This window comes from Clostridium sardiniense (assembly GCF_016907995.1).
Taxonomy (GTDB): Bacteria; Bacillota; Clostridia; order Clostridiales; family Clostridiaceae; genus Clostridium; species Clostridium sardiniense.
The window spans coordinates 1-57,671 of sequence record NZ_JAFBDA010000018.1 but is presented as its reverse complement, the minus strand read 5'-3'; the positions used below and the strand labels follow the sequence as shown (position 1 = coordinate 57,671).

General features: G+C 27.5%; 55 protein-coding genes (1 of these 55 running past the window's edge). 54 read left to right on the top strand and 1 reads right to left on the bottom strand.

The window, feature by feature from the left end; translation table 11 throughout:
* The 26 genes from JOC62_RS13760 to JOC62_RS13635 all read left to right on the top strand — a co-directional run.
* A protein-coding gene (locus JOC62_RS13760; RefSeq protein ID WP_204595856.1) for a hypothetical protein crosses the window boundary here: on the top strand, nucleotides 1-97 show its 3' portion. It extends 62 nt beyond the left edge of the window; the window shows 97 of its 159 coding nt (coding positions 63-159); its start codon lies beyond the left edge, outside the window; its stop codon occupies nucleotides 95-97.
* A 38-nt stretch (nucleotides 98-135) separates the two neighbouring features.
* Nucleotides 136-1,539 carry a hypothetical protein gene (locus JOC62_RS13755; protein WP_204595855.1) on the top strand — a complete coding sequence of 468 codons (1,404 nt, stop codon included), beginning with the start codon at nucleotides 136-138 and terminating at the stop codon, nucleotides 1,537-1,539.
* Between the two features lie 40 nt (nucleotides 1,540-1,579).
* Complete coding sequence (locus JOC62_RS13750) at nucleotides 1,580-3,139, top strand: hypothetical protein (protein WP_204595854.1); 1,560 nt, start codon at nucleotides 1,580-1,582, stop codon at nucleotides 3,137-3,139.
* A 12-nt stretch (nucleotides 3,140-3,151) separates the two neighbouring features.
* Nucleotides 3,152-3,478: a hypothetical protein gene (locus JOC62_RS13745; RefSeq protein ID WP_204595853.1), complete on the top strand. Its 327-nt coding sequence runs from the start codon at nucleotides 3,152-3,154 to the stop codon at nucleotides 3,476-3,478.
* A gap of 234 nt (nucleotides 3,479-3,712) precedes the next feature.
* Nucleotides 3,713-4,555 carry an antA/AntB antirepressor family protein gene (locus tag JOC62_RS13740; RefSeq protein WP_204595852.1) on the top strand — a complete coding sequence of 281 codons (843 nt, stop codon included), beginning with the start codon at nucleotides 3,713-3,715 and terminating at the stop codon, nucleotides 4,553-4,555.
* 74 nt (nucleotides 4,556-4,629) lie between these two features.
* Nucleotides 4,630-5,538 carry a hypothetical protein gene (locus tag JOC62_RS13735; protein ID WP_204595851.1) on the top strand — a complete coding sequence of 303 codons (909 nt, stop codon included), beginning with the start codon at nucleotides 4,630-4,632 and terminating at the stop codon, nucleotides 5,536-5,538.
* On the top strand, nucleotides 5,538-7,331 hold the full coding sequence (locus tag JOC62_RS13730) for a terminase large subunit domain-containing protein (protein ID WP_204595850.1): 1,794 nt from the start codon (nucleotides 5,538-5,540) through the stop codon (nucleotides 7,329-7,331). The genes JOC62_RS13735 and JOC62_RS13730 overlap by 1 nt, the downstream gene beginning before the upstream one ends.
* A 15-nt stretch (nucleotides 7,332-7,346) precedes the next feature.
* On the top strand, nucleotides 7,347-8,864 hold the full coding sequence (locus JOC62_RS13725; RefSeq protein ID WP_204595849.1) for a hypothetical protein: 1,518 nt from the start codon (nucleotides 7,347-7,349) through the stop codon (nucleotides 8,862-8,864).
* Between the two features lie 46 nt (nucleotides 8,865-8,910).
* Nucleotides 8,911-10,116 (top strand): head maturation protease, ClpP-related, encoded by a 1,206-nt coding sequence (locus JOC62_RS13720; protein ID WP_243425080.1) that lies wholly within the window; start codon nucleotides 8,911-8,913, stop codon nucleotides 10,114-10,116.
* A 28-nt stretch (nucleotides 10,117-10,144) separates the two neighbouring features.
* Entirely contained in the window at nucleotides 10,145-10,672 is a 528-nt protein-coding gene (locus JOC62_RS13715; RefSeq protein WP_204595848.1) for a hypothetical protein, read from the top strand.
* A gap of 29 nt (nucleotides 10,673-10,701) precedes the next feature.
* Nucleotides 10,702-11,751: a hypothetical protein gene (locus JOC62_RS13710; RefSeq protein WP_204595847.1), complete on the top strand. Its 1,050-nt coding sequence runs from the start codon at nucleotides 10,702-10,704 to the stop codon at nucleotides 11,749-11,751.
* 75 nt (nucleotides 11,752-11,826) lie between these two features.
* A complete protein-coding gene (locus JOC62_RS13705; protein WP_204595846.1) occupies nucleotides 11,827-12,294 on the top strand; it encodes a hypothetical protein in 468 nt (155 codons plus the stop codon).
* A 21-nt stretch (nucleotides 12,295-12,315) separates the two neighbouring features.
* Nucleotides 12,316-12,735 (top strand): hypothetical protein, encoded by a 420-nt coding sequence (locus tag JOC62_RS13700; protein WP_204595845.1) that lies wholly within the window; start codon nucleotides 12,316-12,318, stop codon nucleotides 12,733-12,735.
* A 10-nt stretch (nucleotides 12,736-12,745) separates the two neighbouring features.
* The gene (locus tag JOC62_RS13695) at nucleotides 12,746-13,663 is read left to right on the top strand and encodes a hypothetical protein (RefSeq protein ID WP_204595844.1); all 918 of its coding nucleotides are present in this window, start codon (nucleotides 12,746-12,748) and stop codon (nucleotides 13,661-13,663) included.
* A gap of 19 nt (nucleotides 13,664-13,682) precedes the next feature.
* A complete protein-coding gene (locus JOC62_RS13690; protein WP_204595843.1) occupies nucleotides 13,683-14,321 on the top strand; it encodes a hypothetical protein in 639 nt (212 codons plus the stop codon).
* A complete protein-coding gene (locus tag JOC62_RS13685; protein WP_204595842.1) occupies nucleotides 14,314-15,150 on the top strand; it encodes a hypothetical protein in 837 nt (278 codons plus the stop codon). The genes JOC62_RS13690 and JOC62_RS13685 overlap by 8 nt, the downstream gene beginning before the upstream one ends.
* Before the next feature lie 62 nt (nucleotides 15,151-15,212).
* Nucleotides 15,213-16,064 (top strand): hypothetical protein, encoded by an 852-nt coding sequence (locus JOC62_RS13680; RefSeq protein WP_204595841.1) that lies wholly within the window; start codon nucleotides 15,213-15,215, stop codon nucleotides 16,062-16,064.
* A 230-nt stretch (nucleotides 16,065-16,294) separates the two neighbouring features.
* Nucleotides 16,295-16,834, top strand: a complete 540-nt coding sequence (locus JOC62_RS13675; RefSeq protein ID WP_204595840.1) for a hypothetical protein — start codon at nucleotides 16,295-16,297, stop codon at nucleotides 16,832-16,834.
* Between the two features lie 3 nt (nucleotides 16,835-16,837).
* On the top strand, nucleotides 16,838-19,147 hold the full coding sequence (locus JOC62_RS13670; RefSeq protein ID WP_204595839.1) for a tyrosine-protein kinase family protein: 2,310 nt from the start codon (nucleotides 16,838-16,840) through the stop codon (nucleotides 19,145-19,147).
* Nucleotides 19,148-19,578: 431 nt separating this feature from the next.
* The gene (locus JOC62_RS13665; protein ID WP_204595869.1) at nucleotides 19,579-19,779 is read left to right on the top strand and encodes a hypothetical protein; all 201 of its coding nucleotides are present in this window, start codon (nucleotides 19,579-19,581) and stop codon (nucleotides 19,777-19,779) included.
* Between the two features lie 12 nt (nucleotides 19,780-19,791).
* Nucleotides 19,792-20,388, top strand: a complete 597-nt coding sequence (locus JOC62_RS13660; protein ID WP_204595838.1) for a GNAT family N-acetyltransferase — start codon at nucleotides 19,792-19,794, stop codon at nucleotides 20,386-20,388.
* A gap of 124 nt (nucleotides 20,389-20,512) precedes the next feature.
* Complete coding sequence (locus JOC62_RS13655; RefSeq protein WP_204595837.1) at nucleotides 20,513-20,692, top strand: hypothetical protein; 180 nt, start codon at nucleotides 20,513-20,515, stop codon at nucleotides 20,690-20,692.
* A gap of 415 nt (nucleotides 20,693-21,107) precedes the next feature.
* Nucleotides 21,108-21,809, top strand: a complete 702-nt coding sequence (locus JOC62_RS13650; protein WP_204595836.1) for a DUF975 family protein — start codon at nucleotides 21,108-21,110, stop codon at nucleotides 21,807-21,809.
* Between the two features lie 183 nt (nucleotides 21,810-21,992).
* Nucleotides 21,993-22,574, top strand: coding sequence for a M10 family metallopeptidase C-terminal domain-containing protein (locus JOC62_RS13645; protein WP_204595835.1), 582 nt, complete (start codon nucleotides 21,993-21,995; stop codon nucleotides 22,572-22,574).
* Nucleotides 22,575-22,734: 160 nt separating this feature from the next.
* The gene (locus tag JOC62_RS13640; RefSeq protein ID WP_204595834.1) at nucleotides 22,735-24,669 is read left to right on the top strand and encodes a P-loop NTPase fold protein; all 1,935 of its coding nucleotides are present in this window, start codon (nucleotides 22,735-22,737) and stop codon (nucleotides 24,667-24,669) included.
* A 98-nt stretch (nucleotides 24,670-24,767) separates the two neighbouring features.
* Nucleotides 24,768-25,313 carry a hypothetical protein gene (locus tag JOC62_RS13635; RefSeq protein ID WP_204595833.1) on the top strand — a complete coding sequence of 182 codons (546 nt, stop codon included), beginning with the start codon at nucleotides 24,768-24,770 and terminating at the stop codon, nucleotides 25,311-25,313.
* Nucleotides 25,314-25,333: 20 nt separating this feature from the next.
* Here the strand turns inward: JOC62_RS13635 and JOC62_RS13630 are convergent, their stop codons facing one another.
* The gene (locus JOC62_RS13630; protein WP_204595832.1) at nucleotides 25,334-25,684 is read right to left on the bottom strand and encodes a helix-turn-helix domain-containing protein; all 351 of its coding nucleotides are present in this window, start codon (nucleotides 25,682-25,684) and stop codon (nucleotides 25,334-25,336) included.
* A gap of 212 nt (nucleotides 25,685-25,896) precedes the next feature.
* Here JOC62_RS13630 and JOC62_RS13625 point away from each other — a divergent pair, with 212 nt between their 5' ends.
* The 28 genes from JOC62_RS13625 to JOC62_RS13490 all read left to right on the top strand — a co-directional run.
* Nucleotides 25,897-26,205: a hypothetical protein gene (locus JOC62_RS13625; RefSeq protein ID WP_204595831.1), complete on the top strand. Its 309-nt coding sequence runs from the start codon at nucleotides 25,897-25,899 to the stop codon at nucleotides 26,203-26,205.
* Nucleotides 26,206-26,219: 14 nt separating this feature from the next.
* Nucleotides 26,220-26,456 (top strand): hypothetical protein, encoded by a 237-nt coding sequence (locus tag JOC62_RS13620; protein ID WP_204595830.1) that lies wholly within the window; start codon nucleotides 26,220-26,222, stop codon nucleotides 26,454-26,456.
* A gap of 90 nt (nucleotides 26,457-26,546) precedes the next feature.
* Nucleotides 26,547-27,983 carry a hypothetical protein gene (locus tag JOC62_RS13615; protein ID WP_204595829.1) on the top strand — a complete coding sequence of 479 codons (1,437 nt, stop codon included), beginning with the start codon at nucleotides 26,547-26,549 and terminating at the stop codon, nucleotides 27,981-27,983.
* 175 nt (nucleotides 27,984-28,158) lie between these two features.
* A complete protein-coding gene (locus tag JOC62_RS13610; protein ID WP_204595828.1) occupies nucleotides 28,159-28,959 on the top strand; it encodes a hypothetical protein in 801 nt (266 codons plus the stop codon).
* A gap of 89 nt (nucleotides 28,960-29,048) precedes the next feature.
* Nucleotides 29,049-29,840 (top strand): phage antirepressor, encoded by a 792-nt coding sequence (locus JOC62_RS13605; protein ID WP_204595827.1) that lies wholly within the window; start codon nucleotides 29,049-29,051, stop codon nucleotides 29,838-29,840.
* 774 nt (nucleotides 29,841-30,614) lie between these two features.
* A complete protein-coding gene (locus JOC62_RS13600; RefSeq protein ID WP_204595826.1) occupies nucleotides 30,615-30,758 on the top strand; it encodes a hypothetical protein in 144 nt (47 codons plus the stop codon).
* Nucleotides 30,759-31,024: 266 nt separating this feature from the next.
* Complete coding sequence (locus JOC62_RS13595) at nucleotides 31,025-31,228, top strand: hypothetical protein (RefSeq protein ID WP_204595825.1); 204 nt, start codon at nucleotides 31,025-31,027, stop codon at nucleotides 31,226-31,228.
* A 1-nt stretch (nucleotide 31,229) separates the two neighbouring features.
* On the top strand, nucleotides 31,230-31,775 hold the full coding sequence (locus tag JOC62_RS13590; RefSeq protein WP_204595824.1) for a hypothetical protein: 546 nt from the start codon (nucleotides 31,230-31,232) through the stop codon (nucleotides 31,773-31,775).
* Between the two features lie 66 nt (nucleotides 31,776-31,841).
* Entirely contained in the window at nucleotides 31,842-32,387 is a 546-nt protein-coding gene (locus JOC62_RS13585; RefSeq protein WP_204595823.1) for a hypothetical protein, read from the top strand.
* Nucleotides 32,374-32,805 carry a hypothetical protein gene (locus tag JOC62_RS13580; RefSeq protein ID WP_204595822.1) on the top strand — a complete coding sequence of 144 codons (432 nt, stop codon included), beginning with the start codon at nucleotides 32,374-32,376 and terminating at the stop codon, nucleotides 32,803-32,805. The genes JOC62_RS13585 and JOC62_RS13580 overlap by 14 nt, the downstream gene beginning before the upstream one ends.
* A gap of 11 nt (nucleotides 32,806-32,816) precedes the next feature.
* Nucleotides 32,817-34,505: a phage tail tape measure protein gene (locus JOC62_RS13575; RefSeq protein WP_204595821.1), complete on the top strand. Its 1,689-nt coding sequence runs from the start codon at nucleotides 32,817-32,819 to the stop codon at nucleotides 34,503-34,505.
* A 383-nt stretch (nucleotides 34,506-34,888) separates the two neighbouring features.
* Nucleotides 34,889-35,140: a phage tail tape measure protein gene (locus JOC62_RS13570; RefSeq protein WP_243425079.1), complete on the top strand. Its 252-nt coding sequence runs from the start codon at nucleotides 34,889-34,891 to the stop codon at nucleotides 35,138-35,140.
* 432 nt (nucleotides 35,141-35,572) lie between these two features.
* Nucleotides 35,573-36,682, top strand: coding sequence for a hypothetical protein (locus tag JOC62_RS13565; RefSeq protein ID WP_204595819.1), 1,110 nt, complete (start codon nucleotides 35,573-35,575; stop codon nucleotides 36,680-36,682).
* A gap of 56 nt (nucleotides 36,683-36,738) precedes the next feature.
* Nucleotides 36,739-40,635, top strand: a complete 3,897-nt coding sequence (locus JOC62_RS13560; RefSeq protein ID WP_204595818.1) for a hypothetical protein — start codon at nucleotides 36,739-36,741, stop codon at nucleotides 40,633-40,635.
* Nucleotides 40,636-40,705: 70 nt separating this feature from the next.
* Nucleotides 40,706-41,491, top strand: coding sequence for a phage tail domain-containing protein (locus tag JOC62_RS13555; RefSeq protein WP_204595817.1), 786 nt, complete (start codon nucleotides 40,706-40,708; stop codon nucleotides 41,489-41,491).
* 154 nt (nucleotides 41,492-41,645) lie between these two features.
* A complete protein-coding gene (locus JOC62_RS13550) occupies nucleotides 41,646-44,579 on the top strand; it encodes a hypothetical protein (RefSeq protein WP_204595816.1) in 2,934 nt (977 codons plus the stop codon).
* An 18-nt stretch (nucleotides 44,580-44,597) separates the two neighbouring features.
* Complete coding sequence (locus tag JOC62_RS13545; RefSeq protein ID WP_204595815.1) at nucleotides 44,598-46,817, top strand: hypothetical protein; 2,220 nt, start codon at nucleotides 44,598-44,600, stop codon at nucleotides 46,815-46,817.
* Nucleotides 46,818-47,015 carry a hypothetical protein gene (locus JOC62_RS13540; RefSeq protein ID WP_204595814.1) on the top strand — a complete coding sequence of 66 codons (198 nt, stop codon included), beginning with the start codon at nucleotides 46,818-46,820 and terminating at the stop codon, nucleotides 47,013-47,015.
* A gap of 1 nt (nucleotide 47,016) precedes the next feature.
* Nucleotides 47,017-47,226, top strand: a complete 210-nt coding sequence (locus JOC62_RS13535) for a hypothetical protein (RefSeq protein ID WP_204595813.1) — start codon at nucleotides 47,017-47,019, stop codon at nucleotides 47,224-47,226.
* A 12-nt stretch (nucleotides 47,227-47,238) separates the two neighbouring features.
* The gene (locus JOC62_RS13530) at nucleotides 47,239-47,502 is read left to right on the top strand and encodes a hypothetical protein (protein WP_204595812.1); all 264 of its coding nucleotides are present in this window, start codon (nucleotides 47,239-47,241) and stop codon (nucleotides 47,500-47,502) included.
* Nucleotides 47,503-47,572: 70 nt separating this feature from the next.
* Entirely contained in the window at nucleotides 47,573-53,716 is a 6,144-nt protein-coding gene (locus JOC62_RS13525) for a prophage endopeptidase tail family protein (RefSeq protein ID WP_204595811.1), read from the top strand.
* Nucleotides 53,709-53,927 (top strand): hypothetical protein, encoded by a 219-nt coding sequence (locus tag JOC62_RS13520; RefSeq protein ID WP_204595810.1) that lies wholly within the window; start codon nucleotides 53,709-53,711, stop codon nucleotides 53,925-53,927. The genes JOC62_RS13525 and JOC62_RS13520 overlap by 8 nt, the downstream gene beginning before the upstream one ends.
* Nucleotides 53,928-54,020: 93 nt before the next feature.
* On the top strand, nucleotides 54,021-54,524 hold the full coding sequence (locus JOC62_RS13515) for a cobalt ABC transporter permease (RefSeq protein WP_207758198.1): 504 nt from the start codon (nucleotides 54,021-54,023) through the stop codon (nucleotides 54,522-54,524).
* A 77-nt stretch (nucleotides 54,525-54,601) separates the two neighbouring features.
* Nucleotides 54,602-54,799, top strand: coding sequence for a hypothetical protein (locus JOC62_RS13510; RefSeq protein ID WP_204595809.1), 198 nt, complete (start codon nucleotides 54,602-54,604; stop codon nucleotides 54,797-54,799).
* Between the two features lie 76 nt (nucleotides 54,800-54,875).
* Nucleotides 54,876-55,073, top strand: a complete 198-nt coding sequence (locus JOC62_RS13505) for a hypothetical protein (RefSeq protein ID WP_204595808.1) — start codon at nucleotides 54,876-54,878, stop codon at nucleotides 55,071-55,073.
* Nucleotides 55,063-55,905: an LPO_1073/Vpar_1526 family protein gene (locus tag JOC62_RS13500; RefSeq protein WP_204595807.1), complete on the top strand. Its 843-nt coding sequence runs from the start codon at nucleotides 55,063-55,065 to the stop codon at nucleotides 55,903-55,905. Before JOC62_RS13505 ends, JOC62_RS13500 begins: the two co-directional genes overlap by 11 nt.
* Before the next feature lie 89 nt (nucleotides 55,906-55,994).
* Nucleotides 55,995-56,813 carry a peptidoglycan recognition protein family protein gene (locus tag JOC62_RS13495; protein ID WP_243425078.1) on the top strand — a complete coding sequence of 273 codons (819 nt, stop codon included), beginning with the start codon at nucleotides 55,995-55,997 and terminating at the stop codon, nucleotides 56,811-56,813.
* 286 nt (nucleotides 56,814-57,099) lie between these two features.
* Nucleotides 57,100-57,671: DUF2971 domain-containing protein (locus JOC62_RS13490; protein WP_204595806.1), on the top strand; the 572-nt coding region annotated here is incomplete at its 3' end.

The window sequence follows — 57,671 nt, the reverse complement described above, 5'->3', positions numbered from 1 at the left end:
AAAAATAGATAGAGATAAAAATAATAGAAAATATTTAATATTTCTTTTTAAAAGAACGAATGGATTGATGGAAGATTTAAAAGAAATAACAAAATAAATAAATTATAAATGTGATGAAAGGATTGATGAAATAAAATGAGAAAAGTATTTTTAGAAGATTTGCCTAAAAGAGGGAATCGTATTGATTGGAAGAAATCAGTAGGATGTAACGTGCCTTTTATATATGATGATATAGAGGGGGAAGCTTATATAGCGTCTAAAGAAAATAATTATTTAACAATTAAATATAACGGCAAACAATATGAAATATCTACAGATGGATTTAAAAAATGTGAATTTGGAAAAATTGTAGGGAAAATTAATGGCGAATATAGAATTGAAATAGATACTCTTTTAAAAAATGAAAAACAAGATTTTTTAATTATAGATAGATCAAGAAGAAAAGATAATCAAAATATAAAAAGAAGGTATTATAAATATCATTGTAATAAATGTGGAAATGAAGATTGGATAATAGAAGATGGCTTATTAAAAAAGCATGGATGCAATGTTTGTAATAGTTTTAAAAAGAAGATTAAGTTAGGTATTAATACCATATGGGATACTGATAGATGGATGTGCGATTTAGGAATTAGTGAAGAGGATGCTAAGAAATATAGTAGTAGAAGTGGACAAAAAACAACTGTTATCTGTCCTATTTGTAATAACAAAAGAAAAGTTGTTATAAAGAAGATTTATGAAAGAAAATCAATAGGGTGTAGTTGTAGGAATAGTAAGAGTTATCCAGAAAAATTTATATTTAATATGTTAAGACAATTAAATATAAGTTTCAAAACAGAATATTCACCTAAATGGGCAGAAAATAAGAGGTATGATTTCTATATTAAAGATTTAAATTGTATCATAGAAACTCATGGTAGACAGCATTATGAAGATCATACTTTTGAACATCTTGGAGGTAGAACTTTAAAACAAGAACAGCAAAATGATAAATATAAAAGAGAAAGTGCATTAAAAAATGGGATTAAACACTATATAGAATTAGATTGTAGAGAAAGTAACTTAGAATATATAAAAAATAGTATTTTAAAATTAAAACTGTCTAAGTTATTCGATTTATTAAAAGTGGACTGGCTCAAATGTGCAGAGTTTGCTATTGAGAATACAACAAAACAAATATGTGACTATTGGAATAGCAAAAAAGAAAATGAGACCGTAGAGAATATCAGTAATAAAACTATGATAGCAAGGAGTACAATAGTTAGACATTTAAAAATTGGAGCAAGTATGGGGTTATGCATATATGATCCAGCACTTGAAAGTAGAAAGACAATAGTAAAAAATCATAAAAAGCATGAAAAGAAAGTTTATGTTTTTAAGGATGATGATTTATTAGGATGTTTTAAATCTAATAAAGAATTAGCAAACAAAAGTGAGGAGATTTTTGGAGAAAAGTTTGATACAGCAGGCATATCTGGAGTTTGTACAGGTAGGCTGAAGAGTTATAAAGGTTTTATATTTAGTCATGAAAATAATTAGTATAAAAATAAATAAAGAATAAAAAGGGAGAGTAATTAAATTGGAAGATTTATTAAAAAGGAGAGTTAATGAATCAGATTTTGAATATAAAGTAAGATTATGTACTTTAAAATTAGATAAAGAAATTAGAGTTTCATGGGAGGAACTTGTTAATATATTGGGTGTTAATTGTTCACCAGATCATTTAAGAAAACTTAGTTATGCTTATAAAGAGTTTTCAAATCATGTAGGCAAGAATGTAAGGTTTGCCAAAGATGAAATAGTAAATGAAGTTAAAAATAGTGAAAAATTAATTAGAGATGAGAAAAAAGAACTAGAAAACATTATAAAAGAAAAAGAGAAATATGAAAAAGAACTTCAAAAATTAGAAGCTAAAGAAGAAAAGACTATGAAAGTAGTTGAAACTGGTGAATACTATACCATTTATTCTTCTGATAGACAATTAAAGGTTAAAAAAGATACTGTTAAAAGAATAAAAGAAATTTATTGTGGTCAAGGAATAGGGGTATCTCAGGTTTGTAGGACTTTAAATATTCCTAGAAGAGATTTTATGCTAATCAAATATGCTTTTAATATAGTTCATGATGATGTGCCTTTTCTTGATTCAGAATTAGAAGAAGGAAATATCGATAATTTAGTAAATAAAACTTTAGAACAAAAGAAAAATGAATATTTCATCAAACTTCAAGAGAAAGAAATTTCTGAAATGAAGAAAGAATTAAATATATATAGAGATAAAGATTATCTATACAACAAAGCAATGGAGAAAATTAATAAAATTGAAATTTACCCTAGCAATTATAATATAGAAATTAAACCTTATAAAAATAAAAGGGTTGCCTTATTAGATTTGGCTGATTTACATATAGGAATTAAATGTGATAACTATTTTAATACATATGATGTTGCAGAAGCATATAGTAGAGCAGAAGAATTAACTAAAGAAGTTATCGAAACTGCTGCCGAATTAGGTATCACAGAAATACATGTCTCAAACTTAGGGGATATTATATCTGGTATTATACATGACTCGATAATCAAAGAAAGTGAAATACTTATTGATGACCAAGTTGCAGTAGCAGTTGAAATTATAGGTAAAATGCTTATTGAATTTTCTCAAGTATTTGATAAAGTAATCTATTCAGATTTAGTGGGGAATCATGGAAGAGTATATAAAAATAAAGATGCATCTACAGAGAAAGAAAATTTTGAAAGATTTGTTTCATTAGGTTTAGGATGGATGTTCAAAGATAGATCTGAATACAGCAATGTATTTTTTGAAAAGAATTTATTAGACAATGGCGTAATAATGAAAGAAATAGAAGGTGTTAAGATTTATGAGACTCATGGACATTTAGATAAATTTAATAAAATGGCTAGTGATTTAGGTATGATGTTTGGTAGGTCTGATGAAATACATACAGCACATTATCATCATAATAAAATGGAGGAGTTCCATTGTTGTGAAGTATTTATGTCAAGATCCTTTGCAGGAACAGATACTTATTCAAAAGACATTAGAAAAACTTCTACACCTGGACAAAGATTATATATTTACTCAAATGGACAAAGAGAATATATAAAAGATATTGAATTTTAGGAGAGATAGAATATGAATATAGATTTAAAAAATGAGATACTAGAAAATGAAGATATAAGTGTAATTGGAAACGAACCGTTTATCAAACAATTATTTTTTGATGTATGCAATGAGAGAGAATTTATAGTTTCAACAAATGTTGAATTTACTGATGAATTCTTATGCTTAACTAGACTAGGTGATTGCATTAATGTTGAGAAAATAAAAGATGAAAATGAAGATTATATTTGGCACGATACAGAAATGTTATGGATAGATGATGAAGTGTTACAAGATGCTATGTCAAAAGTGCAAGAAGATAGATTTTTAGTAGATAAAGATTTAATTTGGTTATATTAAAATAGCAGCCTTAATAAAATAAATAAAAAAGGAGTCTAGCAATAAATCTAGACTTCTTATATATTGCAATGGTGTTTTATCCTTAACACCTTTCTTATTTTGAAGTGTAAATGATGAAATGAGTGGGAGTAGCTACTCACTCTATTTGTCGTTGAAATAAGAAAGTTAAAATACGATTGGAGTGTATAGAGATACTTCAAAATAAGAAATTAAAACAAAGAAGGGATGAGATTTATGAAGAAATTTCAAAAGACAATTAATGGAGAAAAATACAAAGGAGAGAAGTTTGAAAGGTTAGACATAATTAATAAATTTAACCGTTCAGAAAAGGAATGGAATTTAATAGACCAATACCAAAATACATTTCCACAATTACTACTACAAGATGTAGAAGGATTTATTATTGATGCTAGAATATTATGGAGTGAACTAGGAGAACCCCAGGGGAAATTTGCAGATTGGGTTAAGAGAAAAATAGTAGGAATTTATAGAGAAAATAAGGATTTTGAGGTTATTCGCAAACTTGAGAAAAACTCTAAAGGTGGTAGACCAGAAGAAAATTACATATTAACATTAGAAACTGCAAAAGCATTAGCATTAAGTATAGGTACTACTAAAAATTCAAGTGAAGAAGTCAGAAATAAAGGTAGATTAGTTAGAGATTACTTTATATTAATAGAAAAGATACTTAAAGAGTATGAAGATTGGATTAAAGAGAGAAATCCTGAAAGGGCTGGATATAAAGAAATGAAGCAAGCAATATATGAGTGGTGCATTAGAAAAGGTTATGATTGCTTGAATGAAACATTTTATAGTAGAGAAGGAAATATGTTAAATGTTGTACTAACAGGTCAAAGAGCAATAGATCTTAGATTTATTAAAGGTATTATAGACAACCAAACTAGGGACAATCTTGATATTGAAGTTAATAAAGCGTTATCAGATTTACAGAATAATAATAGTATGCTTTTAGCTAATAATATGGAATTTGAAATTAGAAAACAATTCTTAGAAAATTATTGTAATATGAAATATAAAAATATTAGAGAAAATTTTAATAAAATAAATAATAAATAGCTTAAAGATAAGATACCTAATTTAGGTGTCTTTTATTGAGATTATTTGAAAATTTAAGAAAGGGGGGAGTGGTTATGGCATCACCTTTACAAAAATGTACTATGTGTGGGGAAGAGAAAAAATCCACTTCGGCAAATTTTTATAAGTCATTTAGTCCTTTATTTAAAGGAAATCATGAAAATAGAATGTGTATTTGTAAGAAATGCCTATTAGAGTATGCAGATAAACTCAAAAATACTCACAATAGTGAAAATAAAGCACTATATGAAATATGTAGATTAGTTGATATTTATTATTCTAAAACTTTATACAACCAACTTAATGAAGAAAATAATAGAAGTAGGGTAAATAATATATTTGCAACATATCTTCAAAAGGTAAATTCATTGCATCAATACAAAGAAAAAACGTTTATTGATAGTGAACCCTATGAATTAGAAATTACTTATAACGGAAATTTAGAGGATGAAGAAGTTAGTGAAGTTGATTTAATTGATTTTTGGGGTGAAGGCTATTCAGAAGATGAATATAGATTTTTAATGAAGGAATACGAGAATTTAACAACAAGGTTTGAATGTGATTCATACTCACAAGAAATGCTGTTCCAAGATATAGCTTTTCAAAGATTGGATATAAGAAAGAAAAGGCAACTTGGAAAAAGTGTAGATAAAGAACTTAAAACACTACAGGATTTACTAGGATCTGCAAATATTAAACCAGCCCAAGAAAATGCTAGTATGGCTTCGGAGCAAGTTACGTTTGGTACTTTAATTAAAAAATTTGAAAATGAAAAGCCAGTACCTCCTCCTTTACCAGAATGGATGGCTGCAAATTGGATTAAAAAATATGTATGTGTATGGTTCTTCGGTAATTTATGCGAAATGATGGGGAAGCATAATCCATTTAAAGACGAATATGACGAGGAAGTTGCTAAATATACAGTGAAACGTCCTGGGGAGGATGAAGAAGGTGAAGGGGAATAATGACTTCACATAATAATTATTCAAAAAATAAACAACAAAAAAAACATGATTTATTCAAACAAAGAAGGGTATTAAATAAAGATACTGAGAACATGACAAAATCCGAAAGATTGATGAATGGGGTAGGGCTATGGACTAGCTTTTATAGGTTGTTTCCACATATATTTGTTAAAGATTTTCTTGGTGTAGAATTAAAGGTGTTTCAACAAATATTGATATATTTTATGATGCATTTTAATTATTTTATGTATATAGCTTCAAGAGGGCAAGGTAAATCCTTCTTGACGGCAATATTCTGTTGTACTAGGGCTATATTGTTTCCAGAATCTAAGATAATATTAGCAGCTGGTACTAAATCTCAAAGTATTGAAATAATAGAAAAAATATCTGAGCTAAGAAATAATTCGCCAAATTTAGCTAGAGAAATTGATGACTTGAGAGTTGGTTCAAATGATGCAAGAGTAATATTTAAAAATGGTAGTTGGATTAGAGCGGTTGCTTCTAATCAAGGATCAAGGTCTAAAAGGGCTAACGTAATTGTATGTGATGAGTTTCGTATGATACCAAAAGATATTATTGATTCTGTTTTAAGAAAGTTTATGACAGCACCTAGACAACCTGGATACTTAAGTAAACCTGAATACAAACATATGCAAGAAAGAAACAAAGAATTATATCTTTCTTCTGCATGGTTTAAACATCACTGGTCTTGGGAAAAAGTCAATGCTTTTTTTAAATCAATGTTAGATGGGAAGTCTTATTTTTTATGCAGTTTACCTTATCAATTACCTATAAAAGAAGGATTATTAATGAGAGAACAGGTTGAAGATGAAATGTCAGAAGCAGATTTCTCTGAAATATCTTGGCTAATGGAAATGGAAGCTAAATTCTTTGGTGAATCTGAAAAAGCATTTTTTAAATTTGCTGACTTGGATAAAAATAGAGCTTTACCAAATGCATTATATCCTAAATCTTTTTATAATTTATTAAAGGATAAAAATTTTAAATATGAAGCAAAAGATAAGGAAGAAATAAGATTAGTAACTTGCGACATATCAGGTATGAGTTCGGAAAAAAACAACAATGATGCTTCTGTTTATACAATAATTAGATTAATACCTTCCAAGAATAAGAAAAGCTATAATATGTATGTTGCATATATAGAAAGCTCGGAAGGTGGACACTCATTAACACAAGCAATAGAAATAAGAAGATTATATGAAGAATTTGATTGTGATTATATAGTAATAGATACACAATCGTTTGGATTAGGCGTATATGATAACTTAGTTACTGATTTATATGATAAAGAATTAAATAAACCTTATCCAGCTTTAAGTTGTATTAATGATGAAACTATGGCTAAAAGATGCTTCGCTCAAGATGCTCCAAAAGTTATATGGAGTATAAAAGCTACTCCAAATTTAAATAGTGATATGCATATGTTTGTTAGAGATAGCTTAAAACAAGGAAAATTAAATTTCCTTATAAATGAAAATGAATGTAAAGATATTTTAATGAAATATAAAAATTATGAAGCATTACCAGTAGAAGATCAAACCAAAATGGTATCACCATATCTACAAACAAGCTTATTAATACAAGAGATGGTTAACCTTGAAAGAGTTGATACTGGTAATATGCTAATTAAACTTAAAGAACCATCAACAAAAAGAAAAGATAGATATAGTTCTTTAGGTTACGGGGTATATGTTACAAAACAATTAGAAAATAATTTAAGAAAAGAAGAAATAGATTTTGAAGATGATGATGATTATGTAATGTGGATATAGAATGGAGGTGATTATATGACCATAACAAAAGAAGGCAATCCAGGATTAGGATGTGATTATATAAATGAAGGAGTACCATTAACATTTACTTCTAATATATTTGCCGAAGGGGTTACTAATGAAGTTAGTATGGACACTATAAAACAATGGTTAGCTAGTCCTCAAAAATATAAAAAAGAATTAGAAAAATATGCTATATACCAATATATAAGTAATGGAGATATATTTCAATTATTTGATTTAATGAGGATATTACCTAAACTTAACTATAGCATTAAAACTTTAAAATTAAATAATAAGAATGATGTTTATACATTAAGTTGTAGAAGGGTAATGAAAGAAGTAAATCATAAAGAGCTTACCAGAGATATATTATCTCAAACTATATCTGCTGGAACATTATGCGGTGTATGGATAGGGAAACCTAAAAAATTTGATAAAGAATATCCATATCCAATATTATTTAATGATTTAGAATATTTCTTCCCAGCAAGAAGAAAAAGAGGGAAATGGACTATATGGTGTGATTTAGAATATTTTAAGGATATAGATTTTAACTCATATAAACAGGGTTTACTAGAAGAATTAAATCCATATATAACGGAAGAATTATTAAATGAATACAATAAAGATCCAGAACATAGATATGTTGAATTCCCTATAGAGAGAAGTATTTGTATTAGGACTCATGTTTTAAGAAGAAATCAAAGATTTGGGATACCTTGGAATACTCCCGCTATAAAGGATATTAAGCACCAAGAGAAGTTAAAAAATCTTGAAAAAGTAGCAGCTAATAAAGTCATGAACGCTGTAACTGTATTAACTATTGGGAATGATAAAAACCCTAGTGAATATGGTTGGAAAGCTATAGGTAAAACTGCTAGAAAAAATATAGCTGATGGAGTACAACAGGGGTTAAATAACAATAAAGAGGGAGACATGAGTGCTGTTGTATTACCTGAATTTTGTGATTTAGAGCAAAAAGCACCTCAAACTAATGTATTGAATCCAGATAAGTTTGAATCTATTAATTCTGATATTGGAAATGATATTGGAATAGCAAGAACTTTAACTAATGGACAAGGTGGTAATTATGCTAGTGCTAATTTAAATCTTGAAATAATATACAATAGAATCTCCGAATTATTAGAAACAGTAGAAACAGAAGTATATAATAAGCTATTTAAAATAATTTTACCTAATACTATTGGACAAGATTATTATTTAGAATATGAAAAGGGTTATCCTTTATCTACTTCTGAAAAAGCTAAAATGTTTAAAGAATTACATATGCTTGGATATTCATTAAAGCCTCTTATTGAGTTATTAGGCGAAGATTTTGATGATTATATTGAAAATTCAGTATATGAAATTGATAATATGGGTCTTAGAGATAAAATTAGACCTCCTATGTCTACATATACAATGACAGGAGAAGATGGTAATCCAGGTTTGGATGAACAATCAAATAACGATTCAACTATTACGGTTGAAGAAAATGGTGGAAATGAACAACCTAAACCTAGTGTTTAAGGTTGATTTTTTATATTAAAAAATATTAGAAAGGAGTTGACGATAGTTGGCTAAAAATAAATTTTATAAGTTTACAAATATAATTGATAACAATAAAGATTTATATGTGTACGGTGTAATTATTGGTGGCGCAGATAAATGGGATGAGTCTGATGTGACTTTTACTGATTTTAAGAATACTTTAGAACAGATGTCAAAAGGTTCAATTTTAAATATGTATATAAATTCTCCAGGCGGGGATGTATTTACTACTCAATCATCTATTGCAATGATAAGAAGGGCAAAGGATAGAGGAGTGAAAATTAATGCTTATATAGATGGTTTAGCTGCTTCATGTGGTTCTTGGCTTCCAATGATAGCTGACGAGATATTTATTTATCCTCAATCAATTATGATGATACATAAACCTCTATGTATGGTGTATGGAAATTCAGATGAGATGCAAAAAGAAATAGAGGTATTAGATAAGATTGAGAATGATGTGATTATACCTTTATATATGGAAAAGGCAAAAGACGGGATAACAGAAGACATTTTAAGAGAAAAAATGTCAAATGAATCTTGGCTTAATGCTAATGAGATTCAAGAAATATTTAATGTAACTTTATTAGAGGATGAAAGAAAGATAGCTTGCTGCGTAGATAAAGAAGTATTTAATAAGTACTCTAATGTACCAGATGAGTTGTTAAAAATAGCGAATGAGGTATCTAGTGAAGAACCAGAAGACGAAGAAAATAATAATAGTAAAGGTAATAAAACAGAAACTGATGGATTAGAAAATAAAATTTCGAGTTTAAAAGAAGAGGTCAAAATTTTATCAAATGAAAGAGATATATTAGTTGAAGAGAAAAATGAAGTTGCTATTAAGCTAAATGAAGCAAATGAAAAAATAATAGCATTGAATAAAGAAATAACTCTAATGAAGCCTTTAGTTGATGATTATAATAAACTTCAAGATGAAAAGAAAGCTAAAGAAGAAGAGAAGGCATTAGAGGATTTAATGAAAGATTATGAAAGTAAGTTTAATATGATTAATGCTTCTAAAAAGTTTAAATCAGAGGAAGTTCAAAGTTTGATTAAGGATGCTGTCAAAGATGAAAGTAAGAAAAATGATCTTAATTCAATGATAGTAGATTTAATACAAATAAATAATAATAAACTAAATAAAAAAATATCTATAGATAATAGTACTGATATGAATAATTTAATACAAATAGAAAAAAATGGTGCTACTAAATATGGGTTTAAATAATTAATAAATATTAAGGAGGAAATTATATATGGCAAGTGAAATTTTAAAAGTCTTAACAGGACAAGGGAATAAACATACAGTTGGTTCTTTAAATAATATGAGAATAAGAATGATAAATCAAGGTGCTATCGCAGAAGCGGATCTTGATAACTATATGATAGTTGAAACAGGTTTTAATGAGGAAGGGGAAAGAACTTTTAAATTACTAACTGATATTACTAAGAAAGGATATTTATTAGCTTCTCCAGAAAATGTTATGGCTGATTTAGGTGAAACAATGATTTCATTTTATAATGGAGTTGGAGAAAGAGGAAGATTAGTAATTCAAGATTTTGGTCAAAGATTTGAATGTTCTAATGTAGTCCCTTCTGATAATTCAGCTCCTATTAAAGCTGGACAATCTGTTTATTTTGATCCAAGTAAAAAAGCATTTGTAGCTGTGACTAAGGGTGAAGATGAAAAACTAGCTACTGCTGGAAATAAATATGTTGTTGTAGATGCAAAAGCAAATACTTTAGCTGGACAACAAACTATAAGATTAGAAATTTTAGAATAAATAAAAAATAAAGGAGGAATACAACAATTATGAGTAGAATACAAAAGATGTCAATAGATGATAAATTAAAAAATCTAGGTGTTAGAGTTTTTAAAAATAAAATGATAATTGAAAAAGTAGATGGAGAGGATGTTAATGTTGATGAAAAAGATTTCATGGACATTTGCGAAAAAACATGGGGGCATGGGATGCCTTCAAGAGAAAATTTAGAAAGATTTAACAAGTTAATAGTTGAAACTGCTGAAACTATAGCAGAGCCCAAAATAACTGGTATATTAAATCTACTAGCACAATATAAGAATGCAGATATAGATGCTGTGGTTATGTATGACATCCCTAAGACTACTAAGCCAAAAATATTATATGCTGCTAATGGTTCAGGTGTAGACTTAGTAAGATTAAGTGGGAATGAAACTAAAAAATTAGCACAAAGAAAGACTTTTGGTTATGGTGGATATTATGAAATAACTAGTTTTATGGGAAATCCAGAACAAGCTTTCAAGGATGCGGTAGCACAACTTGCAAATGCCAAGATTGAAAAGTTCTTTGAACTAATGTTTGAGTGCATGAAGGAATCTATTAAAAATGCTCAAATACCTAGTAATAATGTTAAAGAAGGTTCAAATTTAACTTTATCAGACTTCCAAAAAGTAGAGAATGTAATGATAAGATTAGGTGGAGGTAGACCGCTATTCATAGCTGATACATCATTAATAAATCATTTTGCTAATCAAATACCAACAGCACAAGTTAACTTATTAACTGATGATGTAAGGGATATGTTAAGAGAGGATCTTGTACCAAGTAAAATATCTAAATCATTAGCTATGTCATTCCCTAACCCTTGGATAGATGAAAAAAATTCAGAAGTTAAGTTTAATGTAAAGCAAGGTTTTATGTTCCCTTCAAATGCTAAAGGCAAACCATTCGGTATTACTGAGTATGGTAATAGAAGAGAGTATTCAGAAATAGATAAAGAATCTGAAAGAGTAGAAATATTAGTTAAGTTTGATGCTGATGTTACATTATTAAATGGTAGATTTTTAGGTGTTGTAGAAGAGGATACAATAACTGTTTAATAAACTTACAAGAGATGGTTAATTCCATCTCTTATTTTATTAAAATAAAGTGCTAATAACAAAGGAGAGAAGAAAATGGAAGAACAAATAATTTTAGAAAGACATAGACAGAATCCGTATACGGTAAATTATGAAAATAAAAAGTATGAATGGTTGGGGGCTAGGAATGGAGTACCAAGCGTAAAAAAAGTACCAAGAGAAGTTTATGATTTTATAGCTATGGGTACTTCTGCATTAGAAAGCGGCAAACTAGTTTTAGGTAAAAAAATATCTGATGAATTAAAGAAAGACTTATTAGAGGAAATACCAGATGTTGAAAAGTATGAAAAAAATGCATTAACTAAAGAAGAAGTTGAAAAAATGTTAAAGGGAAATTTAAAGTCTTTAGAAAAAGCTTTTAGCGAAATAGAAGAAGCTGCTACCAAACAATTTATTTACAAGGTGGCCAAAGAAATAAAAATAGAAAATGCTAATAAGCAAAAAATGATAAAAGATTTATTAGGGTCAGGATTATCAATAGAAGAGCTATTCGGTGAAGAATAATAGAAAAGGGTGGTGAGCAAAATGAATACTACCTATGATGAAATATGGGAAACGTTTATTAGAGTATGTGGTTACAATTATGAAGAAATACCAACTAATGAAAATGTTATGAAAAATATGATTAATAATGCTTCTGTTAGATATAATAAGTTGGCCAATAAATATTCTACTTTTACTGGTAACTTAAAGTTAGATGATATAAGTGAAGAAGCTAATTTTAAGCTCAATGAAAATGAAATAACAATATTAGCAAATATTATAGCTTATAACTTTGCTAAATTTAAATTTACTGAGTTTACTTCTTTGTATAATGTTGTCGCAAATGATTTAGGTATGAAGGATTATAAAGCTCAATGTAGTGGTAGATTGAAAACTATAAATGATTTTAAGAATGAATATATGGCATTAATACAAGATGAAGATCTTGGGTATGAAGTGTAGGTGATAGATAATGAAACGTTTAGATTATTATAAAACATCACCTAACTCTATAAAAATAAATAGTGGGAAAATTATATTTAAGAAACAATTGAGTGGCACAGAAGGGGAAGATATAAAAATCAATAACTCTAATGATACAGTAAGAGCATTAATTAGAAATACATTGAATCCAATGACTGAATCCAAAGAAGAAAGAAGCATTCAAGTAGAGATGGGAATACCTATAAAACGAGGAGATTATATAGAGTATAAGGATAATGGAGAAGAAGTTGTTTATATTGTTTTAAGTAGGGTAGATAATCATAAAGTCTATTTGAAGACGAAGATTAGATATTGTAATCAAACTTTAATGTGTGAGGGACAACCTTATCCAATTCCATGTGTAGCAGATAACACTACCTATGGTACAAAAGGTGTAAAGGATAACAATTATTTTGAAGAACGTGATGCAAGATTAAAAATATGGGTTCAAAAAAACCAATGGACAGATAGATATAAAGAAAATATGAGATTTGTATTTAATCATAGAACTTGCTATGAAATAACTAAAATAGATGATACAGTACTAGATGGCATATATGTAATGGAATGTATACTAGATTCTATAACTTCTTTAGATAATTTAAAAGATAATATAGCTTACAATAAAAATTTATTAAAATCAGTTGATGATAATGCAGAGCGACCTAGCGATGATACAACAGAGCCTAATATTATTTTAAACACTGATAAGTGTAAGGTAGGAGAAATAATAGATATTTCTATAACGCCAATAAATGCAACATTACAAACAGATGATTATGGAAAATTAACATTAATTAGTCCAGGTAAATATAGTTTTGCAGGGGTTAAAAGTGGTGATTATGCAACATTACAACTTGTTAAAGAAGATAAATTATTAAAAGAAGAATATATATTAATCTATTAGAGAATGGAGGGATGATTTAGTGAGCTATTATACGCAGCAATACAATGAAAGCATACCATTTTCTAATAAAATAAAGATAGTAGAAAGTGGTAAAAGGCATATAGTTAGAACAATAAATAATAATCAAAGCATAGTGAGATTGTGCAGATATTTGACTAAAACACCTCTACTAAAAAAAGGTGTTGATTACAATAATAATATGATAAAACAATCTGATTTGGATTGTGGGTTATTAACTATATTGAAAGATGGTGAATACCCAATGGTACAATCAAGGGATAGAATATTAATTCCTTATGCGTTTGATGATTCATTACAACCAGAGGAACAAATATTAATTTTTGTAGATAGCTATAATGCCAAATTTAACAGTAAGTATACGACAGGTAAATATATTTTCGATATAGTTATAGCTTATACACCAACATATAATATACTTGAACCTTATGGAGAGGAGAGAGCCTTAAAGATTGCAGATCAGGTATGCAAAGATTTTGATGAAAAATATAATGATGAAGAGTCTCAAAAAGAAATAGGGGAGTTAAAGTTTACGGTTTCTAATATCCAATCTGTAAAAATAGGTACTGGTGGCAATATGGGTAAAATAATTAGGTTAATAGCGAAACCTCTAACAGATAGGGAGTTATTAAATGATTAATGATTACTTAGGTATTGAAGAATATGTAGAAGGAATGGGAAATATTTATCCTATATCTATTGCTGAATATGATAGATTCAAATTCTTAGCTGAGAAATATTTGATACCAGATAAGAGATCTATAGAAAGTACTATAGGGCAAAAACTTGATTTTAGTTTATTAGAGATAATTATATGTCAGATTAAACAATTTGAAATAGCTGAAGATGAAACATTACTAAATGCTTTTATAGGTGACTCTGATAAGAAATTTTATAAGAATTTAAACAAGGTAGATTATAAATATAAAATGAACATGGAAGAATTTAAAGAAATTCTAGAAATGACTTTAAAATGTAAGGTTATTATAGATGAGGAAAATATGAAAGTAAAGCTTGAGAAGAGTGTTTTAGATGATGATGAAATTAATAGCGAAAACTTTGAGGAATACAGAAAAGTTGTTATGAGACAAAATCTACTTTTTGCACCTCTTTATTATGATGATTTTATACTTCAAAGCATGCTCGAACAATTAAGAGAAAAGCAAAGGACTGTAAAGGAAGAAGCTTCTGATTTAGAAGCTATACTACAAATATTAAGCCTAAAAAAAGGCATACACCCAAAAGATTTTAAAGAGTATACATATTATCAGGTTATGGCAGAGTTCGCAAGATTTCAAACTTTAGAGAATTATGATTGGGTAAAGCTCATACAGACTAGCGGATATGGAAGCAAAGATGTGGAAGTTCCAAAGTTGGATAAAAAAATAGATTTAAATAGGCATCCAGAGGAATTTGATTTTAATCAACCAGTAGTTGGTGAAAATGATGAAAAAATACAAAATAAATAAACAATATGATAAAAAGCAAAAGCTTTATATAAATAAAATAAATAATAAAAGGAGGAATTTATATGGATTTAAATATTGAAGAAATGTTAAAGTATTGTGTTAGTACAACAACAGCTAATATAACACTTATTGATAAAGAAACTGGTGTACAATACTTTTCACAAACTATGAAAGATGTAGGTATTGATTTTAAAGAAGATAATAAGAAGATACAAGGTGGTATAGGAAATCCAACATTATATTCTTGGGGAGAAAACCGTCAAATTACAATATCATTAAGTGATGCAGTTACTAGAATGGACTGGACAGCTGCTAAATTAGGTCAACAAATTAAGAAGGGTGAAGTAGCTGTATTCAAAGAAGCTAAAGATTATGTAGTTCAAGGAGGTTTCATAACTTTAGATGCTGCACCAATTGATCCTAAGACTTTAAAGATATTTAACAAAGAAACGGGTGCTTTAATAGATACAAGTAAAATAACTGTATCTGAAGATAATAAAAAGATTACTTTTGGATCAGGAACAATAGAAGATGGTAAAAAAGTATATGTATGGGGACATAACATTGAGTCAACTGGTATATCTATAGACATAGATGCAAACAAATTTGCAAAGTCATTTGAAGTTATAGTATCTGCGCCAGTTGTTATTATACAAGATGGTGTTCCATCAACTAAGTTTGTAAAACAATACAGATTCCCAATGGGAAGATTAGATGGTAACTTCAAAGATGATTTAAAATCTAAATCAGACGGAGGAAAATTTGATTCTAAGATAGAAATTATGAACCCTAATAATGGACAATCTATGGGACAAATAATTATATTCCCAATTGATTCTTTAGATAAAAAGGATTTAGCTAGTATGGGGTTAGCTGGAAAAGGGTCAGAACCGAAGGCTGCTCCTAAAGAGTAATATTAAATTGGGCTTTTTAGCCCTTTTTAATTAGAATTATCATCTTATTATAAATACTCGTAAATGATAATTGTAGTTAGAAATAGATAAAATAAAATTTATTGTCGGAAAATAAAACAAAATAAATATGTAAAATTATTCCAAATAATGTTACTATGATATATATGGTTATTAATCCATTAATTAATATGTTATAATTATTCTATATTTTATATAAATGGGAGCAAGGGATGGATAGTAAAGGATTTAGGGATATAGAAAATTTTCATGAGGCTTATAATGAAAGACTTAATGAGTATTTATGCATGAAAAAAATAGATGATGATATGAAGGTTTTCTTAATGCATTGGGGAGGCATAGTAATAGAAATATATCTAAAGTCTATTTTAGTAAAAGTTAATGGAATAAAAAAAAGTCACGGAAATAAAAAGTGGTATAATTCAGCTACACATGAAGATATTATGTCTAGAGGGAATATTAAACCAAAAGATTTTCCAGAGGCAACATGTGAAAATCCAGGACATGATATAGAAAAAGCAATACAGAAAATCGTTGAATTGAATGAGTTATTAACTGATGATATTGATATGGAGAAAAATTTAAAACTAATTAATAATCCATTAGGAGAGAAAAATGGATATATAGACTTGAGATATAAATCTTATAATGATATTGATGGTATTGATGATTTATTTGAACGATGGGAGAAAAGTTTTAGAGAGTTATATAGATGGATTATTAAAAATAGTAAAAGTATAGAGGTGAGATAGTCTTTGAAAAACATACAGGATTTAAAAAATGAATTGATTAAATATTTTATTATTAATGAAGATATAGATTGGATAGATATAAATATAGTAAATATTAATAGGTTAGATTTAGATATAGTTACATCTAATAATAAAACAATAAAAGATTTTAATAAGTTTATAGAAGAAAAAATAGATTTATATAATGAAGATTTAAAAAATGATGAGAAAATACATAGTGGATTTATAAATATTTGGAGTCCTGAGGAAGCTGAATTTTTAGGAATCGAAAAACCTGAGATAAAAAAAGAAATAAATAATTCAAGCTTTGGAGCAATTATAGATAATAAAAATAATAATTTATTGGAAAAAGAAAAGAAAACAGAACCTAAGGTAGTATCATTTTACTCATATAAAGGTGGGGTTGGTAGAACGGTTGCATTAATTCATACAGCAACACTACTAGCGGCAGAAGGAAAAAAAGTTGCATTAATAGATATGGATATAGAAGCACCTAGTTTTAATGAAATTTTTAAGAATGAAATTAAATCTAAAAATGGATTGGTAGAGTATCTTTATAATAAAATGTATGATCTAGATGAGATACAATTATCGTCAATGATGACTAAACTCCCTTTAAGTGCAAAAGGAGAGGTATATGTTTTACCAACTGGTGAAATAAGTCCTAAGTATGTTAAGAGATTAGATATGCTTAAAGAAAGAAGAATTTCTGAAAATCAATATATTGAAGACTTAATAAATGAAATGAATAGACAGTATAATATAGATTATGTATTGATAGATTCTAGAACTGGTATAAATAATTGGGGGGCGTTATCTATTGGTGAAATAGCTGATGAGGTATTTTTATTAGCATATCCTAATGAAGAGAATGTTAAAGGAACTAATCTAATTTTAGATATGCTTGGAGAAAATAAAAAATGTACAGTTGTTTTTTCTAGAATAGATGGTTCAGTACTAGGTAGAGAAAAAGCTGAAAGCTTATTCAATGAAGTTAATATAAAACAAGAATTTATAGGTATATATTATGATTCTACTATAGCAATAGAAAATAGATATCCTATAGAAGAAAAGCTTGTTGGATTTAAAAAATTAAGTGATATTATCTTAGAAGATGAAATTAATGAAAATAATAGAATGTGGATAATGGATAATAAAGATAAATGCAATAATATATTAGAATTATTGAAAGATGGCTTTAAGTTTGACAGTATATTTACAAATGATGAAAAAAAGATTATTGATAAAAGTAACTATATTATAATAAAAGATAGTAAATCAGATATAGAATCTATATTTAAAAATTTTGTAGAAGAGAAAGAAAAATTTGATATATTGGATATAGAATTTAATTGTAATAAATTCACAAGAGATCATACAAAGGTAAAGGCTAGAACTTATTATTCCTATATGATATCATTTTTACTTGCAAACTTTATTGCTAATATAGAAAAATATATTTATAAACAAGAAGTTGGAAGTGAAAAAGTTGATCATATTCATGATGAAATTTTTTCAGAAAATATTAGTAACATCAAAAGTTCAGTAATTGAAAGAATTGTTAAGCTAGATGAAGAAATGGGAAATAGAAAAGTATTAATACCTATAGATATTAGTATTTTCAAGAAAAAACTTTCTATAACGACTGATGATATATATGATGTGTATATGGATATATTAAATTTCTCATTAGAAATTATAAATATTTCAGAAAATATTCAGTTTAAATTGATAGTTGATATAGACAATTATGAATATTATGATTTTGAAATTAATAATTATATAGCTAATATTTTAATGTTATCATCAAAGCATACTAGTATAGATGTAAGAAAAGATGATGTAAGAACTATATTTAATAATATAGTTGATAATATAAATAACAATATATATAAGAATGAAAAAAAATCTTATATATCATTTGAGGAGTTATTTAAATATACATTAAATGATTTTAAAAAATTAAATGAAGAATCTTTTGACAAAAAGGCGTTTGAAGAAATTTTTGACAAAAAGGCTTTTGATGAAGCTTTTGATATGAAATTGAGAGAAGGATTTTTGAAAATTAATAAAGAAAAAATAACAAAAGACTTGTTATTTTGTAATAAAATAATATTAGAGAACGGAAGTATAGATCTCATAGAGTGGCTAGTAAATAATACGCATGGGAAGACTGAGGTATTAAATATAATAAAGCAAGCAGCAAAAATAGAATTAGGATATAGTAATAATGAAAAAAGTAGTATAATTACCTCTGAGAGTTTTAAAAAAGTATTAGAAGGAAAAGGGAATAAAAAAGATATATTAATTTAATTTTGACAATTGTCAATTAAAGAGTAATAGATAGTTTATAAGGAGAGTAGGTAATTTATTTTACTTACTCTTTTTTATGGTTTATAAATGTAATTTTTAAAAGTATAAGTAGTAATAGACTAGAAAATAATAATCTTATATAATATACTCGTAAATGATAATTATAATTAGAAAAAAGATTAAAATAAAGATTTTAATTAAATATATACTTATATTAAATAATAGTTAATCGGAATTATACACAAAATTAACCATAAATTTCTTGTAAATACTTATAATAATACGTATAATAAAGGTATGTAATACAATGTAATACAAAATAATACATTATTTTAGAAGAAAATAAGTTAATAACATTGCCATCATAACGTCAGTTTATGACAAATATTTATATAGCTCATAGATTAAACTAAATATATGGGGTGATATATATGGATATTAAGAGATGGAATGGGGAAGTGTTAAAAAAGAGGGAGTTGATTTATATGGCAACACAATTAGCACCAACACCAATTTTATATGGAGTTGAAGCGAAAAACGTATTAAATGAACTAAATAGGAAAACAAGTAAGGAATCAATTATCAAAGGGAATAAATTAATTGATTTTTTCAAGAAATTAGAAGAGAAATAAGGTGTAGTTTCATTGCAGGACGATTCAAAATCTATAAAAATAATCAAATTAAATGAAATACATGAAGAACATATTGAGAAATTTACATGTTTAGATGAAAATGAGGAGTTTATTGGATTTAAGTCAAAAAAAAAGAAAAAGTTCAAAAAGCACTCAAAGGAAATAGATGAGTTTTTTAAGAAGGAAGCTTTAAAAGAACAAGCGAAATTCTTAAATACAACACATCTATTTTTTATTGATGGTAAATTAGCTGGCTTTATTTCATTATGTGCAGATTCAATTCGACTAGACTTAAGCGAAAAAGAAAGTGAAAAGGTTCCATACTTGAATATACCATCACTTAAAATAGCTAGACTGGCTATTGATATTAAACATCAAAAAATGGGAGTAGGAACTTTACTCATAAATTTTGCGGTAAAAACCGTATTTGAATTAAGAGATTCATTGGGTATTAAATTTTTAACAGTGGATTGTTATGAACATAGGATTAGCTATTATGAGAACCTCGGATTTCAAGAAAATAAAGTACAAAGAGAAAATAGGCAATCAGATAGTCCAATTAGTTTAAGACTAAATGTAGATGAGTATTTAAGTAACTTAAACATATAGCTAAGAATCTAACAAGTGTACAAGCTAGGTTATTTTCTATGGAATAATCTATTAAAACAATCGTGAAATATTGAAAATAAAGAGATGAAATGTAAAAGTATTAAGAAAAAGGGAGTTGATTAATATGGCAACAATTTCATTTATGACAGATTCAGTTATTGATAATAAATCTGCTGATATTTTAATATCTCAAATAGAAAAAGCAAAAAGAATGCCTAGTAAGAAGTCTAGCATTGATATAGAGGAAAATATGAGAGAAGGTAGAATGCTATTAGCAATGTTATTATCCAAGCGTCAGAAATAATAGAAGCTGTTTAAAAAGAACTTAGTGAATAGATAAACTAGGTTTTTTTTATATGAAAATATGGATTTAGTTTATGTTAAATAACATTTAACATAATTTTACAAAGTAAGTATTTAAAAGTTTGTTCTCTAATAGTATAATAATAAGTGAAATAAACAAAAAATGTAAATCTTATTTAAGAGGTTCTGTTGAATCGATCTATTGCTTTATGTTTATTATTCAAGCATAGGCAGGATTCTAGCTGGTAAAACAGGCAGTATTAAAAAGGAGTGGTTAATTACTGCTCCTTTTTTATGAAATAATTTGAATGGTATTAAATCATATATATTCTAGATGTAAACAATTAATGAATTACATTGAATACTTGTAATAACTTTCTTATAATGTAAAAGAATTTAATTACAGGGGGAAACATATGACAAATAAACAAATAAGAGAACAATCAAGATTAGATTTACAAGGGAAGTGGCTAAAATTAGCTTTATTTACGTTGATAACTTTTGCAATAACAATTGCAGCTAGATATTTTACTGATGATTTTAATTTTCATTTATTAATAAGCTTAGCTATAAATGCAATTGTGGGGACTTTTTACAAAGCATTTTATATTAACTTTTATAAGACTAAAGAGATTGATTTAAAAAAGGGATTTCCTAATATAAAAGTTTTTTTAAGATATTTTGGGCTTTATTTATTATTGTGTGCAGTTCTTATTATAATAACTTTAATAATATTTTTCTTATCAGCTTTAGGTTTTATAGGAGTTGCTATGGCAATTGATTTTAATAATTTATTTAATCTAGGTAACCTAGGTAATATTTTACCTTCATTAATTATTATATATATAGGTATTATAATTATATTTATATTTATAGTATTGTTTTATTTTGCTGCACCATTTTTAGTTGTTCAAGGTAATGGTGTATTTAAAAGCATAGGAGACTCTATAAGGCTTATGAGAGGTAAAAAATGGAGATTGTTTAAGCTACAACTTTCATTCATAGGATGGGGAATCTTATCAGTATTATCATTAGGAGTAGGACTTCTATGGTTAGTTCCATATTATTGTGAATCTATAATTACATTCTATTTTAAAGTGGTAATGGAAGAAGAATAACAATACATATTGAGAATCTAGTGTACAAACTAGGTTCTTTTTTATGGGAAAAATTGAATGGTATTAAAGCAGATACTTTATAGAATTAATTGATTCTATATGTAAACAGTTGATGAAGTATATTGAATATTTGTAATAGTTTTCTTATAATGTAAAAGGATTTAATTATAGGGGGAAATACAAATGAATAAGAAAAAAATAATTAGTGTTTTAATTTCAATGTTACTTTTAATGAGTCTGGTTGCTGGATGTAGCTCTAGTAAAAAGAATTCTAATGATGGTAATAATGCTTCTAAAAGTGAAGCAAATGATGAAAGCACAGTAAAAGAAAATGTAAAGAATTTTGAAAAAGGTAGTAAGTTAGATGTAGACGGTTTAAAAATCACAGTGAAAAATATAAAGTTTACTAATGATATATTACCTGATAAAACAGAGGGCGTATATAATCATTTTCCTGCTGATAAAGATAAAGTTTATTTAGAAATAGATACAGATATAAAAAATACTAATAAACAAGATCAGGTTGTTGAAAAGATAGGTAGAATAGAGTTAGACTATGATAACGGATATGAATATAAAGGATGGCTGATTCCAGAGGATTCTCAAACAGGATTTTCTTATGCCAATATTAAGTCTATAAAACCATTAGAGACAATGGGAATAAGATGGGCAGTAGAGTTACCAAAAGAAGTAGAAGAAACTAAAAAGCCAGTAAAAATAACATTAACAATAGGCGATGAAAAATACGTATGTAAGTTTAGATAGTTAATTAGATAAATAAATTTTAAGAGCATCATTGATTGATGTTCTTTTTTATGGAATAATTTGCTTATGTTTATATTGATATATTTCCTTAATTGTATGGATATAGTATTATATTTATTGAGATATTGTACTTATTTAAACAAAGAAAGGAACATATGAGATGAATGGACAAGGTTATTTAAATGATAATGAAATTGTTGAGGTAGTTAAAGATTATATTAATAATGATATATATAATCACGCTATCTTAATTGATGGTGAATGGGGCTGTGGTAAGACATATTTCATAAAAGAAAAACTAATTAAAGATTTGGAACAATATGAGGAAAGTAAGAAAAGTGAAAATTATATTCCAAAGAAAGTTATATATGTATCTTTATATGGGATAAAGTCAGGCGAAGAGATATCAAATATTATATATGCTAATATTATAAATAATAAAAATGGAAAAACTAAAAAAATTTTAGGATCACTAGCTGGTTTAGGATCAGATTTTATCAAGAGTAAGGGAATAGATATTAATAATTTAAAAGATATATTGGAATGTATATGTAGTTTAGAAAATTATATATTGATTTTTGATGATTTAGAACGTTGTAATTGTGATATTAATGAGGTATTGGGATATATAAATAACTTTGTTGAGCATGATGGGATTAAAGTTATATTAGTTGCCAATGAAAAAGAAATTGGAAAATGTAATGAAGAAAAGAATTTAGAGCTTAAGTATATGTTGGCTTGTAATGAGAGAATAGAGTTTAAAGAATTAGAAAATAAGAATTTAGAAAGTAATGCATTCACAGATTATAGTAAAGGAAATTGTAAAATAAATATAGATGAGTTAAGGGAAAGAGCTATATTTATTTTTAATCAAAATATAATTTATGAGAAGATAAAAGAAAAATTAATAGGTGCAACAATAAGGTATTATCCGGATTTAAGAGAAGTAAAGATAAGTTTAATTAATAAGTATATAGAAGACAATAATCTTAAAAATATATTAATAGGCAATATAGAATTAAACATTAAATACGAAGAAAAACAAAATCATATTAATTTTAGAACATATGAACTTTTCTTATTTAAAATTAGTAAATTAAATGATATTATAAAAGCATTTAACTATGAGGAATACAGTAGTTTAATAAAGAGTATAGGTGATTATTGCTTTAAAGTCTGTGTTATATATAAATCTGGGATATATAAGAATCAGTGGGGAAAGGAGAACTTGTATGGTTATATTTCAATTGATCCGAATTCAGGGATGTTTGAAGGTGAATATGGATATAAATTTGTTGATGAATATGTTGTAAGTAATAGGTTGGATATTGAAAAAATAAGATTTACATTAGATAGTTATTTATATGAAAAACTACAAGATGAGGATCCGTTAAATGTTTATTGCTATTATTGGTTATTTAATGAAGAAGAAATTAGGAATGCATGTTTTGAAATTATCACTCTTTTAAAAAATAAAAAATATAGTATAAATTTTTTTCCAAGGATACTTTCATATTTCTTAATGCTAAAAAGCATAGGATTTAACAAAGAAATGGTTGAAGAAGTTAAAAAAATCATGCTAGATATAATAGATAAATATGAGGGCAAAGCCATTTATCTAGATTTATATAATCAACCTATAAATGAAGAGATTAGGGATGAATATAATAAAATTATAAAGAAAATTAAAGAAGTTTTAGATAATAAAAATACTATAATAAAAAATAAAGAAATAAATGATTATTTAGGTGATAATGAATTATGGGGCGAAAATATATATTTTTATGTAAGAACTTGTAATAATATATTAATTAGTGATAATGAGTTTATAAATAAGTTTGATATTAGTAAGCTAGTTAATAGAATTAGATCATCCAACGCAAAAAATATTTATAATTTGTTTCTTTCTATTAAATTTGTATATAATTTTGATAATATAAGGGAATTTTATTCTAAGGATATAGAAAAAATTAAAGAACTCATAGATTCTTTATATGGGGTTATTTCAGAAGAAAAAGATTTGATTAAGATAAGTAATTTAAAAATCTTGTTAGATTTTCTAAATGAAAAATATTTAAGGTTAAATGGAGAGTAGTATTAGCTACTCCTCTTTTATGGAATAATTTGCTTATAATTATGATGGATTGTATAATGTAAGTATATTTTTAACAAAAGAATAGGGAGTGTAGGTAGATGGTAATATTTCTAATATTGGTTGCTATATTTATTGTTTTGTCATGTATATCAGTAAGTAAAGATCATAAGAAAAAAATAGAAGGTTATGAAAAGCAGGGATTAAAATATATTGAGTTCTATGTTAATGTAAATCACTATGGAGGTTTTAAAGAATCAGGGTTCATAGAGGGCGGTAGTGCATATTTATTTGAAGATAGAGTTAGATTATATGGTGATGATATATTTATAAAGGATATTGAAGATTGTAGAATAAAGACCGAGACACAATTAGTTTCAGCTGTTTCAGCTGGTAGGGTAATAGCATTTGGTGCTTTAGGATTAGCATCAAAGAAAAAAGAAGAGATAAATAAAGATTATGTTATAATTAAATGTGAATTTAGGGGAGAAAAAACAGAATTCATACTTAGCTTCAAAGATAAAAATGGAGATTTCGTTACAAGGGTAAATAAATTAATTAAGCAATATAACTATAATGATGTCAAAAAGAAAGATAATGATGAGGAATTAGCAAACAGTATATTATATAATTATGGTGAAGAATAAAATATATATAAATTAAGAAGCTATTTGATAGCTTCTTTTTTATTGAGTATTTTTTCTATAAAGTTATTAATTAAAACTTTCATATCTTCATCCAATTGAAGATATAAATGAATAAATTCAGCTAAATCATCATCTACCTCATAAGTTTTAGAAATAATATTTATAATATCCTTATTTTCACCGTTAATAAGAGTATTCACGTCTACATTTAAAGCCAAAGCTATCTTAGATAAAGTTTCAGTTCTAGGATTGACATTTTTACCACTTTCTATCTCACTTATGGTGCTTGCACCTACTTTAGACTTAATAGATAATTCTTTTAATGTTAATCCATTGATTTTTCTAAAATGTTTTAAATTATCTGAAAGCATAAAATCACCTCTATGATATTATAACATAAAGTTCGGAATAGTGAACATAATTATTTTAATTAAAAAAGTATAGAAACACGAGAACTATAGAGTATACAAGAGAAAATTCAATATCTTCATTCATTATTCCGAATAAAGATATTGAAATTCGGAATAATGAAGATTATAATAAACTCATAAGTTAAGTTCAACGAATGAAAATACATTATGAGGTGAGAGAAATGATTAACAAAGAATCTATAATCGAAGAAGTCAAAAAGAAAATAAATAACACAGAAAGTTCCGATGAACTTATAGAACTAGCAGCAATGTTGAAAGGTATGCAAAGAGAAGCTATTAAAAAAGTAGACAAATACATAGAACAAGATAAACGTGAAGTAATTTGTCTAGTAGGGACATGGAACGGAATACGTGGAGTTATAGAGAGCATAGATGGAGAAACAATAGTTGTTAGACTGGGAGCAGGACTTAAAATAACAACCTCGAAAGAACACTTTAGATATAATTTCACATTGGTATAAGGGGAGAGATAAATATGATTGATGAGATAGCTAATTTATTAAAAGAAAGCATAGGCAAAGGATTTAGATATGCAGATCTAAATGGTAGAGTAGACGGTGTTATAGAAGAAATACATATAGAAAATAAAATATTAAGTATAAATGATATCAATATTGATTTAGAGAAATATACACTTTTTAAACTATTAGATAAGAATTTAATAAGCTTTAATAGGACAAGCTTTGGAACAGCTTTGGTGTTAATAAAATAAATATAGATGATAACTGTATTTATTGATCTAAGCTGTATTGGATACATATGAAGAAAAATATATTAAATATGAATGATTGGTGATGTAATTATGGGAAGAAGAAAAACTAATGAAGAATTTAGAAAAGAATTTGAAGAGAAATATGGGGAAGAGTATATGGTATTAGAAAACTACACAAATACTCATACAAAGTTATTATTTAAGCATAATATTTGTGGAAAGGAATTTTATATGACACCAGCTAATATTTTACATGGACAGCAATGCCCGCATTGTAAGAATAAAAGATTAAGAATAAAAAATGGTATTTCCCAAGACGAATTTGAGAAAAAACTTCAACAAAAGTATCATGGAGAATACTTAGTTATAGGGGAGTATATAAATGCAAATACAAAAATATTAATAAGACACAGCTGTGGTTATGAATATCAAGTTGCTCCAAACAAAATATATAATGCAGGAAGAAAATGCCCTGTTTGTGCAAATAGAAAAATAATTAAAGGTATTAATGATATAGCTACAACACATCCACAGTTAGTTAAGTATTTTGTTAATGTAGAGGATTCTTATAAGTATAGTTACTCTAGTAGCAAGGAGGTTTTAATGGAATGCCCAGATTGTGGTTATCAAAAAATATTAAGAATAGCAGATTTAACAAATAAAAGGTTTTCATGTCCTAAGTGTTCTGACGGTATTAGTTATCCTGAAAAATTTGTATTCAATGTATTAAATCAATTAAATGTAAAGTTTCAATATCAAAAATCTAATTTTGAATGGATCCCATTAAATACAATTAATGCTCCGCAATACTATTATGATTTCTATATAGAGGGGGATAATATTTTAATAGAAGTGCAAGGAGAATTACATTATAAACAATCAAAATTTGAAAAAGCTAGATCATTGAAATTTATTAAGAAAAATGATGAAGATAAAAAGAAATTAGCTATAAAGAACAATATAAAAACATATTTACAATTGGATTGCCAAAAAAGTGATATGGAATATATTAAATATGAAATATCAAATTCAGAACTTAGTAATATATATGATTTATCTCAAATAGATTGGTTAAAGTGTCATGAATATGCTTGTTCAAGTAGAGTAAAAGAAGTCTGTGATTTTTGGAATAATGGAACTAAAGATATAAAAATTGTATCTAATTACTTTAAATTATCATGTAATACTATCCGTAACTATCTTAAGCACGGTGAGGATTTAGGGTGGAGCAACTATTCACAGTGGTGTATGCGTGAAAAAGATTATTCCTATATAAAGAAAAGTTGTAAACCTATAATATGTATAGATAACAATAGAATATTCTCAGGGTGCAATGAATTAGCAAGACAATCAGAAAGTTTATTTGGTGTAAAATTGTTACCAGGACAAATATCTATGGTTTGTAATAATAAATCAAAGCACCATAAAGGATATCATTTCAAATATATAAAAGATCTTATACAACAGGAAAGAATCAAATACAATATAGATGAGAAGTTAAAAGAGCTAGAGGAAAATAATGTGTAAATAGACTTTAGTATTAGAAAAATATATACTATTATGAGATAATTAAGGTTATTTCATAATAGTATATAAATAATTAAAAAATAATGTTGACTTAAAATTCAAGAGTAGTATAATAAAAATTGTAAGAGAGATAAAATTAATAATAAAATAATTAAAATATAAAGGTGGAATAAAAATGAAAGAAGAACAAATCGTATTATTTGAAGGAAATGAAGTAAAAGTAAAAACTGATAAAGGAGAGACATTAGTAAATTTAGTGCATACAGCTAAATGCTGTGGATTGACCCAAAAAGGAAGAAGAGAAGGTAGCACTAAAATATATTGGAGAAGTTTAAAAGATAAATTATCTAAAATAAGCGTGGTGCAAAATAGCACCCCACAAAGATACAAAGAAGAAGTTAGTTATATTTCAGATTTAATAGAGAATACTGATGATAGAAATTCAATCTTTATGAGCAGCTGGTTGAGCAAGAGACTGGCTATGGAGTGTCACTCAGAAAAAGCTATGGCTTATAAGAACTTTTTAGCAACATTGGATGAAAAAAGAGAGCATGGAGAATTATCTAATCAAGTAAATAGTAATCAACTGACTCAAATGGTAACTGAAACTATTAAAGGAGTTCTACCTACATTAATAACTGAAGTTGGTAAAACTTTCGGTGAGGTAGTAAAGGAATCGAAAAAAAATGTAGATGAGATGAAAGAAGCAATACATATTCAATCAACATTATATGATGAAGATAGAGCAGAATTAAAAAGGTTAATAGGTTTTAAAGCTGCTAATACTAAGGCAATGTCTTTAAAATTAAAGGATGTATTAGAAGAAAGATATAATAGAAAAATAAAAGCCACAGATGATGTATACATAAAGTATAAGAATAGGATTTTTAACGAATTTCATGTAAGTAAGTGGGAGGATATACCCGCTTTAAAGCAAAATTCAGTATACAGTTTTATAGAAGAATGTTTAATTTAATGATAGAAAAAAATTCAACTAACAAATTCGGACATGCACAATATGCGCATCTAATAATAAAATAATTAAAAAATAAAGGTGGTATAAAAATGAAAAATAATGAATTAGAAATTTTTAAGAATCAAGAGTTTGGAGAGGTAAGATCATTAATGATTGATGAAAAACCTTATTTTGTTGGAAAGGATATTGCAAAGTGCTTAGGCTATTCTAACCCAAGAGATGCTATATCAAGACATTGTAAAGGTGTCGTAAAACACGACAGCTTTAAAGAAGGTGGTCAAATGATTGGATTAATTCCAGAAGGTGATATCTATAGGTTAATAATAAAGTCTAAATTGCCTAAAGCTCAACAGTTTGAAAGTTGGGTTATGGATGAAGTATTACCAACAATTCGTAAACATGGTGCATATATGACTGATAATGTTTTAGAAAAAGCTGTTGAAGATCCAGATTTTATGATAGGGATATTAACTAAATTAAAAGAAGAGCAGGAAATAACTAAGAAGCAGAAAAAATTAATAGAAGACCAACAACCTAAAGTTATCTTAGCTGATAAATTCACTAATACTGACGGTTTAATAGAAATAAAAATACTATCAAAGATATTAGATATACCACATCTAGGGAGAACAAACTTATTCAAATGGATGAGAGATCAAAGTATACTAATGGAGGGTAATATTCCTTATCAAAGATATCATGATTATTTCAAAGTTGTTAAGGTATTTGGGAGAGATGGAAGATGGCACAATAAGACTATGATAAAACCTAAAGGAGTTCTTTACATAATTAAAAGATTAATAAAAGATAATAAAATTAGTAAAGAAAAATATTCTGAATTAATTAAAAAGGTTGAAAATGATATACATAATGTAGCTTAAGGTATATAAATAAAAAAATATAGCAATTTATAAGAATCCTCAAAAGGGTGCAAATGGTATTTCAAAGTACTCAAATATGTGTATAATATAAGTATAGATAAGATAATTCAAGGTTTTCGCTGTTTTACTTTAATAAACGGTCTATAGATTCAAGAGTCCCTTCGCTCTATAAATATTTGAAGGACTATAATTCAAGAGGCACTTCCCTCTATAAAAATGAAGAAGTATAATTCTGAGAGGGATTGTATAAACCGGCTGTTTTATATACAAAATGGTGTGAAAATATTGTAAAGTAATCAAATGTGAGTATAATATAGATATAAAGAATAATTAATAATTTATTTTTCAATTAGATTTTAAAAGAATATCAATTATGCAAAATTGCATATATTAATAGAGAGCAGATAACATGTGTATCTGTTGAATGTTGAAGTAAGAAGTGGTTCGTATATGCTGTTTCTTATGGAATTCTAATAGGGTTTATATGTATAACCACAAATACGATAGGCATATGCTGAAAGAAAAACATATAAGTCGGAATGGAGACTTTAAACCCATTTCCATGCCAGAGTAAACTGTGAAAAATCATATTATTAGTATAAATATAAAGAGTAATTAAGATTATAAAGTAAGGGAATTTGTAAAAATTCGCTGAAGATTATATATTAAGTAGGGGAGTTTGTAAAAGCTTGCTGAAGACTAAGCGGAGGTATAACCTCTGCTTTTTATATTATAAGGAATAATCTAGTTTATGAGATATGGTAGGAATAAAAGATGTATTATGTAACAAATATTACAGATACAAATAGTATTTTTGAGTTTGTTGGAGTAATTTTTAAGAGTAATGATATATTATCTTTTGAGAAAGAGATACAACCAAAAGAAATTGACACTAAGGAATCTGTTAAAATTAAATAATATATCATATTTTAGAACTTAGTAAAAGCTAAGTTCTTTTTTAATACAAAAATTGTTAAGAATCATAGCTAAATATTGAAAATTAGCGGATTGAATGGTATTATTATAATATAATAATTGGAAAAAGAAATATAATTGTGTAAAATAATCAAGATTAATTAAGAAATTTGACTGAAAAAAAATAAACATAATATTTACAGTTCTACAAGTTATTTGGCTAGATTAGGATAAACTAAACTTAGTTATATTAAGTTGGGGTGAGTGTTATGGATATTAAGAGATGGGATGGTCAAGTTATAGGAAAAAGGGAGTTGATTAATATGGCAGTAATGGCAAAACCAGTAGATAGGATTTTAATGATTAGAGAAGATAAAGTTGATGATTTTTTAAGTCAAAAAAGAGATAATAATATGTGGGATAAAATACAAAAAAAAGCAGAAATATTAAGAAAGAATTTAATAATTAAATAGAATGTTAGGTAAAGATATTAAATATGAAGTAATACTTTTAGATGAAAAATCTTTTAGAGAGTATGCTATTGATCAATTTGATTGTGCAAGCGAAAATATTAATACGTACATTAAAGAAACAGCTCTTAAAGATTATTTTAATAATAAAGGAGTAACTAAGATTATTATTAATTCAGATAATAAAGAGATTATAGGCTTTTATACATTATCTACAACTGCTTTGATATATGAATCAAATAATAAAAATCATTATTTACCATCAATAGAAATTAAATTTTTCGCCATAGATAAGGAATATCAAGGATTGAAATATGATGAGAGTGAAGAGGAATTAAATAATTTTAGTAATATGATGTTTTTTGATATACTAAGTTCAATACGTAAAATATCAGAAGAAGTTTGTGGTGTTCATAATATTATTTTATATTCTGTTGCTAAAGCTTATAATTTTTATAATAGGCATGGGTTTAAAGATTTTAATGAATATATGAAAAGGGATGAAGGAAAGTATATTAAAGATTGTATACCATTATATATGTTAATATAAAGAGAACGTAGCAAGTAGACAAGCTAGGTTCTTTTTTAATGCAAAAAAATAAGGAGGAAAGTTAATATGGAAGAATTATTAGAAGGAATGTATTGTTTTGAGGATGAGGAATGGGGATTCAAAGTTAAGAATCTATCCCAATCAGAGCAATTAAAAATATATAAAAAAATAGAAAAACTAAAAGCAAAAGGTAAGAAAATTACAGATGATGAATTTACACTTGAAATGTTTAAAGAGATTATTGAATGTAACGGAAAAATAAAGTTTAAGGGTATGAAAATTAAGGATTTCCAAGCATTGCTAAATTCAGAACATGTAAATGAAGTCTTTGAGGAGCTATGTTTTAATGTTGGCATGTGGGTTACTAGAATAGTTAAAAGTGGAATCAGAGAACAACTCTTACAAGTTCAAAAACAAGAAGTTGAGTTAATGAATACAGCTTTAAAATTAGCTATAAGTAATTGCTATGATACAACTTGTGGAATAGAGAGATCTGAACTAGCTAAAAAGAAAATAAATAAACAAATATCTAAAATTAAAAAGGCTGATTTTAGTGAGCTTGAAAAGCTAGTAGATAATATTGAAGAAGGAAATGACAATGGACTTCAATAATTTAAAAGATTTATATTCTGATATAAGTAAAAAACGTGAAATCATATTAGAAACATTAGGGGAAGTAGCTAGTGACGTATTAGATGAAACTATAGAAAAAGTTGTATACGATGGTGATTTTCAACCTAATTTTTATGAAAGAAGATATAAAAATAAAGGATATGGTGATAGGGAAAATATAAATACTGAAATAATTTCTCCTGGAATTATACAAATCACAAATGAGACATTAGCAAATGGTGATGAAAAGGGAGAAAGACTAGATAGCATTATAGAATATGGTGAATCTTATGGTTGGAATAGACAACCAGATGAAAGACCAGTCTTTGATATAACTAAACAAAAATTAAATCAAAGTGGAATTTTAGAAAAAGTAGTAAAAAAAGAATTGAATTTATTAGGATTTGAGACAGAGTAGGAGGTGGATAGATGGCAAATAACCCAAATATTTTAATTGGATTAAAGTTAAAAGATATTGAAGAAGTACAAAATAAATTACAAAAAGATGTAGATAAGCTAGGTAAGAAACTTAATTTATCTATTTCAAAGGTGGAATTTAAAGATGTTGATAAAGTTACTGATAAAATACAAAGACAATTAGATAAAATTTCTAAGCAATTAACAATAAATATAAAAAATCTGAAATTAGGAAATGCAGATAGTGTACTTAGAGATCTAAATAAACAGATAAAACAATCATTAAATACTCAGGATATAAAACTATCTCCAAGTTCAAACTTAAAATCAGTAAAAGGTGATTTTGAGAATATTTTAAGATATGCTACTTTAGCGAGAAATGAATTCAAACTAGTAAATGGTGAGTTAGCTAAAATGAATACTATAACTGATAAAAATGGATCAGTTAAATCTACTACTTTAACTTATAAATATGATCAAGCTAGACAAGCTGTAGAAAAGTATGGTTGGACAGTTAAAGAAGAAGGCGGTAAAGTCGTACAAGTTTTTGACTTGATATCTAAAAAGATAGTTGATAATAAGGAAAAAGCTGAGAATTCATTTTTAGCACAAGAAAGATATTTAGATAACTTGGCTATGAAATTAAATAAAGTAAGAGAGTTATCTGTAAGAGGTAATAGAACTAATGAGAATTATAATAATTCTTCTGATTTAGAGAAAATAGCTAATCTTCAAAATAGAATCAATGAATTAAAGAGTCAAGGGAATTTATTAAGTGAACAGGAGAGAAATACTCTAAATAAATCAGTTATAGAACTAGACAATTTAGTTAAGAAGGAAAGTGGATATGCTGCTGAAGTAAATAAATCTACTCAATTTTTAGAAAAACAAATATCTATCTTAACTGGTTTAAAAGAAAAAGTTAATTCAGGTTATGGTAACAAAGAAAAACAGGCACAATTAAATGTTGAACTAGAAAAACAGATAGCGCAATATCAAAGATTAATTCAAGAGAATGAGATATTAGGTAATGTTGAAAGAAATAGAATTAAAAATTCAACAAATGCAATAAAAGCAGAAACAAATGAATTGGTCGCTTATGGAAGTAAAATAAGAGGCACAATAAGAGACATAGCATCATTTGCTATAGGTGGAAGTGTTTTATTTGCAGGATTTAATACAATAAAGACTGGTATAGATAATATTATAGAGATGGACTCTGCAATGGTTAATCTGAAGAGGGTTACATCGGAAACAACAAGTACATATAAAGAATTTGAAAAACAAGCTAATAGTACAGCTATAGAAATTGGACATAGCACACAAGAAATTATTAATGCCACAGCGGATTTCGCACAAGCAGGATTCAATAAGTTCAATGAAGATAAGGAGTTAGCTAAAACATCTTTAATATATTCTAATGTTGGTGATGTTAGTAGAGAAGAAGCTACAAAATCAATGATTAGTACATTGAAAGGTTTTAACATAGAAGCTAAGGATGCATTAAGTGTTGTTGATAAATTTAATGGAGTCAGCAATTCTTTTGCAATTTCAGCTGGCGGAATTGGGGATGCATTACAGAGATCAGCTTCAGCATTACACGTTGCTGGAAATGATGTATCAGAGTCTATAGCAATGATAACAGCAGCCAACTCAGTAGTACAAGATCAAATACAGGTCGTGTTAAGTAGAAATACTTAATATAATTAGAGAGCAAAATCGGTGAATTCTAAGTCTATAAGATATGAAAATACCGAGGTAACAGGTTCTAGTAAAACTAAATTATAGTGATATAATTGATAGGTTTAAAACCCTACTGTACCGTAACGCATAGAAGGTGAAGCTATTATAATAGAATATAACCCTTCCAAGAGTGTTCTCCACGATATATTAAAGGTATATCCTAATCATTTAGATTAGCCTAACGTTAAACGAGGGTGAAAATGTATGCTAAGCTAACTATGAATTAACATAGTGTAATGGAGGAAACTCCTAGAACATAGGAATAAAAAGTCTTATGGATAATATTACTGCCAAGTAGAGTTGGTAATGGATTAAAAACAATTTCGATGAATTTAAGAGGAATGAAAAAGACTGCCGAAGGTACAAAACCAAAATTAGAGAAAATGATGAATAGTGTTACCGATGGTCAAGTTAAAATAACTCAATTAGGCAAAGATGGGAATAAAGAATTCAAAAGTACATATGATATTTTAAATGACCTTTCCAAGGTCTGGGGAAATTTAAATGACCAGCAAAAAGCAATGCTAGGTGAACAAATTGCTGGTAAACATCAGGTAACAATATGCCTTGCACGTAGAGAAATTTGCGTGTAAATCAGATTTAATTGCAGGTAATACCTAAAGCTCTAATACTACAACGTAAGGATGAAATATACCTATGCGTGAATGTTACGAAAGTAGAAAAAAGTTTAGAGATGAATATATGGTTAAATCCTAAGTATTCATAAACAATGGTTGTTCATGCAGGAAAGCTTCGAATAGAAGAATCTTCAACGACTATCCATGAGCTTTGAGATAAGCAATAGGAGTAGGGCTACAATACGCTATATAAAAGTAGTGGGTGAGAATCCCTTAAATCGAAAAGGTCTGCCCTTAACATGTAATGGTGAAGGTGAAGAAATAGTCTCAACATCTAGTGAAAGCTAGAGAAAATATTATGTTAATTTTTAATAAACTACAATAAAAAAAGATATATTTATGATATAATAAAATAAATAAAAAATAAATTTAACAAGGAGAAAAATTATGTATACATTAGAAGATATAGAATACATTTTCAATAAATATAATTTAAAATTATTGGGTAATAAAATTGGAAATAGTAAAACTAAGTTCACAGCTATAGATAAAGATGGATATTTAGCATACATATCATTAGAATTTCTTAAAATTAATAATGGTTCTTATCGATTGTGGCATAAGAGTAATCCTTATTCAATCTATAATATAAATTTATATTTAAAAAGAAATAATATAAAAACATATACTATTTCTGATGAATATATATCTTTAATAGAAAAAATGAAATGGTATTGTTCAGAATGTGGTGATATATTTGAGGTTTGCTTCCAACATATAAAGAATAATAAAAAACATTTATGTAATAAATGTTCAAAAGTCAAGGAGATAAATAATAGAAGAAATAATATAGAAGATGTAAAACGAGTTTTTATAAAAAATGGTTTTACTCCTTTATTTAAAGAGGTAGAAAGAAATGACCAAAAGGTTACTGCTTTAAATGAAGAGGGATATTTAATATATTCAACCTATAATAATGTAAAACTAGGTTTTTCTTCTTATATTGTACACCCTTCTAATCCTTATACAATATACAATGTAAAATTATATATTAAACATAATAATTTAAATTGTGAACTATTATCAGAAGAATATCATTCAAGAGATGAAAAATTAATTTTTAAATGTAAATGTGGTAATATATTTTACACAAGATGGGGTACTTTTATATCAGGAAAAAACAGATGTGATATATGTTCTAAAAGGAAATCATCTTTAGAGTATAAAACGGAATTATTTTTAAAGGAAAATAATATTAAATATAAATATCAATATAAAAATAAGGAATGTAAACTCAAAAGGGCATTGCCAATAGATTTTGCACTATTTAAAGAATCTAAAATAGTTGGTCTTATAGAAACTGATGGTAGTCAGCATTTTAGCAAAATAGACGTCTTTGGAGGAGAAGAAAGATTTAAACATCAACAAAATATAGATAAAATAAAAGATGATTTCGCAAAAAGAAATAATATACCAATGCTAAGAATACCTTATTGGGAATTCAAAGATGAAGACTATAAAGATATACTTAATAATTTTATTAAAAACATAATATAAATATTTAACTTTAGCGTGGTTAAATAGAAGATAATGCAAATGTATTCTTTAGCATAATGGAAAATGCTAAAGATTTAGAAAAAGTAAAAGAGAAATCCAATAACAGCATTAATTCAGCCCAACTAGAACAAAAAGCATATATGGACAGTCTTAAAGGAAAGATTAATGCACTAAAAGAAACATGGAAAGGTCTTACTATGGATCTCGCAAATACAGATTTTCTTAAAGGCATGATAGGCGGAGCTACAGGAGTTCTTAATGTTGTGAAGAAATTAGTTGATACATTTGGAGCGCTTCCGTCGATATTAGCATCTGTAACAGCTGGGTTCATGTTATTTTCAGATAAATTCAGAAAGAGAATAGAAGAAAATGTCTGGGGAATGGATAAGTTAAAAGGTAAATTTGATGAAATGATCAAAAAACGCCAAGATAAGATAATTGATATTCAGGGTGAAAGAAATGCCGATGGAACAATAAAACAAGCAGGAGCAATTGATAAACTTAGTCAATCATATAAGAATGGTGAAAAATCAGTAATAAGTTATGGAACTTCTATGATAGCGTTACAAGGTAAACTAGCGGCTACTAAAGTAGCGATGATAGCAACTAGAGGAGCAGCACTTTTATTAGAATCAGCTTTAAGTTTTGGAATAGCCCTAATAGCCTCATTTGTCATAGAAAAGGCCATTGAAGGATTTAGTAAATTACAAAAATCAATTCATATGACAAAAAGTCAGCTTGCAGATTTTAATGCAGAATATATTAAAAATGCTGATGCTTCATCAAAGCAAATAAATGAAGCAGAAAATAATTTAAGCAAGATGGAAAAAATAAAGCAACAAATGGCTGATACCAAAAATGAACAAGAAAGAGCTGAGTTGCAAAAACAATTAATTGATTTACAAAGGCAGATGGCTGATACTTTCCCAGAAACATATACAGGATTAGATAAAGAAGGAAAGAAACTAGCTACAAATAATGAAATAATTAGACAACAAATAGATTTAAAGAAAGAAGCAGCAAGAACTGATGCATTAGATTTCTTTAAGAAGAACAAAAGCCTTGAGAAAGATTTGCAAGGTTATAAAAAGCAAGTAAAAGAGTTTAAAGATCTTCAAAAAGATTTAGAAAATGGTGAAACAGTTAAAGCAATATCTAAAACTGGCAATGGTCGTGCGGTTGCATGGGCTAGACAAGGCACTGATGACTTGAAAAAGATGCAGAAAGAAATGTCTGATACTGCTCAAAAGGCTGAAGGTTTGAGACAGGCTATACAAGCCTATAGGAGTGCTGGAAAAACCGACTATGACATAAATAATATAGCTGGATTTAATGCTGTAGGTGCATTGAAAGATTATGAGAATTCATTAAAAGATGTAAATAAATCAAGTGAAGAAGCTAAAGGTGGAACAAATGATTTTGGGAACGGATTAATGGATCTTCAAGATAAAGCAGAACAAACTGAGAAACAAATAAAATCTTTAAAAGATGCATTCGATGGATTTGCATCAGAGGAAAAAGTAATTAAAGATGCAATGGATGAATTTCAGAAGACTGGTAAGTTAAGTGAAGATATGATATCTAAGATATTAGGAACTAATGATAATAAACTTATTGCTTCATTAGGTGATGCGAATTCTATGCTAAGTGTAATGAAAGGAAGACTTAGAGATGTAGGTAAAGAAAAGATTAATGCTTATCATAGTGCTGTTGATGAAGCAGTTATAGCTCAACAAAGAGAGAATAGTGTAGCAGCTCAAGGTGCTAATAATAGGTCACAAATAGCACAGGATGAAGCAAATAATAAAAATAGTACATATAATGATGATGTTAATAACCAGACTACAGCAGAGGACAATAAAACTCAAAATGCAGCTGTAGGTGCTAATAATAGATCAGGAATAACTAATAATGAAATAAATAATAAATCTGGTTCATATGCTACAGACGTAGGAAATCATAGCAATGCAGAAGGTACAAAAGGGCAAAATGCAGCGTCGACTAGTGATTTTATATTTGCAAGATATAATAATCTAGTTAATGGACTTGGAGTAGGATATGGAACTGATGTAACAAATCATGGAAATGCAGGAGATGCAAAAGGAGAAAAAACATCTGGAGTAGTTAACTCAATTGTCGGTATGCACGACCAAATGGCTAATAACCTTAGCGGTGTATATGGCACAGATGTAACTAATTATAGTAATGCATTATCTAGTAAGTTAAGTGCTACATCACAATTTGTAAGCCAAACAATGAGAATGTATAACAGTTTAAAACCAGGACAAGAAATGAAAATTGGTGATACTAAGGTTTATTCCGCAGGAGATCCAAGAGGTATTTGGTTATTAGCTGATGCTGAAGCACATAGACAAGAGAAAGAAAGGGAAAAAGTCGGGCCATTAAGAGATGGAGGTGGCGGGTTTACTCCAATACAAGGAGATTCATCTTATACTCCTATATCATCAAATTATAGTCCTAGAAGTTCAGGCGGAGGACGAAGAAGTTCATATAAACCAAAGAAGAGTTCCTATAAGCCAAGTAAGTCTAGTTCTGGAGGTGGTGGTAAAGGTAGCTCAGGAAAAAGTTCATCTTCGACTAATTCAGTAAACATAGAAGATATCGATGAAAAGATAGATAGATACAAATCTTTACAAGATGCGCTTAATGATGTAAATAATGCTTTAGATGAAAATGCAACTCGTGAAGAGTTAGCTAACAATAAAGATAGAATAAAATATATAAACAATGAGATAGGATTATATAGAAAAAAGAAAAATGCTATAGATGATATCATTGGTGCAAAACAAAAAGAAGCAAGAGAATTAGAAAGACAACTTAATTCCAAGGGATTACATGCCCACAATGGAGACATTGATAACTATACCAAAGCTTTAGAAGATGCAAAGGCTAGAGTAAATAGAATGGCTAATACAGATAAATCTAAAGAAAAAGCTAAGAAAGACTTCAAAGAACTAGAAGACGCAGCTAATAGATATTTTGAATTAACTTCATCTGAATTACCAAAATTAAAAAAGGAATGGATAGAAGTTGATAAAGCAATAAAAGATAGCAGAAAGAAATTTATTGATATGATGGCTGATACTGAAAGACAAGTAACAGAAGTTATAAAAAATGAAATAGAAAATCGTAAGAAGGCTTGGGAAAAGGAAACTGATAAGAGAAGAGAAGAAGTCCAAAAGCAAAAAGATTTATATGATAACAAAAACAAAAATGAAGATTTTGAAGAAGAATTAGCAGAAAAGCAAAAGAAATTACATGAAATAAATTCTAAAATAGAATCAGTTAGAAGAGATTTAAGTGCTGAAGGTCAATCCAAATTAAAAGATTATCTAAAGGAACAAGAAGATGCTCAAAAGGATCTTAATAAGTTTATTAGAGATAAACAAAGAGAAGATGCAGATAAAGCATTTGACGACCAGATGGATAAAATAGATAAGATAAAGGATGAAAAGGAAAAGGCATTAGATGAAAACTATACTGATGATAAAATTGCAGAATTAGCAAAAGGTATGATTCAAAAAGGTTTTGTAGAAATAGAAGGACATGTTATTAAGCTAAGAGATGCTATTAGTGGTTATTATAAGGATCAAGGTGAATTATTTGCAGATTCTTCATTGAAAATGCAAGAGTTCATTGATAAGTTGGAAGCTACTAAGAACTTATATTCAGAGTTAAATAAAATGAATAAGGACTTAGGAGTTCAAGATATTAATAGAATAAATAACGCTGGAAGAACAGTGATTGAAATGCCTAAAATACCAGTGCCTATATCAATGATGGCAATGCCAGCAAGTAAAAACATTGATATCAAATCAGATTTACATATAGGGACTTTAAATGAAAGCAAGCCAGAAGATGTTAGAAAAATGCTTGATGAGAATAACAGAGAACTCATGAAGAAGATAAGAGAAGAAAATGGAATATATTAATTAAATTTAAGGAGGGTTCAAAGGACTCTCCTTAAAATATAAATTTTAAAGTAAAAGGTGGTGATTGATATTGCAATTTAGAGATGGATACTTTCAATTTGATGGTAAAAGCAGTAAGGATAAAAACTTAAAAATAGTTAGTGTTGATGGTGGAAATAAAGATATTATATTTGGAGTTGAGCAAGAAATAAAAGAATATGATTCTGCAACAGATATTCCGATATATTTAGGCGTTAAAAGGAAAGTTCCTACAATACCAATTACAATAATGAAAATGAATGAATACAACATAGCTAAACCATATAAAAAAGGTGAGTTAGAAGAAATATGTAGGTGGTTATTCCAAAAGGAATATAAGCCCTTTGTGAGTTTTGATAATACAGGAATAGTTTATTATGTTATTTTTACCAAAGGAAGAAATTTTGAAAATGCAGCTAAAGAAGGATATATAAATTTAGAAATGCGATTAAATGCACCACATGCATATAGTAATCAATTAATTGATTATTTTAGAGTAAATGGAGAAAAAAGAGTTGAAATATATAATAGCTCTAATTTAGAGAAGTTTATATATCCAGACATAGAAGTTGAATTACTGAATGGAACTACAAGATTAGAGATTATAAATGAGTCTATTAATCAGAGAGTTATATTTGATGGCTTAGAATTTAACGAACATATATATGTCTACAATGATGGTCTTAAAGATGTGGTTAGCATGAATGATAAAAATAGAAATATATTCAATAAGTTTAATAAAGAATGGCTAAAGCTAAATTATGGTAGAAATAGACTTAAAATAATTGGTGAATGCAATATTAAATTTATAAACCAACATCCAATAGCACTAATGTAAGTAAGGAGGTGATATTATTTTCAGAAAAGTAAAGATAAATTCAAGGGATGAAGTTTTTAAAGCTATTTTATATAAAAACTGTAGAGAAGAAATATGCGAAATACCTAATGAGTTTATAGAGAGCATAGATTATAAATTAGAAGACTTTAGTGTTATGACATTAACTATACCTAGTAAGGTTACTCATAAAGAAAAAACAATTAAAAATTTAATATACGATAAAGTTAAACCAAAGAGATTTATAGTAGTTAATGAAAGTGAAAGATATATAATTAGTGATATAAAAATCGAAGGTAATAAAGATATATCCAAAAAGAAAGTTACTGCTAAATCTTTTGAATTTGATTTATTTAAGAAAGATATATCAGTTCCAGATGGTACTTTTCAATTATATAAAGCCAAAGATGAAAAAATTGATGTAGAAGAAGGGATACTGAATTGGATTGAAACTCAGACTACATGGAAAATAGGATATGTTGATTCTATGGCTAAAGCTGACACTGGTTTTTATGATGAAACAAAAGATATAAAATTGTATGAGCCATTAGTAGTTAAAAATGTACAGAGGGATACTGTGCTTTATGACATACCAGTTAATATAGACATTGGAAATAAGGCATTAAAATTCAGTATAAAATATTCAAATATAAAGTCTACGGATAATAGAAGTAGTGATGTTCTTAAAGAAGAAAACTATGAGCATGACTTTGATAAATTTGGACAACCTATAGTTAATATAAAAGCCAGTTATGGTATAAGTGATGACTATAAATGTGTTATTAAATATGAATTCAAACTTAAAGATGGATTTGTAAAAAAAATAAAAAAAGACTTTACATATTTAGAAAACTTAGATGTTGATATAAAAAGCATATATTTGACTTATAATACTGGAAATAAAGTAGTAAGAACAAAGACTAAATATAGAACTATGGATAAAGGTACTCATCAATGGTTGCCATTTTTAAGGGATATAACCGCTACTGCATATGATTGTTTATTTGAGTTCGATACTTATAATAAAATAATAAATGTAATAAGTAGAGATAATTTGGGTAGAGATTCAGGATTCTATTTGTATTACGATCAATATATGACTGGAGTAGAAAAGGATTTAAGGGTAGATGAAGTAATCACTAGACTTGTAGTAGAAGGTAAAGATGGTATTAGTATCAATGAGGTAAATCCACTTGGCACAAGCTATATAGAGGATTTTAGTTATATTATAAGACAAGGGAACATAAGTAATGAATTGCAAATAGCTCTAATGAGATATGAAAAATTAACTCAAGAAGTATTCAATGAGTGGCATAAACTTAAGGAAGAGAAAGATAGTAAGTATCAAGATAGCCTATATTTAGAAGCGCAGCTTTCAGATTTAAATGAAAAAAAGAAGGTTCAAGATTCTTTAAAAGTAGCATATATAAAAGCTGGTGAAGAAAAAAGTGAGTTAGCTGCTGATGATTATAAGAAAATAGAAGAAGAAATAAATAAATTAATGAATTCTATATCTAAAACAATGAAGGATTTAACATCATTAAAAGATAGTATAAGAATAATAGATGATAAAATGCAAGAATGCAATAAAAAAATAATTAAAAAAGATGCTAAAGATTCTGATGGAATTATATTCACAGATGAGGATCTTAATGAGTTAGACGAATTCATATATTCCGAAAGACAACAAGATGATTATTATACAGATTCAGATGAGTTGTATCGTAATTCTAAATTGGTTCTTGAGGAAAGAAATAAGATACCTATATCTTTTAAAAGTAATGTAGCAGGATTAACTAAACACCCTAGAGGTTGGAAAAATGTAGTTTCACTTGGTAATAAGGCTCATATAGTCTATGAAGATGGTAATGAGGATATTGAAGATGGAACAGTAATTGTAACTGGATTTAAATATATCCCGCCTAAGAATAATGTGAGTGGAAAAATAGACAGTGTTGATTTAGAAAATAAATTAAAGAAATATCATGACTTGAAAACTATAAGAAATGTAGCTAGAAAAGCTGATTATAGTAAAAATGCAATATCAACTTGGAAAAATACATGGATAGATAGTACATCTACAAACATGGTTATTAGAGATATAAAAACTAAAGGTATTGATACATCTAATGTTGCAATTACAAGTAGATCAAATACAAATCAAACAGATATTACAGACTCAGGGGTATGGTGTACAGATAAAAGCAATGGCACTACTAATAATCAAATGTATATTGGTAGTGGGTTTATGGCAGTTACACAAGATAATTGGACTAATTGTAAAGTAATAGCTGATGATAAAGGGGTTGTTGCTAAAAGTATTTTTGGAACTGGTGTAGTGGGAGAAAGGATGAATTTAGCAAACCCAAATAATACATTTAGAATAGATAAAAATGGGCTTAGTGTCTATAACGAAGATAAAACATTAAAAGCTAGATTAGGATTCTATGAAAGTAATGGGAAAACAATGTGTAGCTTTTTGATGTATGACAGCAAAGGTAGAATTATGATTAGCGGTGATGGTATGGCGCAAATTGATACTATTTCTAAAACAGATAATATTGGTAAATATCATCCATTAAAAATGTATTGCCCTATATCGAATGGAGTAAAAGAAATTAGAAGTGCTAATTTGTTTGTTCATTTAGATAAATATAGATCTTCTTTTAAAGGCGTAGAAGATGGAGGAAAGAAAGAGGTAGTAACGTCAATAGACTCTAATGGGACTGACTATTTTATTTTAAACAGCTATAGCGATAATTTTGAGACACTAGGTAATATTGCTACTTTTAAACAAAGTGCTAGAAAAAATATTACTAATGATATTTATCAAGACGATACACATAATCATATTGTTAATATGCAGAATCACGGACATGAACCAATATATTCTATAGTTGAATACGGCATGCCTAGAAATGTACAAGTGGTGGTTAATGGAAAATTAGTAACAAGCGGTATAAATGAAGATATTAATTTAAATATTGGTAGACATCTAAAGTTAAACGGTGTAAATATAATAGAAATAAAATCCGATACAAATGGTAGAATAGATGCTCTACTTTCATTAAATGAATTTGTATCAATATAAAAGAAAGGAGAGTGTTAAATGAAGAATATTGAGAAGATTATAACTAAATATCATATTGATAAAGATGGAAATCCGCAGTCAATACATATAATAAAACCATGTCAAGTTTCACCAGTACATAATCAAGTATTATTAGAAGAGATACCTGATGAATTTAAAGGCGTTAGTATTATACAGCCAGAAGGAATGTATCAAGTATTCAATTTTGATGAAATTGAACCTAACTCATATTATATCAATAATAATTCTACTATATATTTTGATAAAAGTATGGCTGGTAAAGACGTAATAATTGATTTTCATGGTATTGGGGTAGAACTTATTGGTGCAGATAGGATATATACAGTTTTAGATGCTAATGGAAATGTTATAGAAACATTAGGGGATGTTTTAAAAGAAGGAAAAATAGTTCTAGATGCTATAAAGACTATGGGGGATGTTATAGTTGTAACAAAAGAATTAAAAGATACAGTAAATGAAGCAAAAATACTAGAGCCTAAACTTGCAGAAGATATAAGAGTTGGAACTCCATTAGACTTAGCATTAAAAAGTGACATAAATATAGGGCAACCACTACTAGATAAATTAACGCCTGTTGTAAATACAGGAGTGGAGCTAAATAAAGAATTACCTAAAAATGTGGATATAGCAAATAAAGCCAACGAAACTTTAAAAACAACAACTGTTAGTGCAAAAGGTGCTACTAAAGAATTAAATATTGCTATAGATGAAGCTAGTGAATTAAAGGATATAAAATTAGATGTTGAGAAAAAATTAGATGAGATTAAACAAGGTCTCGATACAACTAAAATATCAATAAGTGAGACTGAAAAAAGTATTGGAGTTAAAGTTAAAGAAGTTACTGATCCAATAATTGATGATATAAAAGTAAATCAAGGAAATATAAAGACTCAGGCTGATGCAACTAAAAGGCTTAATGAGTTGCTTGAATCAAATGTAAAAAAAATAAATGAAGCAGAAAACAAGATTACTCCAACAGCTATAATTAACAGTGTGAATGAAAGTTTAAGTAATGGTGAAGTGTTAGGGGGAACATCGACAGTTTTAGATAAGAATAAATTTGTTGTTAAGGATGTAGATAATTCTAGAGTAGAACTAGAAAAAGGAAATATAACTGCTTACAATACAACAAATAAAAAAACTTATTATATGAGCGATAGTGAAATAGGTATATGCTCCAAGGATAATAGTGATCCGCTTGGGATAATTACTTCGGTGTATAAAAAGACTTTAAATGATGGTGTATCATTAACTACTCCAGGAGGAAATATAAAAGGAGTTGGTATATTTGCAGGTGACTATGCAGGATATCTTACCTTGGGACATGATGATATATGGGGTGATGATAGCAAATATGATGAGTATATTACCTTTAATAAAAAAGGTTGGGGACATGTGTATACAACACTAGATTTTCATGATAATCAAGTTAGAGGATTAACTTCAATAAATCGTTGGGGTAAAGAGGATACTTTGATGAATAGTATATGCGTAAGTGGAAATCAGGTAAATACAAATTCAGCAGATGGTAACTTATGGCTTAACTATGGTAAGGGTATAGATACATATAATGCACATCAGGATGATATTAATGTGAGAATAGGTAGAGGATGGAATAATGGACAACATGGACAATTGGTTTGTCAAGATTTATGGGTTCATGGTAGCAAGCATAATATAGTTAACACAAAAGAACTGGGTTTTATAGGACTTCATGCGTATGAAATGGCAGAACCACAATTTGGCGACAATGGTGGAGGCACTATAAATGAAAAAGGTTATTGTTATATTTATTTAGATCCTATATTTGTTAAGACAGTAAACACAGATATAGAATATAGGGTACACATTGATATAATTTCAGATGACTTAAAAGCCAAAGTTCAATGTTGTGAAAAGCAAGCTAATTATTTTAAAGTAATTGGAACACCTGGAACTAAATTTGATTGGGAAGTTAAGTGCAAGAGAAGAAATTATGAGACAAATAGACTAGATAGAACAAGAGAAAAAGTATTCATGGATAATGGATTGAACAATGGAAACTTAGATACAATTAAAGATATATCAAAGGAAAATTTAGATAAGAATCAACAAACATTATTAGAATTAGTATCATTAAGTCATGTAAACAAGAATCAAAATATAGATAATTTAAAAGACATGATTAAAAATACAAATAAAAATAATTTATTATTAGATGAAAGGAATGATTTATAGATGAAGACATTAACAGGATTAGCAATAAGTGAGGTCGTAGAAGGAAAGATGATAACGTTTACTTATTCTGAAATAAATTCAGAAGGTGTAATTGTTAGAAATAATGAGAGAGAAAGTAGAATAGTTATGGATGAAGATCTTAAAAAGAAGATTCAAGAAGTCCAAGATTATGTAAAAACTAATTTATTAGGAGCGTAAGATGAGAAAAAATATACTTTCAGATGAATTAAAGAGTCAAATCTTAATAGATTTAAAAAATGGAAGTAATTTTATAGGGGGTTATCATTTAATAAGAGAGCTATTTATAGCTTGGAACATGGATATATACAATATTCCAATATTAAATGATAGGCTTTTAGAATTATATACGGAAAATGGTAAGATAAAATTTAAAAATAATTATATTTAAGGAGGAATTGTAATGGAAAACGAAACAACAAGTAAGATAGTTTCAAATATAAGAGAAGATATAAACATAAGTGGGAGTGTAAACACTGATAATGGTATACAAATAATGTATATGTCATGTAGTTTAAATCGTGATACATTTGGAGCAAATATAAACGTTGTAGTAAATGATAAAGAATTGTATAAAGCAAATGCAGTAGAAGTACAAGCTAAGTACAAAGAATTCAAAGATTTAGCTGAAAAGAGAGCAAATGAATTAGGAAATATAATATTTTAATTAAAATATAGATCGTTAGGTCTGGCTAAGACCTTTAATTAAAATATTTAAAAGAAGGGAGTTAGACCAAGTGAAAATAATACAAATATTTGATATTAATAAAAAGAAAATTTGTGATTTAAAAGAATATAAAAATATAAAGATAGAATCTTTCTTAGAGAGCGGTGATGAATCGCTCTCTTTTTATATGAGAAGAAATAGTGAATTTTATAATAATATATTGGAAGAATGCTATGTACAAACTGGTGAACAAGAGTATGTCATAAAAAATAAGAAGATAATAAATGAGGAATATGCTTTATTAGAGTGCCAACTTAATTTAGAAGATTTAGAAGCAATTATATTAAGTAAATTTGATAATAATAGAATAAATATAGATGAAACTATGAATAAAGTATTATTAAATACAGGATGGAGCTTTAATGTAACAAATTCAAAAAAAATAAGAAGAATCTTAAGGATAGATAGTAACGTCTTGGATGTGATTAAGAATATATTTGAAGTTTATAATTACAAACCGATTTTTAATACATTATCAAAAACTATTTCTATAAGGATTAGCGAGGAAAAAGGAGTATATAATTTCGATGAAATAAATATAAAAAGAATCGGAGATAATTCGTATGATTATGCAACTAGAATGATTCCTAAAGGGATTAATAACCTCGATATAAGTAAAATAAATAATGGAAAGAATTTCGTAGAAAATCATGTCCACTCAAATAAGATAAAAAGTATATACTGGAAAAACACTAATTATTCTAATCCAGAAGATCTTAAGGAAGATGCTGAAATTCGGTTGTCTCAATTGGCAAAACCACGAGAGACTTTTATTGTAAAGGTAAGCGATTTATCTCAGATTAGTAAAATTAATATCTTAGATTATAGAGTTGGAGATAAATTAACACATAAGAATTTAATTAAAACAGAGATTTTAACAATAATTAGACTAATTAATTATCCTGATAACATTTATAATAATTTAGCTATTATATCAAATTGTACTTTAAATTTTCCAAAGCCAGAAGAAAAACTTAAAGAAATAGCTAATTTAGTAAGCAATGCAATACTAGATGATGGAACTATAAATGGAAAAGTAATAGACAATATAGATGTTAATCAGATTCAAGATTTTAAAAATAAAGTTAGTGATGCAGCTCAAGTAAATAAAATATTATCTCAAATAGATGAGATGAATTTAAATAAAGTAAATGTAGCAGAACTAAATGCAACAAAAGCTAAAATAAATGATCTTGAAGTAACTGGAACTGCTACAATCAGAAGGCTTAATGTAACAGATGCTAATATAGAAAATTTAAAGACTCATGATTTAACTACTATAAATGCTAATATAAAGAATTTGAAGGTAGAAAAAGCTGAAGTTAATGATTTAAAAGTAATTAATGAGGATGTAACAAAGTTAAAAGCTGAAGATGCAAATATAAAGAATGCAGCTATAGAAAATTTAAAAGCAACAAATGCTGAAATAACGACACTAAAAGCCGAAAAAGCGGATATAACTGGACTCAATGCTGCTGTAGGAAAGATTGGAGTATTAGAAAGTAAAACAGCAAGTTTTGAAAATGCCCTAGCTGGGAATTTAACAGCAGATAATTTTCATGCAAATTCTATCACTGCTGGAAGTGGAATAATTGCAGAAGGTGCTATAGGAGATGCACAAATTAATTCTTTAAGTGGTAACAAGTTGAACTTTGGAACGGTTGATACATCTAAAGTGACTATAGCTGGGTCAACTGGCAGATTTAGAATTGTAGGAAATAAACTTCAAGTCCTAGATAATAAAGATGGAAAACTATATGAAAGAATTATGTTAGGGATAGATGACAATAATAAGTCTACTTTAGCTTTAAGGGGTAAAGATGGACAAACTACTTTAATTGATGAAAATGGTTTGACTGATGCTGGATTCACTAACGGATATGGAAAAATTGATGAGAATTCTTTAGATGCATCTAAGTTTGATAAGAATAGCATAGTAAGACAAGTAAATGGATCTACTGAAACTATTAAAGGTACTAAGGTTCAAATAGGTGATAGAACTTTAGATGTTGAATTATCAACTCAAAATAACACTATTACAGAGCATGGTAAGGAATTATCAACTCAAAAAACTACAATACAAGCTTTAGACAATGCTATTAAGTTAAAAGTAGATAATCAAACATTTACACAGTTTACAAATACTATTAGCACTGATATTAATACTACTAAACAAGATGCTATAAAACAAGCCAATAAAAATACTATTGATTCTATAAATAATATTAAAATAGGTGGAAGAAACTTTTTTAAGAAAACTACACCTATGAATCAATTGGCGGGTAAAGTAACTTTAACTAGAAATAATAATGAGAATGGATTTATATTTGAAGGTAATCAAACAGGTGAAAATATAGCTAGAATTTCAGGAGTAATTACAGAGAATGGTTATTGGACATTTAGTGCTTTAGTTTCTACAAATGCAACAGGAAGTCCCACTATGAATATTGATATATGTGATAAAGATATTGAAAATATTAGTATACCTGCTGGCGGTGGAGGAGCTGATTTTGGTTCATATAAAAAGATAGTAAAAACTGCTTATATAAATAATTATTCTTCCAATACTTATAATTTTGTAGATATTCAATACAATGCTTGGGCAACCTTGAAGTTTAAAAATGTTAAAATAGAAAAAGGAAATAAACCTACAGATTGGACACCTGCGCCCGAAGATATTCAAGATAATATAGACAATGCAATTAATAGCGCTAATGCTTATACAACAGCTCAAATAACAACTGTAAATACTAATCTTAGCAAAGCTACAAGTGAGGTTAATATATTAAAAGAACAAATATCTACTAAAGTAAGTCAATCTGATGTTGATAGAAGTATTTCGAATATAGAGTTTGGTGGAAGAAATTTAATTTTAAAATCAGATTTACTTAAATTTAATCCTAATAATACTGGGTTAGGAACTTCTACTTTACAGAGTGATAATACAGGAAAGTTTTATAGAGCTATTCCAGATGTGGGGAAAACAGTTTCTTTATATTATTTTTGTACAGGCGATAATATAAGTGAACAGCTAGTAACTGACTCAAAAACATTATATTCTATGTCATTAGATGTTAGAGTATCTAAAGATTCAGTTGTATCTAGATTTAATTTTGAAAATGAAAAATGGAAACAAGTTTCTTTATCAAAAGACCAATGGACTAGAATCAAGCTAGAAGGGTTTACGCTACCTAGTACAACCAATAAGGCTTTAATAATTGCTCTAGATAGCAGCCCTAATGTTTATTTAGACTATAGGAATTTAAAGATAGAAAAAGGTACAAAATGTTCCGATTGGACACCAGCACCTGATGACTTAAAGGCTATAATTGATTTAGCTAAGAAAACAGATGAGAAAATTAACCAAGTTTCTACTGAATTAAAACAAACAAAAGAGAGTTTTGGAGTTAGTGTAAATAGTTTAAATAGCAAGACTTCGACTATAGAAACAAATATAAGCAATACTAGTACACTTTTAAACGGGAAAATTGATAAGGCTAAGATAGATGCGATAAATAATGCAGTTAATCAGGCGAAATCAATAGCTGATTCAAAAAAGAATGAGGCAATAAATACTGCAAATCAAAATACAAATAATAAAATTAATGAAATAACTATAGGATCAAGAAATTATTTTATTAATGGAGATTTCTCAGAGCCTATTATATCAGGAGCTGGGACAATAGTAGACGTAACTGGTGAGGGATCTAAAAAAGTTCCGTTTAAAAAATGTTTGTATTTATCTAATAAGCAAGGAATTTCTGGTTACGACTTAATTCCTGGACTTAATATAAATCCTAACGCATTTAACGGTAAAAAAATTGCAATATCATTTTGGGCGAAATATAGAAATGTAACACTAGGCGTGAATGACTGGAATAGATTAAGATTTGGAGAATTAGATGTATTTGGAACTGATTCATATGCTTGGTATCCAGGTATATTAAGTGTGGTCGGTACTAATGAAACATGGACTAAATATAGAGGTTTTATAGATTTATCAAATTGTGATGGTAAAACTATAACTGGGCTTAATGCTAAGTTTTTACTTGAAGGAACTTCTGCTGGAGAAGCATGGGTGACAGGGATTCAATATGAGATAGGAAGCAAGATAACTGATTGGAAACCTGCTGTAGAAGACACAAGAAGTAATATTGAAAGTGCAAAAGGTGAAGCCATTAATAGTTCTAATTCTTATACTAATTCAGCTAAACAACAAGCTATTGATTCTGCAAATAGTCATGCTAATTCAATTGCTGAACAAAAAAAGAATGAGGCTATTTGGGGATCAAGAAATATTCCAGATACAAGAAATGATAATCAAAGTCCAGGTTGGTATTTTAAGACTTATCCTAATCAATCTATTACTGAGTTTAAATATTCAAATTCTATAGGTATAACAGCAAGTGGTAATCCATATGGTACTCTAGAGACTAAAGTCCCTTGGGGAGATGCAAGTGGTGGTTATCCAGTACAAACTTTTAGAAGTAATAGTACAGCAACGTATCAAAGACATGGTACAAGTAATACTACTTGGAGTGGATGGATTCAAATAGAAGATACACAAGGTTCACAATCTAAAGCTAATACAGCTAAGAATGAAGCTAATGGGTACACAAATACACAAATAAATACTGTTAATAGTAAAGTAAGTAATGTTCAGAGCAATTTAAATGTGTTGAAAAATGAAATAAATACAAAGGTTTCTAAAAGTGATATAGATAAAACAGTTACTAATATTAATAATCAAATTAAATTATCAAATGAAAAAATAAATACCGCTGAAAGTAGTTTTACGCAAAAAACTAACAGTATAAATTCTAAAGTATCACAAATAGAATCAACTACTAATACTTTAAATGGGAAAATTACATCAAACACCAATAGAATTAGTAATGCTGAAAGTAAAATAACTCCTAATGCAATAGTTAATAGTGTAAATAGCAACATTGCAAGTGGAGGAGCTATTAAGGGTACTTCTACTATATTAGATAAAGATAAGTTAACTATAAAGGATTCAGATAATTCTAGAATAGAACTTCAAAAAGGTGGAATATTTGCTTATAACACAACAAATAAAAAGACATATTATCTTAATGATGGAGAAATAGGAATATGTGCAAAAGATAATTCTGATGCATTGGGGATACTTACTTCAGTATATAGACAAGATGGAGATTTTGTAAATAAAACATACCCTTACGGTAATATGAAGGGAGTAGGACTATTTGCTGGAGACTATGCTCAATATATAGCTTTAGGACATGACCTAATTTGGGGAGATGACTCAAAATATCAAAGTTATATAATTTGTAATAAAAATGGATGGATTCATTTGGGAACTGGACTTAATTTTAATAGTAAAGAATCAATATACAATTTAGTAGGATTAAATAAAAAACAATCAAGTGAGCTATTTATAAGTGAATTGTCTATATCGAATAACCAAGTAAATACCAATAGCAGTGATGGTAACTTATGGCTTAACTATGGTAAAGGTTATGATTGCTGGAAATCAGGACAGGATAATATCAATGTGAGAATAGGTCGTGGATGGAATAATGGTCAACACGGAGGGTTAGTATGTCAAGATTTATGGGTTCATGGCAATAAACATAGGATTGTTGATTGTGGAGATTTAGGATTCATAGGAATGGAAGCTTATGAAACTAGTAGCCCTTATTTCGGAGATATAGGCAATGCAAAGCTTGATGAAAATGGAGTTTGTTATATTGTATTTGATAGAGAGTTTATGGAAGTAACTGATACAAATGTAAATTATAAAGTAGATATAAGTATAGTATCTGAGAATTTAGACGTGAAAGTTCAAGTCGCTAAAAAATTTATAGATAAAGTTAAAATTATAGGAACTCCAGGAACTGAATTTGACTTTGAAATAAAAGCAATACAAAAAGGTGTGGAGCAAAAAAGATTTAAAAGAATAGATGAGAAAAGAAATGAAAAGGTTAATTACAGTATAAATGATGAAGTATTAGGGAAGCAGCCTAGTAAGAATATTGCTAAAGGCGAAGGCGTTATGGATGATATGGAATTATTAAGAAGCACTAGATATAAAGAGATAATGAATAATAAAACAACAAATAAGGCATATGAAATTTTAAATTATATGGAGGGAGTGATGAATAATGGCTAATTTTAAGAACATAACATCAGTTGGATTAACAGAGGATAATGGAGTAAAGATTATAGCTTATAGCTATGATGAAATTGATGAGACAACAGGAGAAAGAAAAAAGCTAAATTGCAAAGGATCAAGGGTAGTAGTAAGGTCAAAAACAGAGGTTCTGACTGCTATAAAAACATTAAATGATTTTGCACAAGAGTTAGCAGATTCAGAAAGTTAATATTAAAAATAACAATAAATATATTCAATATTAAGGGCTTATTTAATAGTCTTTTTTTATTGCACAAAAATAATAAGAAAGAAGGAATGTTAGATGAAAGATGTATTTATTAATCAAATTTTATCAAGTGTACTAAGTGCTTTAGCGTTAGGATTCACAAGTGCATTAGTAGTACTAATTAAGAAAGGGGGCGATGCTTTTATTAATTTCTTAGATAGTAAGAAAGACTTAGTTAATCAAGAATTAAAAAATAAAAAGTATGAGCATTTACTTATTGTTGCAAGATCTGTTTGGAATATAGTTGAAGAAAACTTTAGGATAACAGAGAATGTAACTGATATTGTTAAAAGTAAGCAAGATGAATTTGATAAGTTATTACTAGAAAAAGTACCATACTTAACAAAAAATCAAATTGCAGATGTAAGACAAGCAATAGCAGGTGAAGTAAATAAAGGAAAGACTATGCTGAATGAAGATGACTTAAAAAAACAAGCTACTGAATTAGCTGGTAGAAATAATGATTTAGAAAGCGAAAATGATGAATTAAAAAATAAATTATCAGCAATAGCTAATTATGTGCCAACAAATAAACAATAAATGAAAATAGTGAAATCTAAATTATTAATTAAATACGTTTGAGAAAATAATTATTAGAATTATGAGGAGGTTTAAAGATGGAGAAAGAAACTCTAGTAAAATCAATATTAGTTAAATATATATGTGACTATTGCAATGAAGGAAATGTAATTCCTACAGGTGAAAATTATTGGGAGTATAATCCTCCCAAATTTGAACATAAATGCACTAAATGTGGTAAGAGAATATTACTGAATGATAAATATCCACTTATAAGATATAGAAGTTTAGAATAAATAGAACTTTTGACAAAATTTTCAACAGTCCTTAAAATATAAAGTATAAAATTTATATTTTAAAGGAGGAAATACTTTGAAGTGGATTATAGAAAATAAGGAGTGGCTTTTTAGTGGAATTGGAGTAACTATTTTGGTGGCTATAATAGGCATATTTATTAAAAAAAGAGTTGATGGTAAAATTGTACAGACAATTAATTCAGGTAATAATTCTACAAATATTCAAGGTGGGGAAAACGTAAACATAAAAATTGGAGGTCAAGATGATGATTAAAGGCCAAAAAATAAATAGTGGTGATAACTCTACAAATATTCAAAGCAACGAAGTTACCATTATCAATAATTCTGGTATATCATATTCTGATGTTAAGGATATTGCTATGAACGTATTTAAAAGTAATTTTTATGATTTAGGAGAAAAAGTTGAAAAAATAATTCAAGAACGTGCTGAAGAAATATTAGATGAATATTTAGAAAATTTAAATTCAAAAAATCCTGAATATATAAAAAATACAGAAGACCCTGATATTAGATATGTTATTTATGAAGCGCAGAAGAGTTATGCTAGACGAGGTAATCAAGTCTCTAAAGAGCTTTTAGTTGAAACTTTGGTTAACAGAACTGTTAATAAAGGAAACTCCATTCAAGAATTAGTTTTAAATGAATCGTTAAATATAATACCTAAAATTACATCTAAACAGATAGATATATTAACATTAATATTTATAAATAGGTATGTTAACTATTTAATAGAATATCCAATAGATGTCTTTAGTAATTTAAACTCTATAATTAGATCAGATATGATAATTAATAATAATATGGGTTTATTTGGGCATCTTGAATACACTTCATGCCTTAACGTTAGTATAGGAAGTTGTGATTATAATAGAATTATTGAATTGAAATTTCCACAAATAAAAAATACTGAAGAAGCTAAAAAAATAATTAATGGAAACAGAGAATTATCACTAATGGAAAATATGTGGGATAACTCAAAATTATGTAATAGTCTACTTACAAGTGTTGGTATTGCGATAGCTATAGCAAATATAAAAATAAAAACTGGAATGAATTTTGATTTAGGAATTTGGATAAAAGAATAATTTTAATATATTAGAGCTTAGTATACTAGGCTCTTTTTTATTATAAAAATTTAATATAAAAATATTTAATAAGAAAGAAGGAATAAACTATGAAAATTAATACAGTATATTTAAAAGGACAAGACCAAGTAACAGGGTGGAATAAACCTAATAAGATAATAATCCATCACCCAGAGTATTATGGATCAGTACAAGCATTAAATGATGTAATGAGAAATATGAGATTTACTATGATTGGTTATAACTATTATGTTAGAAAAGATGGTTCTGTGTGGAAAGGTAGGCCAGATAATGTTACAAGTGGTAATTGCTATGGACAAAATACTCAAAGCCTAGGAGTATGTTTTGAAGGTAATTATGATAAAGATTCATCTATGCCAGATGCTCAATTCAATTCAGGAGTAGAACTTATTAGATATCTAAAATCTAAGTATGGAATTAACGAAGTAAATGGACATAAGCATTATTATAATACAGCTTGTCCAGGAAGAAATTTCCCTTTAGGTAGAATGTTAAATGCTATAAAGGGTTCAGGTTCTTCACATATTGAGGAATCTACAGGAGGTACAGCACTATGGCAAGTATCTATAAGTGGAGATGAAGTTAAGGCATTGCAGAGAGAGTTAAATAACCAATGTGGAGCTGGATTAAAGGTAGATGGTTATTTGGGTGAAAGTACATTAAATGCTTGTATTACTGTAAGAGAAGGAGCTAGAGGAAACATAACTAGACTTATACAACAAAGGTTATTAAATAGAGGATATACAAGTTTAAGGAGTCACGGAGGTGCTGATGGTTGTTTTGGAGCAGGAACAACTACAGCTATAAAGAATTTACAAAGAAATAAGGGATTAGGCGTAGATGGAATAGTTGGAAGAAATACATGGAAAGCTTTATATAGTAAATAAATGTACAAAGAAAAAATGATAGGAAATATTAGGATTAAATAACAAATAGATAGAGGCATAGATATTATTAATTTAGTATCTACGTCTTTTTTGTTTTATGTCTTAATTTTATTTGAAATAATATATTATATATGTTATCTATAAGACATAAAATTATTCTAGAAAGGTAATATATACTTGAGAATCTAGATTACTTTTTATGTTATGTATTATGAGAATTTGATATCTGGAGGTAATATGTGGTAAGGTATTTATAGATAAAAATTAATGAAGTTGAGGAAAATACATGGAATATAAAGAATATGATAATGGAAAAGATTTGTACCACTTTACTAATATAAACAGTTTAATGAGAATAGTTTTAACTAATCAATTTTTATTTAATTCAATAAAAAATATGAATGATATTAATGAAAGTATATCATTCTTTGAAAATGAATATAATAAAAAAAAATTTGATATTTATATAGAGGAATATGTAAAAGACGATTTAAAGCACATGTTTGATTTTGAACTAGAACAAAAAATATATCTAGATAATAAGGATAGTAATTTAGCGAAAAAAGAAATAATTAATGATTGGTTAAAAAAAAGAAATTTTAGTGCAGCTAGTAGAATAGAAGAAATGATAGATGCTTTTATGGGGAATATTAAATTGTGTTGTTTTAATGAAATAGGAAATGAAACAATTATTGAAAAGCATTTATTATGGGGGCATTATGCTAAAAGTAATACTGGAATGGCAATTAAGTTTAATAAGGATAAATTAATTAGTATTTTTAAATCTAAAATTAATAAACAGCAATTAATATGTTATGGAGAAATTAATTATGAAAATAAAGATTCTATAAGAAAAAT

Coding starts and splice junctions, on each gene's coding strand:
- JOC62_RS13540 (WP_204595814.1), top strand. CDS start 46,818: ATGAAGACATTAACAGGATTAGCAATAAGTGAGGTCGTAGAAGGAAAG.
- JOC62_RS13600 (WP_204595826.1), top strand. CDS start 30,615: ATGTATTATGTAACAAATATTACAGATACAAATAGTATTTTTGAGTTT.
- JOC62_RS13680 (WP_204595841.1), top strand. CDS start 15,213: ATGGATTTAAATATTGAAGAAATGTTAAAGTATTGTGTTAGTACAACA.
- JOC62_RS13595 (WP_204595825.1), top strand. CDS start 31,025: ATGGATATTAAGAGATGGGATGGTCAAGTTATAGGAAAAAGGGAGTTG.
- JOC62_RS13620 (WP_204595830.1), top strand. CDS start 26,220: ATGATTGATGAGATAGCTAATTTATTAAAAGAAAGCATAGGCAAAGGA.
- JOC62_RS13570 (WP_243425079.1), top strand. CDS start 34,889: ATGAAAAAGACTGCCGAAGGTACAAAACCAAAATTAGAGAAAATGATG.
- JOC62_RS13495 (WP_243425078.1), top strand. CDS start 55,995: ATGAAAATTAATACAGTATATTTAAAAGGACAAGACCAAGTAACAGGG.
- JOC62_RS13615 (WP_204595829.1), top strand. CDS start 26,547: ATGGGAAGAAGAAAAACTAATGAAGAATTTAGAAAAGAATTTGAAGAG.
- JOC62_RS13565 (WP_204595819.1), top strand. CDS start 35,573: ATGTATACATTAGAAGATATAGAATACATTTTCAATAAATATAATTTA.
- JOC62_RS13665 (WP_204595869.1), top strand. CDS start 19,579: ATGGATATTAAGAGATGGAATGGGGAAGTGTTAAAAAAGAGGGAGTTG.
- JOC62_RS13695 (WP_204595844.1), top strand. CDS start 12,746: ATGAAACGTTTAGATTATTATAAAACATCACCTAACTCTATAAAAATA.
- JOC62_RS13655 (WP_204595837.1), top strand. CDS start 20,513: ATGGCAACAATTTCATTTATGACAGATTCAGTTATTGATAATAAATCT.
- JOC62_RS13590 (WP_204595824.1), top strand. CDS start 31,230: ATGTTAGGTAAAGATATTAAATATGAAGTAATACTTTTAGATGAAAAA.
- JOC62_RS13610 (WP_204595828.1), top strand. CDS start 28,159: ATGAAAGAAGAACAAATCGTATTATTTGAAGGAAATGAAGTAAAAGTA.
- JOC62_RS13685 (WP_204595842.1), top strand. CDS start 14,314: ATGATTAATGATTACTTAGGTATTGAAGAATATGTAGAAGGAATGGGA.
- JOC62_RS13535 (WP_204595813.1), top strand. CDS start 47,017: ATGAGAAAAAATATACTTTCAGATGAATTAAAGAGTCAAATCTTAATA.
- JOC62_RS13740 (WP_204595852.1), top strand. CDS start 3,713: ATGAAGAAATTTCAAAAGACAATTAATGGAGAAAAATACAAAGGAGAG.
- JOC62_RS13735 (WP_204595851.1), top strand. CDS start 4,630: ATGGCATCACCTTTACAAAAATGTACTATGTGTGGGGAAGAGAAAAAA.
- JOC62_RS13745 (WP_204595853.1), top strand. CDS start 3,152: ATGAATATAGATTTAAAAAATGAGATACTAGAAAATGAAGATATAAGT.
- JOC62_RS13635 (WP_204595833.1), top strand. CDS start 24,768: ATGGTAATATTTCTAATATTGGTTGCTATATTTATTGTTTTGTCATGT.
- JOC62_RS13560 (WP_204595818.1), top strand. CDS start 36,739: ATGGAAAATGCTAAAGATTTAGAAAAAGTAAAAGAGAAATCCAATAAC.
- JOC62_RS13710 (WP_204595847.1), top strand. CDS start 10,702: ATGAGTAGAATACAAAAGATGTCAATAGATGATAAATTAAAAAATCTA.
- JOC62_RS13585 (WP_204595823.1), top strand. CDS start 31,842: ATGGAAGAATTATTAGAAGGAATGTATTGTTTTGAGGATGAGGAATGG.
- JOC62_RS13650 (WP_204595836.1), top strand. CDS start 21,108: ATGACAAATAAACAAATAAGAGAACAATCAAGATTAGATTTACAAGGG.
- JOC62_RS13675 (WP_204595840.1), top strand. CDS start 16,295: ATGGATAGTAAAGGATTTAGGGATATAGAAAATTTTCATGAGGCTTAT.
- JOC62_RS13530 (WP_204595812.1), top strand. CDS start 47,239: ATGGAAAACGAAACAACAAGTAAGATAGTTTCAAATATAAGAGAAGAT.
- JOC62_RS13515 (WP_207758198.1), top strand. CDS start 54,021: ATGAAAGATGTATTTATTAATCAAATTTTATCAAGTGTACTAAGTGCT.
- JOC62_RS13605 (WP_204595827.1), top strand. CDS start 29,049: ATGAAAAATAATGAATTAGAAATTTTTAAGAATCAAGAGTTTGGAGAG.
- JOC62_RS13645 (WP_204595835.1), top strand. CDS start 21,993: ATGAATAAGAAAAAAATAATTAGTGTTTTAATTTCAATGTTACTTTTA.
- JOC62_RS13705 (WP_204595846.1), top strand. CDS start 11,827: ATGGAAGAACAAATAATTTTAGAAAGACATAGACAGAATCCGTATACG.
- JOC62_RS13550 (WP_204595816.1), top strand. CDS start 41,646: ATGACATTAACTATACCTAGTAAGGTTACTCATAAAGAAAAAACAATT.
- JOC62_RS13510 (WP_204595809.1), top strand. CDS start 54,602: ATGGAGAAAGAAACTCTAGTAAAATCAATATTAGTTAAATATATATGT.
- JOC62_RS13580 (WP_204595822.1), top strand. CDS start 32,374: ATGGACTTCAATAATTTAAAAGATTTATATTCTGATATAAGTAAAAAA.
- JOC62_RS13700 (WP_204595845.1), top strand. CDS start 12,316: ATGAATACTACCTATGATGAAATATGGGAAACGTTTATTAGAGTATGT.
- JOC62_RS13725 (WP_204595849.1), top strand. CDS start 7,347: ATGACCATAACAAAAGAAGGCAATCCAGGATTAGGATGTGATTATATA.
- JOC62_RS13545 (WP_204595815.1), top strand. CDS start 44,598: ATGAAGAATATTGAGAAGATTATAACTAAATATCATATTGATAAAGAT.
- JOC62_RS13730 (WP_204595850.1), top strand. CDS start 5,538: ATGACTTCACATAATAATTATTCAAAAAATAAACAACAAAAAAAACAT.
- JOC62_RS13500 (WP_204595807.1), top strand. CDS start 55,063: ATGATGATTAAAGGCCAAAAAATAAATAGTGGTGATAACTCTACAAAT.
- JOC62_RS13755 (WP_204595855.1), top strand. CDS start 136: ATGAGAAAAGTATTTTTAGAAGATTTGCCTAAAAGAGGGAATCGTATT.
- JOC62_RS13520 (WP_204595810.1), top strand. CDS start 53,709: ATGGCTAATTTTAAGAACATAACATCAGTTGGATTAACAGAGGATAAT.
- JOC62_RS13715 (WP_204595848.1), top strand. CDS start 10,145: ATGGCAAGTGAAATTTTAAAAGTCTTAACAGGACAAGGGAATAAACAT.
- JOC62_RS13640 (WP_204595834.1), top strand. CDS start 22,735: ATGAATGGACAAGGTTATTTAAATGATAATGAAATTGTTGAGGTAGTT.
- JOC62_RS13575 (WP_204595821.1), top strand. CDS start 32,817: ATGGCAAATAACCCAAATATTTTAATTGGATTAAAGTTAAAAGATATT.
- JOC62_RS13630 (WP_204595832.1), bottom strand. CDS start 25,684: ATGCTTTCAGATAATTTAAAACATTTTAGAAAAATCAATGGATTAACA.